At 35.9% G+C, this 57,671-nt stretch carries 57 protein-coding genes (1 of these 57 cut by a window edge); 3 read left to right on the forward strand and 54 right to left on the reverse strand.

The genetic code is table 11. From position 1 onward, the window contains the following. The 11 genes from G611_RS0102305 to G611_RS0102355 form a co-directional block, all read right to left on the reverse strand. On the reverse strand, positions 1–157 hold the start of the coding sequence (locus G611_RS0102305; protein ID WP_028242234.1) for a superoxide dismutase. 461 nt of this gene lie to the left of the window's left edge; the window shows 157 of its 618 coding nt (coding positions 1–157); its start codon is at positions 155–157; its stop codon lies off the left edge, out of view. A gap of 400 nt (positions 158–557) precedes the next feature. Then, a complete protein-coding gene (locus G611_RS15085) occupies positions 558–1,700 on the reverse strand; it encodes an acyltransferase family protein (RefSeq protein WP_051195015.1) in 1,143 nt (380 codons plus the stop codon). After that, on the reverse strand, positions 1,700–2,317 hold the full coding sequence (locus G611_RS0102315) for an acetyltransferase (RefSeq protein ID WP_028242235.1): 618 nt from the start codon (positions 2,315–2,317) through the stop codon (positions 1,700–1,702). Before G611_RS0102315 ends, G611_RS15085 begins: the two co-directional genes overlap by 1 nt. After that, positions 2,317–3,279, reverse strand: coding sequence for a glycosyltransferase family 2 protein (locus G611_RS0102320; RefSeq protein WP_028242236.1), 963 nt, complete (start codon positions 3,277–3,279; stop codon positions 2,317–2,319). Before G611_RS0102320 ends, G611_RS0102315 begins: the two co-directional genes overlap by 1 nt. A gap of 96 nt (positions 3,280–3,375) precedes the next feature. Next, positions 3,376–4,959, reverse strand: coding sequence for a DUF5722 domain-containing protein (locus G611_RS0102325; protein ID WP_028242237.1), 1,584 nt, complete (start codon positions 4,957–4,959; stop codon positions 3,376–3,378). Positions 4,960–5,040: 81 nt separating this feature from the next. Next, positions 5,041–5,487 (reverse strand): GtrA family protein, encoded by a 447-nt coding sequence (locus tag G611_RS0102330; RefSeq protein ID WP_051195016.1) that lies wholly within the window; start codon positions 5,485–5,487, stop codon positions 5,041–5,043. 14 nt (positions 5,488–5,501) lie between these two features. Next, positions 5,502–6,545 (reverse strand): glycosyltransferase, encoded by a 1,044-nt coding sequence (locus G611_RS0102335; protein ID WP_028242239.1) that lies wholly within the window; start codon positions 6,543–6,545, stop codon positions 5,502–5,504. A gap of 56 nt (positions 6,546–6,601) precedes the next feature. Beyond that, positions 6,602–7,759 carry a non-hydrolyzing UDP-N-acetylglucosamine 2-epimerase gene (gene wecB / locus G611_RS0102340; RefSeq protein WP_028242240.1) on the reverse strand — a complete coding sequence of 386 codons (1,158 nt, stop codon included), beginning with the start codon at positions 7,757–7,759 and terminating at the stop codon, positions 6,602–6,604. A 56-nt stretch (positions 7,760–7,815) separates the two neighbouring features. Then, positions 7,816–9,036 carry an NAD-dependent epimerase/dehydratase family protein gene (locus tag G611_RS0102345; RefSeq protein ID WP_028242241.1) on the reverse strand — a complete coding sequence of 407 codons (1,221 nt, stop codon included), beginning with the start codon at positions 9,034–9,036 and terminating at the stop codon, positions 7,816–7,818. Further along, a complete protein-coding gene (locus tag G611_RS0102350; protein WP_028242242.1) occupies positions 9,036–10,079 on the reverse strand; it encodes a polysaccharide biosynthesis protein in 1,044 nt (347 codons plus the stop codon). The genes G611_RS0102345 and G611_RS0102350 overlap by 1 nt, the downstream gene beginning before the upstream one ends. Positions 10,080–10,102: 23 nt before the next feature. Beyond that, entirely contained in the window at positions 10,103–11,278 is a 1,176-nt protein-coding gene (locus G611_RS0102355) for a DegT/DnrJ/EryC1/StrS family aminotransferase (protein WP_036947858.1), read from the reverse strand. Between the two features lie 120 nt (positions 11,279–11,398). Here G611_RS0102355 and murJ point away from each other — a divergent pair, with 120 nt between their 5' ends. After that, entirely contained in the window at positions 11,399–12,925 is a 1,527-nt protein-coding gene (gene murJ / locus G611_RS0102360) for a murein biosynthesis integral membrane protein MurJ (RefSeq protein ID WP_028242244.1), read from the forward strand. Between the two features lie 49 nt (positions 12,926–12,974). On the opposite strand, the gene G611_RS0102365 is transcribed toward murJ, so the two are convergent. The 10 genes from G611_RS0102365 to G611_RS0102410 form a co-directional block, all read right to left on the reverse strand. Next, the gene (locus G611_RS0102365; protein ID WP_028242245.1) at positions 12,975–14,561 is read right to left on the reverse strand and encodes a glucosyltransferase domain-containing protein; all 1,587 of its coding nucleotides are present in this window, start codon (positions 14,559–14,561) and stop codon (positions 12,975–12,977) included. A gap of 3 nt (positions 14,562–14,564) precedes the next feature. Continuing rightward, entirely contained in the window at positions 14,565–16,214 is a 1,650-nt protein-coding gene (locus G611_RS0102370) for a hypothetical protein (protein ID WP_028242246.1), read from the reverse strand. An 18-nt stretch (positions 16,215–16,232) separates the two neighbouring features. After that, the gene (locus tag G611_RS0102375) at positions 16,233–16,928 is read right to left on the reverse strand and encodes a sugar transferase (RefSeq protein ID WP_028242247.1); all 696 of its coding nucleotides are present in this window, start codon (positions 16,926–16,928) and stop codon (positions 16,233–16,235) included. A 13-nt stretch (positions 16,929–16,941) separates the two neighbouring features. Next, positions 16,942–18,180 (reverse strand): DegT/DnrJ/EryC1/StrS family aminotransferase, encoded by a 1,239-nt coding sequence (locus G611_RS0102380; RefSeq protein ID WP_028242248.1) that lies wholly within the window; start codon positions 18,178–18,180, stop codon positions 16,942–16,944. Positions 18,181–18,195: 15 nt separating this feature from the next. Beyond that, entirely contained in the window at positions 18,196–20,148 is a 1,953-nt protein-coding gene (locus G611_RS0102385) for a polysaccharide biosynthesis protein (protein WP_028242249.1), read from the reverse strand. Positions 20,149–20,161: 13 nt separating this feature from the next. After that, a complete protein-coding gene (locus tag G611_RS0102390) occupies positions 20,162–21,109 on the reverse strand; it encodes a glycosyltransferase family 2 protein (RefSeq protein ID WP_028242250.1) in 948 nt (315 codons plus the stop codon). 136 nt (positions 21,110–21,245) lie between these two features. Further along, positions 21,246–23,399 (reverse strand): P-loop NTPase fold protein, encoded by a 2,154-nt coding sequence (locus G611_RS0102395; protein ID WP_028242251.1) that lies wholly within the window; start codon positions 23,397–23,399, stop codon positions 21,246–21,248. Between the two features lie 82 nt (positions 23,400–23,481). Further along, complete coding sequence (locus G611_RS0102400) at positions 23,482–23,976, reverse strand: pyridoxamine 5'-phosphate oxidase family protein (protein ID WP_028242252.1); 495 nt, start codon at positions 23,974–23,976, stop codon at positions 23,482–23,484. Positions 23,977–24,006: 30 nt separating this feature from the next. Beyond that, the gene (bsh, locus tag G611_RS0102405) at positions 24,007–24,981 is read right to left on the reverse strand and encodes a choloylglycine hydrolase (RefSeq protein WP_028242253.1); all 975 of its coding nucleotides are present in this window, start codon (positions 24,979–24,981) and stop codon (positions 24,007–24,009) included. Between the two features lie 15 nt (positions 24,982–24,996). After that, positions 24,997–25,803, reverse strand: coding sequence for a hypothetical protein (locus G611_RS0102410; RefSeq protein ID WP_028242254.1), 807 nt, complete (start codon positions 25,801–25,803; stop codon positions 24,997–24,999). 174 nt (positions 25,804–25,977) lie between these two features. Here G611_RS0102410 and G611_RS0102415 point away from each other — a divergent pair, with 174 nt between their 5' ends. Continuing rightward, entirely contained in the window at positions 25,978–26,478 is a 501-nt protein-coding gene (locus G611_RS0102415) for a TspO/MBR family protein (RefSeq protein WP_051195017.1), read from the forward strand. Positions 26,479–26,542: 64 nt separating this feature from the next. Here the strand turns inward: G611_RS0102415 and G611_RS13625 are convergent, their stop codons facing one another. The 24 genes from G611_RS13625 to G611_RS0102530 all read right to left on the reverse strand — a co-directional run bounded on the left by G611_RS13625 (position 26,543) and on the right by G611_RS0102530 (position 48,340). Then, positions 26,543–26,941, reverse strand: coding sequence for a hypothetical protein (locus G611_RS13625; RefSeq protein ID WP_051195018.1), 399 nt, complete (start codon positions 26,939–26,941; stop codon positions 26,543–26,545). Positions 26,942–27,109: 168 nt separating this feature from the next. Further along, entirely contained in the window at positions 27,110–28,039 is a 930-nt protein-coding gene (locus G611_RS0102425) for a hypothetical protein (protein WP_028242256.1), read from the reverse strand. Between the two features lies 1 nt (position 28,040). Further along, positions 28,041–28,874: an ImmA/IrrE family metallo-endopeptidase gene (locus tag G611_RS0102430; protein WP_028242257.1), complete on the reverse strand. Its 834-nt coding sequence runs from the start codon at positions 28,872–28,874 to the stop codon at positions 28,041–28,043. Beyond that, entirely contained in the window at positions 28,861–29,244 is a 384-nt protein-coding gene (locus G611_RS0102435; protein WP_028242258.1) for a hypothetical protein, read from the reverse strand. Before G611_RS0102435 ends, G611_RS0102430 begins: the two co-directional genes overlap by 14 nt. A gap of 426 nt (positions 29,245–29,670) precedes the next feature. Further along, positions 29,671–30,096 (reverse strand): type II toxin-antitoxin system HicB family antitoxin, encoded by a 426-nt coding sequence (locus tag G611_RS0102440; RefSeq protein ID WP_028242259.1) that lies wholly within the window; start codon positions 30,094–30,096, stop codon positions 29,671–29,673. 50 nt (positions 30,097–30,146) lie between these two features. Further along, positions 30,147–30,317 (reverse strand): type II toxin-antitoxin system HicA family toxin, encoded by a 171-nt coding sequence (locus tag G611_RS13630; protein WP_033151953.1) that lies wholly within the window; start codon positions 30,315–30,317, stop codon positions 30,147–30,149. A 220-nt stretch (positions 30,318–30,537) separates the two neighbouring features. Continuing rightward, positions 30,538–31,617 carry a HigA family addiction module antitoxin gene (locus tag G611_RS0102450; protein WP_028242260.1) on the reverse strand — a complete coding sequence of 360 codons (1,080 nt, stop codon included), beginning with the start codon at positions 31,615–31,617 and terminating at the stop codon, positions 30,538–30,540. After that, positions 31,610–31,981: a hypothetical protein gene (locus G611_RS0102455; protein WP_028242261.1), complete on the reverse strand. Its 372-nt coding sequence runs from the start codon at positions 31,979–31,981 to the stop codon at positions 31,610–31,612. The genes G611_RS0102450 and G611_RS0102455 overlap by 8 nt, the downstream gene beginning before the upstream one ends. Positions 31,982–32,074: 93 nt before the next feature. Continuing rightward, the gene (locus G611_RS0102460; RefSeq protein WP_028242262.1) at positions 32,075–35,008 is read right to left on the reverse strand and encodes a TOTE conflict system archaeo-eukaryotic primase domain-containing protein; all 2,934 of its coding nucleotides are present in this window, start codon (positions 35,006–35,008) and stop codon (positions 32,075–32,077) included. Positions 35,009–35,052: 44 nt separating this feature from the next. Next, positions 35,053–35,673: a winged helix-turn-helix transcriptional regulator gene (locus G611_RS15935; protein ID WP_242824245.1), complete on the reverse strand. Its 621-nt coding sequence runs from the start codon at positions 35,671–35,673 to the stop codon at positions 35,053–35,055. Continuing rightward, complete coding sequence (locus G611_RS15940; RefSeq protein WP_242824246.1) at positions 35,649–36,029, reverse strand: DEAD/DEAH box helicase family protein; 381 nt, start codon at positions 36,027–36,029, stop codon at positions 35,649–35,651. The genes G611_RS15935 and G611_RS15940 overlap by 25 nt, the downstream gene beginning before the upstream one ends. Positions 36,030–36,282: 253 nt before the next feature. Then, on the reverse strand, positions 36,283–36,912 hold the full coding sequence (locus tag G611_RS0102470; RefSeq protein ID WP_028242263.1) for a flavin reductase: 630 nt from the start codon (positions 36,910–36,912) through the stop codon (positions 36,283–36,285). A 93-nt stretch (positions 36,913–37,005) separates the two neighbouring features. Further along, positions 37,006–37,302, reverse strand: coding sequence for a hypothetical protein (locus tag G611_RS0102475; protein ID WP_028242264.1), 297 nt, complete (start codon positions 37,300–37,302; stop codon positions 37,006–37,008). A 34-nt stretch (positions 37,303–37,336) separates the two neighbouring features. Continuing rightward, the gene (locus G611_RS0102480) at positions 37,337–38,002 is read right to left on the reverse strand and encodes a hypothetical protein (protein WP_028242265.1); all 666 of its coding nucleotides are present in this window, start codon (positions 38,000–38,002) and stop codon (positions 37,337–37,339) included. Between the two features lie 7 nt (positions 38,003–38,009). Then, positions 38,010–38,450 carry a hypothetical protein gene (locus G611_RS13640; protein ID WP_051195019.1) on the reverse strand — a complete coding sequence of 147 codons (441 nt, stop codon included), beginning with the start codon at positions 38,448–38,450 and terminating at the stop codon, positions 38,010–38,012. 214 nt (positions 38,451–38,664) lie between these two features. After that, a complete protein-coding gene (locus tag G611_RS0102490) occupies positions 38,665–39,720 on the reverse strand; it encodes an acyltransferase family protein (RefSeq protein ID WP_028242266.1) in 1,056 nt (351 codons plus the stop codon). A gap of 104 nt (positions 39,721–39,824) precedes the next feature. Beyond that, positions 39,825–40,910: a glycosyltransferase gene (locus G611_RS0102495; protein WP_028242267.1), complete on the reverse strand. Its 1,086-nt coding sequence runs from the start codon at positions 40,908–40,910 to the stop codon at positions 39,825–39,827. Between the two features lie 10 nt (positions 40,911–40,920). After that, the gene (locus tag G611_RS0102500) at positions 40,921–41,709 is read right to left on the reverse strand and encodes a glycosyltransferase (protein WP_036947939.1); all 789 of its coding nucleotides are present in this window, start codon (positions 41,707–41,709) and stop codon (positions 40,921–40,923) included. An 18-nt stretch (positions 41,710–41,727) separates the two neighbouring features. Then, positions 41,728–42,822: an NAD-dependent epimerase/dehydratase family protein gene (locus G611_RS0102505; protein ID WP_028242269.1), complete on the reverse strand. Its 1,095-nt coding sequence runs from the start codon at positions 42,820–42,822 to the stop codon at positions 41,728–41,730. 67 nt (positions 42,823–42,889) lie between these two features. Beyond that, positions 42,890–44,146 (reverse strand): nucleotide sugar dehydrogenase, encoded by a 1,257-nt coding sequence (locus G611_RS0102510; RefSeq protein ID WP_028242270.1) that lies wholly within the window; start codon positions 44,144–44,146, stop codon positions 42,890–42,892. Between the two features lie 164 nt (positions 44,147–44,310). Continuing rightward, positions 44,311–45,138 (reverse strand): hypothetical protein, encoded by an 828-nt coding sequence (locus G611_RS0102515; RefSeq protein ID WP_028242271.1) that lies wholly within the window; start codon positions 45,136–45,138, stop codon positions 44,311–44,313. Beyond that, positions 45,095–46,063 (reverse strand): AAA family ATPase, encoded by a 969-nt coding sequence (locus tag G611_RS0102520; RefSeq protein ID WP_028242272.1) that lies wholly within the window; start codon positions 46,061–46,063, stop codon positions 45,095–45,097. The genes G611_RS0102515 and G611_RS0102520 overlap by 44 nt, the downstream gene beginning before the upstream one ends. Next, positions 46,038–47,186 carry a GmrSD restriction endonuclease domain-containing protein gene (locus G611_RS0102525; protein ID WP_028242273.1) on the reverse strand — a complete coding sequence of 383 codons (1,149 nt, stop codon included), beginning with the start codon at positions 47,184–47,186 and terminating at the stop codon, positions 46,038–46,040. The genes G611_RS0102520 and G611_RS0102525 overlap by 26 nt, the downstream gene beginning before the upstream one ends. Before the next feature lie 95 nt (positions 47,187–47,281). Beyond that, positions 47,282–48,340, reverse strand: a complete 1,059-nt coding sequence (locus tag G611_RS0102530) for a hypothetical protein (RefSeq protein ID WP_028242274.1) — start codon at positions 48,338–48,340, stop codon at positions 47,282–47,284. Positions 48,341–48,633: 293 nt separating this feature from the next. Here G611_RS0102530 and G611_RS15815 point away from each other — a divergent pair, with 293 nt between their 5' ends. After that, entirely contained in the window at positions 48,634–48,915 is a 282-nt protein-coding gene (locus tag G611_RS15815) for a hypothetical protein (RefSeq protein ID WP_196801525.1), read from the forward strand. Between the two features lie 251 nt (positions 48,916–49,166). Here the strand turns inward: G611_RS15815 and G611_RS0102540 are convergent, their stop codons facing one another. Genes G611_RS0102540 through G611_RS0102585 form a run of 9 tightly spaced genes read right to left on the reverse strand, consistent with a single transcriptional unit; the run spans position 49,167 to position 57,576 of the window. Further along, positions 49,167–49,898, reverse strand: a complete 732-nt coding sequence (locus G611_RS0102540; RefSeq protein ID WP_036947862.1) for a glycosyltransferase family 2 protein — start codon at positions 49,896–49,898, stop codon at positions 49,167–49,169. Between the two features lie 4 nt (positions 49,899–49,902). Beyond that, the gene (locus tag G611_RS0102545; protein ID WP_028242277.1) at positions 49,903–50,307 is read right to left on the reverse strand and encodes a capsular biosynthesis protein; all 405 of its coding nucleotides are present in this window, start codon (positions 50,305–50,307) and stop codon (positions 49,903–49,905) included. After that, complete coding sequence (locus G611_RS0102550) at positions 50,300–51,754, reverse strand: hypothetical protein (protein ID WP_028242278.1); 1,455 nt, start codon at positions 51,752–51,754, stop codon at positions 50,300–50,302. The genes G611_RS0102545 and G611_RS0102550 overlap by 8 nt, the downstream gene beginning before the upstream one ends. 1 nt (position 51,755) lies before the next feature. Beyond that, positions 51,756–52,610 (reverse strand): lysylphosphatidylglycerol synthase domain-containing protein, encoded by an 855-nt coding sequence (locus G611_RS0102555; protein ID WP_028242279.1) that lies wholly within the window; start codon positions 52,608–52,610, stop codon positions 51,756–51,758. Between the two features lie 10 nt (positions 52,611–52,620). Continuing rightward, positions 52,621–53,421 carry a glycosyltransferase family 2 protein gene (locus tag G611_RS0102560; protein WP_028242280.1) on the reverse strand — a complete coding sequence of 267 codons (801 nt, stop codon included), beginning with the start codon at positions 53,419–53,421 and terminating at the stop codon, positions 52,621–52,623. Beyond that, the gene (locus G611_RS13645; protein ID WP_051195020.1) at positions 53,418–54,014 is read right to left on the reverse strand and encodes a haloacid dehalogenase-like hydrolase; all 597 of its coding nucleotides are present in this window, start codon (positions 54,012–54,014) and stop codon (positions 53,418–53,420) included. Before G611_RS13645 ends, G611_RS0102560 begins: the two co-directional genes overlap by 4 nt. Positions 54,015–54,029: 15 nt before the next feature. Further along, positions 54,030–55,025 carry a glycosyltransferase family 2 protein gene (locus tag G611_RS15090; RefSeq protein ID WP_196801526.1) on the reverse strand — a complete coding sequence of 332 codons (996 nt, stop codon included), beginning with the start codon at positions 55,023–55,025 and terminating at the stop codon, positions 54,030–54,032. Continuing rightward, complete coding sequence (locus G611_RS13655; RefSeq protein WP_036947864.1) at positions 55,018–56,706, reverse strand: hypothetical protein; 1,689 nt, start codon at positions 56,704–56,706, stop codon at positions 55,018–55,020. Before G611_RS13655 ends, G611_RS15090 begins: the two co-directional genes overlap by 8 nt. A gap of 15 nt (positions 56,707–56,721) precedes the next feature. After that, positions 56,722–57,576, reverse strand: coding sequence for a UbiA prenyltransferase family protein (locus tag G611_RS0102585; protein WP_036947866.1), 855 nt, complete (start codon positions 57,574–57,576; stop codon positions 56,722–56,724). Positions 57,577–57,671 lie beyond the last annotated feature (95 nt).

Here is a 57,671-nt window from a genome sequence, read left to right on the forward strand (position 1 = left end):
CTGCTGATAGATTAGCCATTCCCGCTTTTTCAGCCAGATCATTGAAATTCTTAGTATAGGTAGCGTGATGTTTGCCATGGTGTGTCTCCACTGTCTCCTTATCAATGTAAGGCTCCAGGGCATCTGTAGCATAAGGTAATTTAATCTGTTCGTACATGTGCATACTCTCCTTTCAAATAAACCATTGATACTCAAACATTAAATGTTTTCACATTTTAGATACCGAAAGTACAGTCTATGTCTAATCCATGTTAAATCTATATAAAATATATTGGGCAATCAATTTTTTACTATCTGTTGTAGTTTTTTTCATTTTAGATAGTAGTCCTTTTGAACAACATTACTATCTATTTTAATTTTTCTTTCTCAGATAGTAGTCTGTTATTTGCTCACTACTATCTATATACATTTTTTCTTCTTCAGATAGTAACCGCCACAATCCTTCTTACTATCTAGAAGCTATTTTTTCCTACAGATAGTAGCCTTGTCATACAGCCCTACTACCTAGCAAGCTTTTTTATTCCTCAGATAGTAGACCTCTTCAAAATCACTACTATCTATTTAAAAAATCTTCTCTTAGATAGTAAAAAGGCTTCGATAGCCACATCCACCAGCAGTGGCAGGGCCACGCCGACGATGGTGTAAATAAGAAGCACGTATTCTGGTGCGTCGAAGATTACTGGCCAGGAAGCAACCATGTACAACGGCTTGCCAACTGCCAGGCAGTAGCAAACTGAAACCAGCTTGAACGCAAGGATGTGCATAAACAGGATGGACATGGTGTGCTTGCCGATGAAGGTAAGCCAGCCGCCTACAATATTATTTTCTAAATCCGATGCAAGAGATGCAAGCATTGCCATACCAAGGAAGGTAGTGGCTATTAAAAATAGTGGATTTACGATGGCTGATTTGGAAAGCTCTAAGGTTCCGAAAGGAAGTAATGCAAGTAACAATGCAAATGCCACTGGTGCTAAGCAGATCACTACCCACTTCTTACCAGACAATTTAGCCAAAAAGCCACCATCTACAAAAGCACGTGTAACCACGCCCATCAGATAACAGCTGTACACTCCAAAGAACTGCAAGTGTCTGTCGGCAATAGGTGCCTCAGAAGCAAAGCCTATAGAAATAGCATAAGTCACTATCAAATTGCAGGCCATCAAAGCCACAAGCACTAAAACTCTGGCCTTCTGGCCTAATCCTCTAATCACATACTCCACAAAACAATGAATAACGCAAACCAAAAACAGCACGATTAAAAACCAGCTGGCGCTGCCCATCTGTGGGATGTCCTTAAGAGTGAGCACATTATAAACATCCACTATCAGCTCCTTAATACCCTTGCGGTGCATCAGTGTCTGAGCCGCCTTTTGGATGAAGATAACATCCTCCTTGAAGGCTCCATTATCAGTGTAGAAATTCAGGCTGATAAACAGATTGTTAAGTATCGCATAAACGATATTAAATCCCATATAAGGAAGCAACAATCTGCGAACGCGGGAAAAGAAATATCCCTCCGCCTGCTGCAGGCTGGCGCCATGTGCCTTATTAAAGCAATATCCACTTACAAAAATAAAAACGGGCATGTGAAATAAATAGATGAAGTCACGAGCCACACCAAAGGTGTGCCCGTAAACCATCAGTATTATCGCAATGCCCTTAATAATATCTATATTGTTATTTCTAGTCTTAGTATCCATTAGTCAATCTTTTTTGCGGGAACTCCCACATAAGTTCCTTCTTTAATGATGTTTTTCACAACTACAGCGCCTGCACCGATAGTACAGTTAGAACAGATGGATAGATTATTGCTAACCACTGCACCTATGCCAATCCATGTGTTGTCACCGATGGCAACTGTTCCTGCAGTGTGTGCTCCAACTGAAATGTGTGCGTAATCTCCAATCATGTTGTCATGATCCACCGATGCACAGGTGTTGATGATAACTCCATCTCCAACAGTGGTGCCAGGATTAACCACTGCCCCTGCCATTACTACTGTACCAACGCCGATTTTGGCGTCATAGGCGATAACTGCGCTAGGGTGAACCAAAGTAACAACATTTGCCCCTTTGCTTATAAGCTTTTCCTGCACCTTACGGCGGATTTTAGCATCACCAATTCCAACGATAAAATCGTATTTTTCATTGATGAAATTATCTAAATCAGTATCTTCATCCGCAACAGGATATTCGCCAAGCATATCGATAGTAGGATTTAAATCTACAAATACGATATTGTCATATCCCTCTTCAAGTGCAATTTCTGCAATAACCTTGCAGTGGCCACTAGCGCCCATAATAGCTATACTTTTCATTACTCGTTCCTCTCTTCCCCGTTTTTAGTGATAATACTATCAACTATATATATTGGACGATTTTTCACTTCCGCAAAAATAATCGCCAAATATTCTGAAATAAAACCAAGTATGATAAACAGTACTCCAAACATAAAGCTGATAAGAACTACAAGTGTTGAATATCCATCTGGTGCATTTCCAAGGAAGAACTGCACGATAGAATAGATTATCAAAATAAATGAAAATGCAAGTGATACCATACCAGCATAGATTCCCATTTTAAGTGGCGCATCTGAGAAATTGCAGATAGCGTTAAGTGAAAGCTTTACAAGTGCCTTAAGGTTGTAGTTGCTTTCTCCTGCTACTCTGGCACTGGCCTTGAATTCTAATGTAGTTTTTTTGAAGCCAACATTCTGCACATAGCCGCGTAAGAATCTAACACGCTCGCGATAATCCTTCTTAAGCACAAGTGCTACCCTACGGGATATTCCGAAGAAATCAGAAGAATTGTTTTCAAAATTGGCCTTGGACATCTGATTCATAACCTTATAGAAGGCTGCAGATGTTACCTTTTTGAAAAGGCCTGCATCCTCTCTTTCGGTGCGGACCATGGATATTACATCATATCCCTCGTCAAATTTGGCGATGATGGCTGGGATAGATTCTGGTGGATGCTGTAAATCGGCGTCCATGCATACGATTCCATCACCTGTGGCCACATCAATGCCTGCAATCATAGCAGCCTCGTGACCTCTGTTGGCTGCAAAATTAACAACGATTACATGGTCATCTGCTGCAGCAAATTCCTTAAGCAAATCAAGGCTTGCATCACGGCTTCCATCATTAACGAATATAAGCTCATAGTCCCACCCAGCATTACCACAGGCTTCCTTAAGGATGGGACTGGTGTGGTCGTAAAACTGTTTAAGACCAAGCTCCTCATTATATACTGAAACAACTATCGAAATTTTCTTTGCCATAATTTTCCCTTTAATAAAAAATTTAGCGCCGAAGCTGACATCATCAGCCCCGACGCTTGTATTATACCATATCTTATGATGGCAAAGTATTTTTATTTATCTAGGTGCCAAAAGTGTGTTTAAATCCACACCAGCCATACCGCTTGCCTTAGCGATAGTTGCTGGGTTTTCAGCATCCCTGTACATTTCATATGAAACCTTTGCATGATTTGTTGTATCAAGAAGGCCATTTGCAAGTCCCTGTGGCATTTCGATGATTGGGTCGTCCTTCTCTCTTGAAAGTATGATTCCATCGATGTGGCTGTTGTTGTTTGCAACCATGATTGCATAAACAATAGATACTGCCTGTGCTTCCTGTCCGCCAGAAGATGTGTATCCCTGCTCAGAAAGCTTAACTGATCTTACTGCGCCAGATGGTGATAAGAATGCTGGCTGACTTAAGAAGTCTGTAAGAACATCGATATTGTAAACTGAAATATATTTTGTGTTCTGGTTTCTCTGTACCTTCTCTGTTGGTACCCAAGCCATATTATTAGTTAAAGGATAATTGTATGCATGGAAAGCAAGTCTCCAATCAATGTTACCCTGGCTTGCGATATAGTTGTTGAATTGAGTAAGGAATGCTCTTGAGCTGTGAGCGCCCTTGCTTGAAGCGTTCCAAGCATGATCAACACATGTGTAAACATTTGCATTAGCATTTACTGATTTGATTGCGTTGTAGCAAACACGGAATGCGTTAGCATATTCTGCTGTGTACTGTGGAAGATTATTACCACAGTTCATGTAGTTCCACTGTCTCCAAGCGTTAACCTCATTACCGATGATGAAGTTATCAACCTTTGCAGTCATACCGAAGAATGGTAAACCGCTGTATCTTTGTGCTAAGAATGTACATGCAGCTGCAAGTGTCTCTGCACCTTCAGTTGTTGTAGCATTGAGACCATAATAAGAATGCTTGCCTAAACCATCATATGCGTAAGGGCTGATGAAGTTTGTCATTGCATTTTTATCGCAAACAAGAACTAATGAAACCTGTACTCCCTGGGCATATAATCTTGCGATAAAGTTATCATATGCTGAGATATAAGCTGTGTTAAAGCTATAAGATTTTCCGTTGTATACGTAAGGTGTGCCACGTCCGTTTGAAATTCTCTGAAGTTCAAGTGTTACTGTAGCCTGTTTTGCACCAAGCTGAGCGAATGTACGCATACCCATGTTTGAAGAGCTTCCTTCTGCTAATAAGCCCTTCTTGCCGCTTTCAACTCTTGCAATCTTATGACTACCAATTGAATCTGGATTAAGAATAAACATGCTGTTTGAAGCTGGCTTTAATGCGCCACCCTTCATAACGCAAACTGTAAACTTCTTAAATAATAAAGATGCTTCAGTATTATATCCTAATGGTGCTGTAAATGAAGCTGCAGCTGATACTGGTGCCTGAGCCACATCAATACCTGTAGGTGCTGCCTGATTTACATCAGAAGCAATCAAATGATACACCCCATCGTCAGATGAAACTGCACCCTGAGATGTAACTACTACGTTACCATCCTGAATGACTACAGCCGCAATTGTTACCTGGCTAGCAGCCTCTGCTGTAAGTGCTGGTGTTGATAAAAATGTAGTTACTACAAAAGCAAACGCCATCACTAAACTCGCAATACGATTAAAAACTTTCATACAAAAATAACTCCTTTAATTTTGATGCTCAAAAATTACAGGAGTTATAATATCATAAATTTATAAAAAATGTGTGAATTTCTATAACTTTTTCGTTTTTGCAAAAACAAGAAACTTGCTGAGAATATAATTTGTAACTGTTACTACAACTGCAGATACCAATGTTGCCACCCAGTCTCTTGATAATCCACAGATTACTGCTGGCAAAAATCCTGGAAGAAATGCCATAATTAATGCGTCTAAGAAATAAGTAACTACTCTTGAAGACGTGAAGCTAGCAAATTCTTTTATCTTATTAGGATTAGTGCTTTTGAAAACGAACTTACGGTTTGTAAAGTATGCAAATAACACACCTGCAATCCAGCGAATTAAAACAGCTAGTTGCATATGCAGCTGGTTCCCATTAACATCTAATACGAATCGACATAATCCGTAAGCAATCCAACTGACAATTGTAGTAAGTACTCCTACCACTAAATAGTTGATGATTTCTTCATGAGCAAAATATAAATCTTTAATCTTTTTCATTATGACTTCCTTTTCTATTGCTTTATTCCATATAGTTTACAAAGTACTGCTTTATATTTTTCAATATCATTTACTTCGGCAGAACGCTTAAGCTGATTCTCCTTCAGGGTGTTGTATAGCTTTTCATCTGAAAGTACATTAACTATCTTATGTGCAAAATCCTTATCATCATCTGATAAATATCCGTTATATCCATCAGTAATCAAATCTATCATTCCATCTGATGGTGTGCTGATGATTGGTGTACCAAGAGCCATTGATTCAAGGGCAACCATAGGTGTGCCTTCCCATCTGGAAGTAAGAACCATCAGCTTAGAATCATGTAACAGCTTAAGTGGATTGCTTTGATATCCCAGGAAGCTCACATTATTATCAAGTTTAAGCTCAGTGCATAGCTGTTTTAATTCCTCCTCATCTTCGCCTGTTCCTGCTATTCCTACTTTTATATTAGGATATTCGTCCGCTATAAGACGTGTGATTTGCAGTAATCTATGGAGATTCTTTTGGTAAACCATTCTACCTACAAAAACCATATCGTAATCATAGGTGTTAGGATCTAATTCCATTCTGTTATGAAGTTCATTAGTGTCGATGGCATTGTATAGGATAACACTCTTTTTCTTTAAAGGGCCATGGAAGGCATAGCCTTCAAATGAACTCTGGGAAACCCATATAATATTTCTAGCCTTCATGGCTGCATAAAAATATGCAATAGACTTTGGAGAAATACCCCTGCTATTATAGGCATTATTATGTATATGAGAAATAAGTGGGATGGAACCACATGCTTTTGCTGCAAGAAATCCTGCACGCATGTCATGAGCATGGATTACATCAGGCTGATATGCGACAATTACACGTTTTAATTCTGAAGTGTTCATTTTTTCTACTGGATAGAAATTAATTTCACGCTCTTCTAACGCTTTTCTAACTGTGCCATCAGGACTACAATATGCCATCTCTACATCATCGTCAGACTTGAACATGTTAATAATCTGGCATACAACATTCTCAGCTCCTGAATATATATGAGAACTTAGGATGTGTAAAATCTTCATAACTTATCCTTTCATAAAATAATTGTAGCCGTATACGCGACTACAATTATTATTTACTATATATCTTTTCGCCAAACCATCTTGTTAACAACACCTGTGTAAGACTGGATAATCTTTACAACCTTTGTTGAAACATTTTCTTCGATGTAATCAGGTACTGGTATACCATAGTCACCCTCTTCGTTCATATCGATGGCTGTTGTAACGGCCTGAAGAAGTGAATGCTCGTCAATACCTGCAAGCACGAAGCAAGCCTTATCAAGAGCCTCTGGACGCTCTGTAGATGTACGGATACATACTGCTGGGAATGGGTTGCCAATGCTTGTAAAGAAGCTTGATTCTTCAGGAAGTGTACCTGAATCTGAAACTACTGCAAAGGCATTCATCTGCAGATGATTGTAATCGTGGAAGCCAAGTGGCTCGTGCATGCGAACACGTGGGTCAAGCTTGAAGCCTGTTGATTCTAATCTCTTACGGCTACGTGGATGGCAGCTGTAAAGGATTGGCATATCATACTTTTCAGCAAGCTTGTTGATTGCTGTAAAAAGTGATGTGAAGTTCTTTTCTGTATCGATGTTTTCCTCGCGGTGAGCGGAAAGAAGGATGTACTTCTTTGGCTCAAGGCCAAGCTTATCAAGAACATCTGATGACTTAATCGCATCTAAGTTCTCATGTAATACTTCTGCCATAGGAGAGCCTGTAACATAAGTACGCTCCTTTGGAAGACCGCATTCTGCAAGGTAACGTCTGGCGTGCTCTGAGTATGCCATGTTTACATCTGAAATGATATCTACGATACGACGGTTGGTCTCCTCTGGGAGGCACTCGTCCTTACATCTGTTTCCAGCTTCCATATGGAAGATTGGGATGTGTAATCTCTTTGCTGCAATAGCAGAAAGACATGAGTTTGTATCGCCTAAGATAAGAAGAGCGTCTGGCTGAATTTCTACCATGAGCTCGTAAGATCTGGCAATAATGTTGCCTACTGTCTGGCCTAAGTTGTCGCCTACAGCATCCATGTATACGTCTGGGTCGTCTAGCTGAAGGTCCTTGAAGAATACGCCATTAAGATTGTAGTCGTAGTTCTGACCTGTGTGTGCTAAGACGCAGTCGAAGTACTTGCGGCACTTTTTGATTACGGCGGCAAGACGGATAATTTCGGGTCTTGTGCCTACTATGATTAATAATTTTAGTTTTCCGTTGTTTTTGAACATAATTTTACCCTCATCAGTCAGCTTCGCTGACAGCTTCTCCCAAGTTGAGAAGCCTTTTATACTTTTTCGAAATATGTATCTGGTCTGTCCTGCTCCAGGAGTTCGTTGGCCCACATGAATGTTATTAGATCTTCACTATTCGATAGATTAACAATATTATGTGCATAACCGGGCAACATGTGAACTGCCTGGATTTTCTCACCACTTACTTCGTATTCTATCATTGGAAATGGCTGGCCATTTTCATCTACACCTACGCGGCGCTGTTGGATGAGACCGTGGCCTGATACAACGATAAAGAATTCCCATTTAGTATGGTGCCAATGCTGTCCCTTTGTGATACCTGGCTTACTGATATTTACTGAAAACTGGCCGTGGTCTGCTGTCTTAAGAAGCTCTGTAAATGAACCACGGTTGTCTACGTTCATCTTTAAATCAAAGCATGCCTTATCCTTTGGAAGGTAGCTAAGATATGTGCTGTATAGCTTTTTAGCAAAGCTGCCATTTGGGATGGCTGGCATCATAAGTGTGGAAGGCTCGGCTACAAAGCTATCAAGAAGCTCTACTATTTCGCCTAATGTCACACGATGAGAAACAGGAACATAACAATAGCGTCCTGCTGTATCAGGTATCACCTGACCATCCTCATCATAATCACATCTGTGCTCATCGCCACGAAGGGCGTTTATCATTTCGTTAACTAAATCATCTATGTATACAAGCTCAAGCTCTGTAGTTGGATCATTAACTGTAATTTCAAGACCGTTAGCCTTGTTGTTGCAGAATGTAGCAACAGCTGAGTTGTAGTTAGGACGGCACCATTTACCAAAGAGATTTGGGAAACGGTAAACTAATACCTTAGAGCCTGTCTCCTGTCCATATTTAAAAATAAGTTCCTCACCAGCAAGCTTGCTTTTGCCGTAATCGCTACCTGCATATCTGCCTAAAAGTGTAGCCTGGATAGATGATGAAATCATTACAGGACATGTGTTGCCATGCTTTTTAAGTGTGTCTAAAAGTGTGCTGGCAAACCCAAAATTTCCTTCCATGAATTCAGCTGTATCTTTAGGACGATTAACACCTGCAAGATTAAATACGAAATCGCAATCGCTACAGTATTTATCAAGCTCCTCTAAGGTGGAAGCTCTGTCGTATTCGTAGATAACAATCTCTTCGTCAAGGCTATGGAACTTGTCCCTGCCATCGGCGGCACATTTGAGTGTCTCTACTAAATTTTTACCCACAAATCCGGCTGCGCCAGTAACTAGTATCTTCATTATTTATTCCAATTCTCTAACATTTCTCTAACATAGTCAGTAGTCATAATCTTATCAACAGTGCCCTGAACATCAAGACGCTTTGTGTTGTGTGATGTGTAAGCATCTGCTGCCATAGTGTGAACCTGTCCGTCTACGAAGAACTTATCATAGTTAAGGTCACGTCCGTCAGGAAGAACGCGGTAGTAGTTACCCATATCTACGGAACGAACGCACTCTTCGTTAGTCATAAGAGTTTCGAATAATTTCTCGCCGTGGCGTGTACCGATGATTTTTGTACCTGTGTCGCCAAAGAGCTGCTGAACAGCCTTTGCAAGGTCGCCAATTGTGCTGGCATCAGACTTCTGAACGAATAAATCACCTGGCTCGCCGTGCTCAAAAGCAAACATAACAAGAGCAACTGCCTCGTCAAGATTCATAAGGAAACGAGTCATGTTAGGGTCTGTGATTGTGATTGGGTTACCTGCCTTAATCTGGTCGATGAAAAGAGGGATAACTGAACCACGTGAGCACATAACGTTACCGTAACGTGTAGTACAGATAGTAGTCTTACCGGCTGCAACACGAGCGTTTGCGCCGATAACCTTTTCCATCATGGCCTTTGAAATACCCATAGCATTGATAGGGTAAGCTGCCTTATCTGTTGAAAGACAAACAACACGCTGTACGCCAGCTTCTACTGCTGCGTGAAGAACGTTGTCAGTACCTTCTACGTTTGTACGAACAGCTTCCATTGGGAAGAATTCGCATGAAGGAACCTGCTTAAGTGCTGCTGCGTGGAAGATGAAATCTACTCCTGGCATAGCGTCCTGAACTGAACGCATGTTACGAACATCGCCAATGTAGAACTTAACCTTACCTGCAAGGTCTGGGTGCTCAGCCTGAAGCTGATGTCTCATATCATCCTGCTTCTTCTCATCACGTGAGAAAATACGGATCTCCTTTAAATCTGAATCTAAGAAATGCTTAAGTACAGTGCTTCCGAATGAGCCTGTACCACCTGTAATCATAAGTGTTTTATCTTTGAATAATTCGCAATTCATTGCGTTTCTCCTCTATATTTATATTAACCTTTGAATTCATTAACTGCATTAATAACAGCTTCAATTTCTTCTGATGTAAGTTCTGGGAACATTGGAATTGTTACTCCGTGCTCTGCCAAATCTTCTGCAACAGGGAAATCACCATGCTTGTAGCCAAGTCCCTTGAAGCATTCCTGCTCATGCATTGGAACTGGGAAGTAAACTCCTGTAGCAATTCCCTTTTCTTCCATGTATGCTCTGAAAGCGCTGCGATTTTCAACCTTCATTGGATATACATAGAAGATGTGTTCATTATGCTCACCAACTACTGGCTTTGTGAAAAGTGGATTAGTAATCTTTTCATTATATGTAGCTGCAATCTGTCTGCGGCGCTCGTTCCAAGCATCCAAATGTGGAAGCTTAACTGAAAGCATTGCTGCCTGAAGAGCATCCAAACGTGAATTGAAGCCTACAAGGTAATTGTAATATTTAGGTAAGTTACCGTGGAAATCGATTTTAGATTCATCGAAGTCCTGACCGTTTAATCTGGCATATGTGTATGCACCGTTAAGACCTGAACCGTGAACACGGTAAGCCATGCAGCCCTTGTAAAGAGCTTCGTCATCTGTAACGATGATACCAGCATCTCCTGCTGCGCCAAGGTTCTTAGTAGGGAAGAAGCTAACGCATGCCATGTCACCAAGTGAGCATGTGCGGCGTCCCTTATATTTAGCGCCTGCTGCCTGTGCGCAATCCTCAATAACAAGTGCATTATGTGCGTGAGCGATACGAACGATTTCGTCCATATCAGCTGCCTGTCCGTAGATATGAACAGGAATAACTGCCTTTGTCTTTGATGTGAATGCTGCCTCAAGCTTGGCAGGATCCATTGTGTATGTATCTGCATCAATATCAACAAATACTGGTGTAGCGCCAACCTGGGCAATAGCCTCAGCTGTTGATACGAATGTCATAGCTGTAGTAATGACCTCATCACCTGCGCCAATGCCTGCTGCAAGAAGTGAAATAACAAGAGCATCTGTTCCGTTACCTACACCTACTGCATATTTAGCACCGCAGTATGTTGCAAACTGCTGCTCGAAATCTGCAACCTTTGGTCCTAAGATGTAGCCACCTGAGTGTAATACCTCAAGGGCTGCTGTATCTAACTCCTCCTGAAGAGAAGCATATTGTCTTTGTACATTCATTACTGGAATCATATCTGTTTCCTCCATTAAACTCAATCCCTAACAGTATATCACATTATTTTACATTTGTTAAAACATAGCTTATAATCGATATGTTTATTATGAAGTGCCATTTTTGGCTGAAAGGAAATTATGTCTAAACAAACAAAAGGAATCGTGGGGACCACCCTGCTTATAACCATACTTACACTGTGTTTCAAAGCTTTAGGTTTTGTTAAGCAGGCCGTTGTTGCCTACTATTTTGGAACCACATTTGAAACAGATATATATTATGTAGCTTTTAATTTTGTTGGCTCCCTTTCATCAGCATTTATCAGAGCCATCACCATATCACTGGTAAGCATTTACACTCATTGCCTTGTGCAAAAAGGACGTGATGAGGCAAGCAAGCTTTTAAGCGCCTGTTTGGAGCTTTTAGTTCCTATCGTTCTTGTGGTTTTACTTTTAGCTTATATGCTTACACCACAGATTGCTGGAATACTGGCTCCTTCTTATTCACCAGAACGTTCAATGATTTTGCAATCTTACCTTAGAATATGCTATCCATTCTTTTTATTTGCGGTAGTTACACTGGTATGGACTTCCATGATGGATGCCAATAAGGATTTCGTTGTAAGCCGTACAGAATCAGCCATCACAAGTATCACAACAATCCTTTGTTGCGTGCTTTTGTACAACGTACTTGCAGTATCATCATTGGTTGTTGCGCAGTATATCAGCTATATCGTTTTTGGTTCTCTTTTGCTGATTAGAGGCCGTCAGTATTTTAAATTCAGTTTTGTAAAATTTAAGAATGTGCCTGAAATACGAACAGTACTTCTTACAGCCCTTCCACTTTTTATTGGAAATTCCGTATCGCAGGTAAATAAGATTGTAGATAATTCACTATCTACAGGGCTTGGCGCCGGTAACGCATCTGCCCTTAATAACGCAGTTGTATTAGAGGATTTTGTTTGCGTTATCTTAGTTAATAACGTTGTAGATGTTTTATATGTAAACTTCTCCACATACACCACTGAAGGTAATTTTGAAAAGCTTATTGATACAATGAGAAAAGCAATCAACACAATGATTTGTATCATGCTTCCTATCACAATAGTTACCTGCATGTGTTCAAAGGAAATTGTTACTATCGCTTACGCCCGTGGCGAGTTCAATGCTAATTCCGTTGCAATGACAAGCGCTGCCCTTATTGGTTACGCTTTGGGCTTCGCAAGTTCAGGTGTCCGTGACATTATTTTAAGAGGTCTGTATTCGTTCAAGAATACAAAGGGCCCTATGATCACTGGTTTCTTCGCTGTTGGTGCCAACATAATGTTCAGTATCATCCTGTCACATTTTATTGGCATACTTGGCATTTCAATTGCCAGCTCCATCAGCTTGACTGTAAACTTTTTGATTAACTCACAGATGCTTAAGAAGCATATACCTGATTATAAATTCAGAGTGCATCTGCCAGTATTACTTAAACAGCTTCCAAGTGCTGCATTTACCATCGCAACTGTTTTGGTTGTAAAGCACTTTGTAGCAAGCAGTCTTCTTACATTTATTATCTCAGCCGTTATCGGATTAGGCGGATATGGATTGATTCTTATGGCAATGAAGATTGAAGAAGTAGATATTATTAAGGAAAAAGTGTTAAGCAAGATTGGTAGATAAAAGAAGCTAAACAAAAAGGTTGTTCCGATATGATTCGGAACAACCTTTTTTATTCTCCTAATTTTACAATTACTCTTCCATCTGAAACAACGATGCTGCCATCATTTGGATATGTTGGCATTTTCTTTACTACAGATTCTTTGGCAACTGTTCCATCGTCTTCGATAACATGCTCATTTCCAAAACCAATATGCTCACGGATGAAATATATTGAGCCACCGTAACGAACAATATCAGTGTAACGAGGGAACTTTTCAAGCTTAACAGCCTCCAGCTGTTCGTTATTATCAACATCAACAAAGGTTCCATCATCAAGCTTGTCCCAGCCAACCAATATGATATCCATATCCTCTGAAAAACCGTCGCAGGTTTTAATAGCTGTAATAAGCTGATTAAAGTATGATGTTGCCTGTTCTTCGGCTATTTCAGCCTTCATATAAGCTGCATTGTCCATATAGATGTAACCAAATGTCATAACAAACAAGCTTATGATCTGAACCCATGTAACAGCGGATACAACACCACTCATCTTAGTATTAGATTTGCAGTTAGCCTGCATCTTTTCAATCAATAATAAAGGTAAGATATATACAAATATGTCACCGTAAACCATCAATGTATCTACATGATATTCACTGCTGGTAGAAAGCAGATACACAAGGTTCATACCAATTGGTAAAAGTATAACTCCAACAATGCTAATAAGCTTTAAGCCAATATTTGATTTCATACAGCTTATCAGATAAATAATCTGAAGAATTGTAACTACCACGATTATTGCCGTGAAAGCTCTTTGATATAAAACTGCATTAATTCCTGCCTGACCAAATCCAACGAAGGCTTTGATAGAGTCTACAATAAGGGCAGGGAATTTAGCTATTGAATAGCCCTCATTCATTCCCTTATACTCAACAACTTCAATGTGCTTTAACGCCATTGTCAATTTACGAATAACAGCCCATAAAACCATGCCACAACCTAAGTTTACAAGATAAAGGATTCCTGTTTTGACATAAGCAAGAACACTATCAAATTCATCATCAATGGAGCTAAGCAACAACGCCACCAAAAACATTACTATGGTTACAGCGAAAAAAGCCTGATATAAGCCAAGGCCTACTGCCGATACTATTACTGATAATATAAAAGAACCCACGGTTTTATTTTCGATAAAAATCTTTGCAGCAAGCACTGATAAAAGAAGTGCCAAATGGTATTCCCATGATGTAAACATAAAAGAAAATATGCTTGTTACAACAGGATATACCACCATTACTGCACCAATGGCTGCTGCAATGAATTTGCTATTAACCTTGAATAAATCAACCAGCAACATTGCTGCAATTCCAACGAATACTATAGATAATATTCCGTTAAAAACAGGTACTGCAAAAAGCTTAGTAGTCATCATTTGTAAATCGTATATGATTCCAAGCATCCATCGTCCTGATTCGTATGTGCCACCTAAGTTAAACAGACAAGCTGCATTATCATGATATGAAATACGATTAAATATAATGTATCCATGAGCAAGAAGGCCTGCTATTAATACCGCACACAAACTGTAGATTTGCTGAGTAGAAAGCCTATCCTTGCATCGTGCTATAAATCTTTCAATATCATCTGTAAAATTCATGTTTTATTCCTTCCAATTTGAAACCATGTTCTTAAAATCAACTGGGTTATTATTGCAATAATAAATGCCGTAATCCCCAATGGTATCTATAAGTTCATATTGCTCCATAACAGATTCTGGAGCTGCAATATCATCCTGAAGAACTACCATCACTGTGGCACCTTCATACTGAGTGCTATCATCGTAGTATTTATAATCGCCAAAGTTTTCAAGAGTATCACCATTTGATACACACTTATAAACCCTGCTATCATCTATAACCCTGATTACTCGTTCTGGCTGAACCAGTGTCTTGCCATTATCCCAGAAATAAACCAAACCTGCATCGGTCTTTTCTACCGCAGATAAAAGCTCATCCACACGCCATGCACTGTTATCTGAGATTGCTAAAAAATAATCAGAATAAAGATCCATGCACGCTATAGAAACAAATAATGCAACTACTCCAAACTTTCTAAACAAAAGCTTTTCGTCAAGAGACTGAATGAACAATCCAATCATGAAAAAGCCTGCCAGTGTAGCAATGATTAAATAACGAACGCTGAATGAATCGCCAATAATGTATGGTGCTAAAAAAGCAAACATAAAAATAGCAGTGAAGAAAATCACAAGTAAAAATAGGATATTTTCATCCATAGCCTCTGATTCTTTGGCCTTTTTAACTGTCATAACCAGCCAGTAAATAACAGCTAAATATAAAACAAATGATATTACAATGCCGAAGCAATAAACAAAGCCAAATAAAGATGCTGGATTTCTGGTGATTCCGGCATCAGGAATTCCACCCAGCATAAGTGGAAAGCCTAGAAGTAGATTGCCTAAGTTCTTCATGAACTCGCCGGCATTTACCCACATGGAATCTGAATCCAAATATTCAAATCCTAAGATGCCGCCAATCATTCTTCCAACAAACATTGCAGCTACAAACAAAATCAGATAAATTGATTTAGTTTGCGTAAATATTTTAATATCGTTTTTCACAAACATCTGAATCAGCAAGAATAAGATAATAGGCAGTCCAACCCAGATAAAGATTCCCATGCCCTTACACATAGCCACATAAGCGATAACAAAACATGTTAAGATTCCAAGCCATGATATTTTTTTATTACATTCATCTCCTGTAAAATAAAGCAATATCAAAAAGAATGCGATTATCAAGACATTGTAATAAGCTGCAAATCCATTAACTGATTCATGATACCCCAATTCATTAGCCACCTTATATCCGTTGGCAAGATAAGGGCAAAGAAACATGTTAATCAGCAGCAACTTTACTGACATATTAAATTTAAAATTCTCAGAGATTATGAAAATCAATAAAATTGAAATCAGTGTAAATATAAGATTTGATAAACTGTAGGCTACAAAAATGTTTCCGATCAGCTTATAGAAAGGCAGTACCAAAATCATTCTTTCAAATTCAGGATGAGTGGTACCGTGCATGACAGATGCAGGATATAAGCTACCTTCTTTGGCAGCCACTATCCCTTTAAGATATTCCCAGGATGCATCTATACCCATGTGCTCCTGGCCCTGAAATGCTGTGAAATAAAAAGTAAGTATGAGTTGGCAAATAGCACATGCTCCTAGCATGATTAAAAATAGTCCGTAAAGTTTATTCTCCTGGAATTCTTTTTTCAAGTTTGACATGTGCTATTCCTCATTCAATTAATATTCTTTTCCTAGGACTGCCGCCACTGTTCTGAACATGGTGACAATATCGCCTCCAAAACTAAAATACTTAATACTATCTAAATTGTACTTCATTTTTGCTGGTAGGATATCTTCGATGTAGACCTTATCTACATCATCTGCCGCATCCAAAAGCTTGGCTTCGTCCTTATAGCGAATGCTTGCTTCAGATGTGATTCCAGCGGGAAGTAGAAGTGTTGCATTCATTTCTTTTGTGTATGCATCCACATATTTTACTGCCTCTGGACGTGTTCCAACAAAGCTCATATCACCAATCAAAACATCTATCAGCTGTGGCATTTCATCTAATCTAAGATTGCGAAGCTTGCTACCAACCTTTGTAATTCTGGCATCCCCACCAACAGTAACTGCTGTTCCGATTTTATCAGCGTCATTTACCATGGTACGGAACTTGTGAATCCTGAAATGTCTGCCGTATGTTGTAACTCTTTCCTGTCTGTAAAATACTGGTCCTTTGCTATCAAGCTTAATCATAATAGCAATTATAAGCATTGGAATTGCGAGAAGTACTAACAGTATTATCGCAATTACGATATCAAAAAGTCTTTTGCCAAAAAGCTGAATACGTTTATGAGATAAAGCGTCATAGTATGGCTTTACTTCTTCGCAACGCATAAATTCAGGAATGTCTTCCCATTTTCTAAGTCTCATCAAATGCACCTTTCTATTTGATATACTGGCTTACTGTTTCTTTGAATATCTGGATAATGTAATCCAAATCTTCATCAGAAAGAAGTGTATGAAGTGGCAATGTGATAAGATTCTCATAATATGCATATGCATTAGGGAAATCCTTAATATCCCAACCTAATGCCTTATAGGCTGTCATCATTGGAAGTGGCTTGTAATGAACATTAGTGTTAACGCCCTGTTCTGCAAGCTTAATTATGATTTCACGTCTTGTAGCATCATCAATGCCTGGGATTCTAACTAAATACAAATGACCAGATGATGTGCATTCATCTGTGTAATGATGAAGATGCATAACACCTAATTCATCACACATAGCATCATATCTAGCAATCATTTCTTTTCTTCTATCAAGCATTCCCTGATATCTGTCAAGCTGACGCAAACCGATGGCAGCCATAATGTCTGTCATGTTGCACTTGTACCAAGGGCCAATAATATCGTATTCCCAAGCACCTACCTGAGTCTTGGCTAAAGCATCCTTACTCTGTCCATGTAAGCTGTAGAGCTGATACTGATGATAGATTTCATCATTATCTACACCAGGAATATCCTTCCATGTAGAAGCGCCACCTTCTGCTGTAGTAAAGTTCTTAACTGCATGGAATGAAAAATCTGTAAAGTCTGCAATGGCACCTGCCATAACACCCTTTCTAGATGCGCCAAGGGCGTGTGCATCGTCAGCGAAAACTAAAACACGGCCAATGGCCTTCTGGATACGCTGACCTAAATCTGTGTTACCGCCAGGTACAAATAAATCCTTTTTAGATTCTACTGCAGCAAATAGCTTGTCATAATCTACCATGATTCCGCCTAAATCTACGGCTACAATAGCCTTTGTTTTAGGTGTGATAGCAGCAGCAACCTTATCGTAATCCATTTCTGTTGAATCCTTTTGGCTATCAACAAAAATAACCTTGGCACCGCAATGAATAGCTGCTGATGCAGATGCGGTGTATGTGTAAGCTGGCACGATAACTTCGTCACCTTCGCCGATTCCACAAATTCTGAAGTTAAGCTCTTCTGCAGCGGTGGCTGAATTAAGGCAAACTACCTTTGATGTGCCACAGTACTCGGCCAATCTTTTTTCTAATTCTTTTGTTCTAGGACCAGTTGTGATCCATCCTGAGCGAAGTGCATCACACACTTCTGAAATTTCTAGCTCACTAATATCTGGTGGGCTAAATGGTATGTTTCTCTTAGGTAAAGACATTTCCTATACCCCTTTCTAACCTTTAAATGTAGGCACTGTTTCGCGGATTTTCTGAACCACTTCTGGTGCCTCATTTGAATATGCTAACGACATGAGTTCCTTAAGATTGTTAATAAACTCTGCCGAATCAAACTTAATAGGCTCAGCTACATGAATAAGATGATTTTCTGTCTCCTTCAAGCCTTCCTCACTCATGAGCTTTTCTTCGTATAGCTTTTCGCCTGGACGAAGACCTATGTATTCGATTTCGATATCAATGTCTGGTCGAAGACCAGCAAGCTCTATCATGTTACGAGCAAGGTCAAGAATCTTGACAGGCTCACCCATATCTAATACAAATATCTCACCACCGCTGGCATTAGCGCCGGCCTTAAGTACAAGGCTGACTGCCTCAGGGATGGTCATGAAATAACGAATGATATCCTTGTGTGTAAGTGTAACTGGGCCACCTTCTGCAATCTGTTTTTTGAACAGAGGCACTACCGAACCGTTAGAACCAAGTACATTACCAAAACGTACAGCAACGTATTCTGTGTGGCCACTACCTGCAGAAACCTTATCCACATCTTCCATATCAATATCAAGCTGATGTGTGATAAGTACAGGAAGCTTGTCCTCCTGATTGTTGCGAACCATGTTATCAAATGTCTGGATAATCATTTCGCAGATACGCTTTGTCGCACCCATAACATTTGTAGGGTTAACAGCCTTATCTGTGCTGATAAGAACGAATCGGTCGCAACCGTATTTCATGGCAGCATATGCTGTCTTGTAAGTACCTACTGCGTTGTTTTTGATAGCCTCGCAAGGGCTGTCCTCCATAAGAGGTACATGCTTGTGTGCTGCTGCATGATAGCAGATGTTTGGTCTGTATGTTTCGAATACAGAATTAATTCTTCTGGCATCACGCACTGAACCAATAAGAGTTACCAAATCAAGATTTGGATATCTGCGCTTTAATTCTAACTGAATGTCGTATGCGTTGTTTTCATATACATCAAAAATGATAAGCTGCTTTGGACCGTATTTTGCAATCTGTCGGCAAAGCTCCGAACCGATAGATCCACCACCGCCTGTAACAAGAACGACCTTATCCTTAAGCTGAGCAGCAACATCTTCCTGATGAAGGCTGATTGGGTCACGTCCAAGAACATCCTCGATAGTGATGTTCTGAAGATTACCAGCGCTGATAACACCTGCCTTTTCAGCATACATGTTAGGTAACTGCTTAATCTTGCAATCTGTTTCCTTACAGATGTTGATAAGGTTACGCTTATCGCTAGGAGTGATATTCGCAATTGCGATATAGATTTCTTTTATTTCGTATTTTTCTACAGCAGCAAGTATCTTGTCTCTGCCGCCAATTACTTCTACGCCATCAATATATCGGCCCCATTTATTAGGATTGTCATCAATAATACATACCACCTTGGTGCCAGTATTCCCGCGCCCGTTAACGAAATTAACATCACGAAGGATCATACGACCTGCTGCACCAGCGCCAATTAATAGGACATTGTTTTCTATTCCTGAGTTCTCACGATTCTCGCGAAGCAACAAAATGAATCGGTATGAAAAACGAATGCTTACTGCAAAGAAAAACTGAAACGCTATACCAAAAACATAGTACGATATAGGCATACGGTAAACCAATGCAGTAACCACAACTCCGTTAGCTACAAATGTGATAACAGTTGCTATAACAAGCTTTTTAAGCTCGTAGAAGCTGGCGAAGCGCCATATACTTCTGTACAGTCCCAAGAAATAGTACACAAGCAAAACAAAGGCTGTGTATGGGATGATGATTAAATAATATTTATCTAAGTATGGTTCCTCGATATGAGAAAACTGGCAGTCAAATCTTAGCCATAAAGCTAAGAAATATGAAAGGGCTACAGTAATAAAATCGTAGGCTGCAAGAACATAAGCTACCTTCTGCCAATGCTTCATTTTATTTAAAAGTTCCATTTAACTAATTCCTTTATTCGTCTTTAGATAGTTTTCTTTTAAAATCGTCTGTTACTCGGTACAAATCCATTTCAAAGTCCTGTCTGTTCTTCTGATAGATTGTCTTAAGTACAACACCTGCGAAGAAGGACTGGATGGCCGCAATCATAACAAATCCGCATACTATAAGAGTAGGAAACTGTGGCACCAAGCCAGTTTCAGCATAAGTGATTAACACTGGTATAAAGAAAATAACTGAAAGCAATGCAAGAACTACCGCTGTAGTTCCAAAGAATATGTTAGGGCGGTAGAATCTGAACAAGCGTAAGATTGTGCATAATACCTTCATACCATCGCCGTAGGTGTTAAGCTTTGATTCGCTGCCTTCTGGTCTGTCCCTGTATTCAATAATAACATTTTCCACAAACATGTTTTTATCAACAGCGTGGATGCTCATTTCTGTTTCAATTTCAAATCCCTTTGAAAGGATTGGGAATGTCTTAACAAAACGATATGAAAAGGCTCTGTAGCCTGTCATAATATCTTTGATATCGTTTTTGAAGAGCTTATTGATGCTCCAACGCACAATTGAATTACCAAAATTGTGGAAAGGTCTTTTGTTTTCTTCAAAGTATGTGGAAGAAAGTCTGTCACCTACAATCATATCTGCATGGTCATCAAAAATCTTATCAACCATTTCCCGTGCCGCTTCGGCTGGATATGTATCATCTCCATCTACCATCAAATAACACTGGGCATCTATTTCTGAGAACATGCGTCTGATAACATTTCCTTTGCCTTGCTGGCGTTCGTAACGAACAATGGCCCCAGCCCTCTTGGCGATTTCATCTGTGCCATCTGTGGAATTGTTATCATAAACATAAATGGTGGCTTCTGGCAAAACTGCCTTGAAGTCTTTTACCACCTTTTCTATTGTTACCGCTTCGTTGAAGCATGGTATTAATACCGCTATTTTATCCATATATGTTCATCCTAAAAATTTATTTTTTAGATTTGGCGTAAACCAAAAACAGTATTGAGTAAAAAAGCAAATTACTCAATACTGTATTATAACATAGTATTTGTTTATAGTGGTTATTTTTTATATTTCTTTATCTTTATTCCTTTAAGTAATTCTCTAATTCCTGCATCATTGAGTGAAACATTTTGTAATTTCTTGTGCATACTAGGAATGTTTTTATCATACAGTTTCCAATCTCATCTTCCTCAAGATTATGGTCTTTTATACGATTATCTATCTTTTCTGGCGATAACACAATGATTGCAATCTTTCTTTTAGAATTTGTAGGTTGCTTTGTCTGTATACCGCCTAATATTCTTTCTTTTGTTCTTACAAGACTATTGCTAATATATCCAATTGACTTGTAATACTTGATTTCGATTATTATCTGATTGTCCGCATCAAAAATATCTGCACGCCAATTACCGACACCACCTATTGGGAAATTACAATAAACTTTGTTATTTAATTTTTGCTCGTACCACAAGAGTACTAATTGCTCAACTAATGCATAAATTTTTTTATCGTTGAGATAAGTATTGTAAAAATATAAAAATCCCTCATCTTTATCAAATGTGTTTAACTCTTCTGTTTTATAGAATCTCTGCATTAATTGTGTTTTCAATTCATCCACACTTAGACCAAGTTCCATTGCAAAAGATGCCACAAGCCAGTATGTATCCTCAAAATCTTTAAAATCATCCGCTGTTTTATCCAATGACAATGAAGAAGATTTACCTAACTGATTAAACTCTTCAGTAATTTTTTCATCTTCTTCGCTATCATAATTTGATAATTTTCTGTTTTGGTATTCTATCTTTTTCTGCACTATACGTTTTATTATTTTAAGCCTTTTATCAGTATCTAATAATTTTTCTACAAGGTCCTTATCTGATTCAGGTATTAAAGTAACTATGGCGTTTTCATCATATTCTACATTGCTTGCTCCATTTTGCTCATAGTATCTAAATACCCAAAAACAATATTGGAAAAGAACATCCATAATAATATCATTAATATTACGAAATTCTTTATAAAAGTAATCTGACATCTGAGAATCGTATATTTCAAATTGTTCGATATTCTCCTTACTAATATCATCTACTTGAATGGTTAACTCACCATCAATAAAAGATGCATCCGCAAGTATATTATTTATTAGTGCTCTCTTAACTCCTCTAGCCTCTATAACCTGAGACTTCATATATTCTAATGCCGTCTTATTCTCTTTGTTACAGACCATAGCCTTTGTTATTTCAAGCATTTCATGGGGCTGTGCAAAACGTATATATACTCTGTAATTAAAAAGCGAAGAACCATATTCATCCATATGAGAGTCTTCAAGTAAGATTTGCTTTTCAAAATTCACCCCAGCCACAAGGATACTATTACTATTTTCATTAAGGATTAATGGTTTTATATCCTTAACAATCTTTGCTGATGTTTCTTCATCCAATTTATCCAACTCATCAATTACAAAAACTACTTTTACCTCTTGTTTTTTTAATTTTTCAAGCTCATCAAACAAAAGGTACTCTGCTATTTCATCATCATATAAAGTTTCTTTTTTTAGTGATAAACTATTTTGTTTTTTCGATTCAAGTGATTGCCTAAGATTTCTACCTGCCTGAACCTTTAACGTAAATTTAGAAATGATTATAAGGAATAATGCCACAAGTCTAAGGTGAAAATCTCTAACAAATCCTATTATAAAAGCAATATCAACAAAATCCTCAAGTTTGAACTGTCCTTCATTAGATTTTTCTAAATATTTCTCCAAGGCATCTGTTCGTGTGTTTGATAGAATTTCTTCTGATACTTCTTTTACATCATAAAATGTTGATAAATATAATCTTTCAAGTGATGCATTGTTATTTTCTAAATACCCCGCATCTTTTGTAGCTAGATAAAGTTCTCGAATAATCTTTCTTAAAAAGTATTTATATTCCGTATATTTTGCAGTATTAAATCTAACCACTACTAATTTTCCAATAGAGTCTTCTTCGGCTTTACGCTTTTCCCGGTTTTTACTTAATTCTTTGTCAAAAACATAATTTACAAAACACGATTTGCCAGTCCCCCTAAAACCAGATACTAATACTCTAAGAGGTATCTCATTTGCAATCATATTTCGAATAAATACCTTAGCTGACTGTTGCTGTAATCCAAACATTTTATTTTGTGCCATAACTTCAACATCATTATTGCAAAGCGCTTTCACTATGTCTTTATCAAGTATTATTTTCTCCATAACATTAATACTTTTCCTTCCCTAAATTCATTTAATCGAAAATAATAACCACATTACCTATTTGTATTCTCCCCCTTGTATATTAACCTTCGCTTCCTGGCAAAGGTCTTCTCTTAGCAGTAAGCTCGTTAACATCTATTCTCATGACCGTAACAATAGACACCATTCGCTCATCAAACTCAAAATCATCACGACCTGTTTGAGTCTTCATAAGAATCTTCAGTGAATTAATTTTTTCATCCACATCATCTACTATAGTGACTGTTCCAAAGCCCATTACACATTCGTAAACCATTCCGTATTGGCAGGCCATGCGGCCTTCGAATAATTCCACATTACGTTCCATTGTGAAGCAGCAATTAGGATTCTTTCTGATGATGTCCAGCTTACGGCCTTCGTGAGCTCCGTGAAGGTATAATACATAATGTCCATCGGATTCATCCTTAGTAACCCCATAGTTAAGTGGAACCACATAAGGCATGCCATCATCCACCAAGCCTAAATGCAGATAACTACAGGTGTCTAAAATTTCTTGTATTTGATTTGGATCTGTGATTTCTCGTTCTCTGCGTCTCATAAAAAATCCTCCCTTGTTAAAACTTCTATACTAATTCTCATAATATATATTCTCACCATGTCTCAGCGGATATGTTGATAACTCTGTTCCGTCCAGATTGGTCTTGTGCATATCTACAGCTGTAATCTGATGATTCTCGTATGTGTTGTAATAATAGATTCCCTTATCCAAATTACAGCATGAAGTATAGATAGTTATTTCATATGCTTCACCGCCTAAATGAACGCAACCGCGCTGTTGGTCCACAGAACCTAGGACATGGAAGAATTGGCTTACGCTTTCTAGTTCTGATTCTCCTGAGATTGAATTCATCCTGGTGAAAGCAGCTTTTACGAAACGGGATGTGGATGATAAATCTCCCGGCAAACCTATTGCTCCCATTCCACGGCTGTACTGGTTCAATAATATTCCTTCTGCAAATGTGTTCTGGGCAGGTTCAGCCGTAACTGCCATATATTTATTCAATTCGAAAAGCTGTATGTCAAAGGTAGGGTTGTTGGTCATTACACCTACAGGATTATCGTAAATGCGAAGTCCAGTTTTTGTCTGCTCCACAACTATGGATTCTGTTTTATCTGAAATCATCCAGTGAAGTGGTGACAAAGGCAATTGGTCGCTGAAGTTTTCGTTAATCAGATTGATTTTATCCAATAACAATCTGGCCTCTGTCACAGAAGCACACTGTCCTAATATCCAAGGAATAAATTCAAAAGGAGTGATATTGTCCTTCCCCTCTGCAATATCTTTGTAATCGGCATTATCAGGAAAGTTCAGGCCAGCCATGCCAAGGCCCTTTTCATTTATAGCATCATAAAACAGTGGATAATTATCAACCACATACGCCATTCCGAGCAATGCGTAATGGCTATCTAAATCGGCCGCATGTCGTATATGTAGCTGATAATTTCTGGGCATGATTGTCACTGTTTCGTTATATGAAAACTCTAAATCTAAGTTTCGTCCAAAGTAATGGTCCTTACTGTAGTATGTTGCTGCTGTACACATAAACTCTCCCCCTTTTTATTCCTCGTCAGTTTCCTTTGGCTTAATCATAAGGTTATCTGCAATCACGGATTTCTTTGAAAATCTCAAGGTGGTGTAACCGATGATGCTGAATGCAACTGCTCCCACCAAATTCACTAGCAAATCCTTCATGGTATCAATGATGCCAATATCAAGGTAGCCACCTGGCACTACGTATGATTTTCCATCTACTGTTTTTATAATTGTCTCTGAAATGTTGTTGATAACGAATGGCATTCCGCTATTTGCTGGGTCCAGTGTAACTGAACCGATTTCTTTTACTATGAAATCCTTTTGCATGTCCAGATAGAATAGCTGGTCCATGGTAAATTCAAAGAACTCCCAAATAACCCCAACTGTCATAGAAAAGCAAAAAGCCACTAGGGTCAAATAGAATGGAGATAAATTAATGTGTTTGCTACTTCTGTTTAACAGATAGATGAGCGAAAACCCGATGGCTGCGCACAGGAAGCCGTTCATGGTATGCAGCATCGTGTCCCATCCAGGAATCATTACATAATAATGATTTACCTCACCTAATATTTCTGCAGCGTATATAAATCCGAATATTATGGCCTGGAATACAGCTGGAAATTCTATCTTCATTTTATCCTGCAAGAATGCCGGCATTAAGAATAGCAATAATGATAGGATGCAGATTGCTGCACTCTCATAATTTCTGGTAATTATGCATCTGATAAGAGTGAGTATTACCAAGCCTCTAAGTATAAGATAAAAGGTAAAGGTTCTCTTATTTTTCTTATAGCTGTCCACTAGTGAGTTTTTGTAGTCTATTAATTTCATTTGTTTGTCCTTTCGATAATATCGGTCCCTCCATCAATAGTTACTATGTTATATAGTATATTCTATTTCAAATCATTAATAAAACTACTTAATGCATTTTTTCTTTACATAATCTATACCTGACTGGTTCATAGTTAATTTGTATCTATTAATGTTTTTATTAAGGAGGTTTTTATGAACGAGGAATTAACATGCCCACAAAAACTATTACGATTTATACCTATGGTTGCTTTGCCGCTGATAGTTGGGGCAATCAGCGCGTTACTTACAGGAAATGCTATGAATTCATACCAAGTGATGAATCAACCGCCGCTGGCACCCCCAGCTTGGCTGTTTCCTGTAGCCTGGACAATTCTATATATTCTGATGGGTTTAGGTAGTTATTTTTTACTACTGGCACCTGCTGAATCAATAGAAAAGAAAAGAGCCAAATGCATTGCAATGATAGTATATTTCATTCAGCTTTGTTTTAACTTTGTATGGTCGCTAATATTCTTCGATGCAAAACAATATACTTTTGCATTCGTTTGGCTGATGATTCTTTGGGTAATGATAATCGTGATGATATGGAAAACTTCTAAGGTGTGCTGGAAAGCCATGTTAATGTTTATTCCTTATCTGTTGTGGTGTACCTTTGCTGCTTATTTGAATTTGATGATTGCAATATTGAACTAGGCTAGTTACAAATGACAAAGTTCCGGAACTTTATCAATATTTCTTGATATTGTTCCGGAACTTTTTATAATTCTTCTTCAAAGTCTTTTTCGTAAAAGAGGTATTTGCGACATGCCAACAATATTGCAATACAAGCAATTCTAACTAATGTCTCAATAGGGGCTTCATGCCCTACAACCAATCCCCTTGCAATAGCAAATATCAGAACCTCGACAATTGTATTCATGGAATGTTTGATAAGCATCCTAATAAACTCTATTACAAGCACTGCATTAAAAGCTGTCAATAATATGTCTTCGATATACGCTTCAAAGGTAAGCTCCGTCAACGAACCAACATGCAAGCCTAACTGAATGCAGCTGTACACTACCCCGATAAGCAGAATGGCTGCTACTACTTTTTCTAAGAGGCTAGGCATTCTCAGTATTAATTGATGTGCTCGTTCTAATATGTTTTTGTTCATGGCGTTTCCTTTCTTTGGTATTTGCTGTTGTATTATGGGGATGGGATGTAAAAAGTGGGTAAAACGGGAGTCGAAACGATTGAGTAAACCCTAAACGATTTTCCCATCATATCAACTCACTTACTGCTGCACCAGCAAAATATCCACGATAGAACAGCATATTGGCAATCAACATGCTACCACACCTTCATCCCTCACAACAAACTCTGCAAATTCAGACACAGTAAAATTTCTTTCTCTTGGCGCAACATCGAATTTATCCATAACAAAAGCTTTTATTCTAGCAGCTTCTCCCAACGGCATGTAGAAGGTTTCGATGTCTTCCTTAGAGGTTAATATCTTTTGCTTATACATCTCTTCAACTAGTTTTGGTGATGTGGCAACTCCGATTAATTCTTTATTTGATGAAGTGCCTTTGTCTCTTTGATTCTTTATGACCCTCGCCAAAATACTAATTGCCGGCCTGTCCTCTGTGGTAAATATATATTTATATTTATTTATATCATCCATGTTAGCCAGCATGTGGATACAAATAGCGCAGGCTACTTCTCCCAAATTATCTTTATGCTGCTTATATTGTCTTAGTTCACTCCAAAAATTAACTATAAACGCTTCATCAATTGTTGCACTGCTAGATACGATTGGACGAAGTAGCTGCGCATTTTCGGTCAGAAAATTGTTTAATAAACCCGCTGGTCCCTTTACGCATTTAATAGCATTTTTAAAAAATCCCCCAATCTGCTGCTTGTTTGTATAAGCTGCAAGTATACGATATACATCTTCCTCATATAGAATATATACTTTTATATTAGCATCAGATAATCTCTTGAAAAACTCTATTTGTAACTCATCAAATAGACCTCTATCACCGCACATTTCCATAAGAATCGTGCGAAATACGATCAGGCTACCTGTTGTATTTTTTATTAATTCAACAAAAGCATTTATTCTATTTTCTTTTTTATAAAATTCAATTGAGCATGTATCTATAATATAACAACGCTTTGCTACAAGGATATTTCTAAGTGATTCCTCGCTATATTCATAAATATAACCAGCTATCTCATTATAGTTGGAAGGGCTAGTAGTATATGACATTTTACTGTCCCTCCCTTATTTGCTGGTATATTTTAGAAATGTTATCTAATGTTTCATCTACTTCGGACTTATACATAATATCCGCTGCGAGATTATCTTTGGCTATTCTTGTCAGAAGGGTCTCCAATCTTGGATAATCATCTCTATAGGTAGGCCTTAATGCAGTTAAATCAAGCCAATATTTATTATATATTCGCTCTATATCCTCACTTGTATATTCAAGGCATTTAATCAAATTTTCATCATGCTTTATTAAGCCCGTTTCCCTTAATCTAATCAAAACAGCCATGTATGGTGCTTCAAAATAGCTCATCAATTTACAGACTACTACTGGCAATTGGGGCTCTTGTTTTTCAATATCTCGAATAGTTTCAGCCATAAATTTTTCATACATTCTTCTCAAGTGTTTTTCTGGCATCAAAACCATTCCTGCGAACTGGTTTGCAATACGTTCCTCTTCATGTTCTAGATAAGTGTCCTCTAAAAACATTTCTACATTGTTTGAAGCGATATCATTATTTATACATATATGACATGTCTCATGCATAAGTGCAAAAAGCACATTATATGATGGCAATGAGGAGTTCAATATTACATATCCATTATCATTGCTCCCCCTGTAACAAAATGCACCTATTTCTTTATCCTTCAATGGTAATCGTATTATTATAAAATTCTTTTCAAAAAAAAGAGGCTCCACTACTTGTGCTATATTCTTTATTTCACTACCATTTTCCATTCCTAGTAGCTCATAGAATTTTTCCACACAAGCTGATGCCTCTTTAATATTTTCAGTATTATGTTTTACAATGTCCTCAAATTTAGTTGCTCTCATAATGGGTGACTCCTATAGCCTCATAGAAGTTAGCCTTAGCACTAACGATATTCTCCATATTTTCAGCCAACTCTACCAGCTTATTAAATGTAGCCTTTTGCGATTCTGTTGGATTACCAATGTAACACAATGCAACTTTACCACTTTTAAGTTGGTCAGTAGGCGCACTAAAATCATCTTGCAAAAAATATGCACAGTCATGCCCTAAAGCATTTGATATTAATGTCATTTCATCTTCTGTAGCTGGCTGTTTATCATTTAAAACACGGGATAATTTGCTAGTGTCAAAACCTGTCTTCAATGATATGTAATTTTTCTTGATTTTTTTTGCGGACATGTAAGCACTAACATTTTCTGTAAATTTGCTCATTACATCCACCCTTTTCTTTTAATAATGTACACGATTTTTCTATTCTCTTTTAGTCGTAGCTTTTCTTGATAGCTCTTGTTTTTCTTATAATATTCTGTTCTAATATATTATAGTATAATATTATCATTCAGTGATATTTTCGTCAATATTCACATCCAATTATTAAGTATATTTGCATATATGAAGTATTTTTTTGCAGATTTTAAAATCGCAAATTATTCTTGTATAGCTCATACCTATATTATATAAGCCTAACAAACTCCTTTGGGACTACAATTGTATATTCCAAAACATTAGGCGTAAGCGGTAAACTATGGGTACCGCTTACTTTACCGTTTACAAATTAATTAGTACATTATAGTATTCCCTTCTATACAAAAGGGCCAGCTGCATAAATAACAGCTAGCCCCTTTAAAAAGACAAATTTTAATTTCCTAAATTATAGTTTAAATTCAATATGTTTGCAATAGCGTCCTGAAGAACTCTGGAGTAATTTAGCCCCGCTTCATCAGCCTTTACTGTCATCCAATATGGAACAGTGCAATTCTTTCTAACTGCACGATTATCATATTGTCTACGGTATTCAGCCAAATCGACATCTACCATTGTTTGCAAACCATCGGAATAGTCAAAAATATCATTATTTTTTTTAGCCTTTTTTACAGCCTCTTTATATGTAGAAGCTTCAGGTAAATCATTTTCCTGCCCCATGCAAGCTAAGCCAATATAATCTCTAGCCATTTCTATAGCATCTGCTAAATCTGTCCCCTCAGTGTAGCCATCTAAATCAGGAATATAAACCAAAAAATCATCGCCAGATTGTTTAATTAATACCGGATATGCAACCTTCATAATAGCACCTTTCCACTCTTCCCCTACAGAAAAATCAAGCCAGGTAGGGATTAAATCCCCGCCTTCTTGATAATCTGCTTGGCTGTTATCTCGTTAAGTTCTCTGTGTCGCGGTATCACGACCTGTGTTGTACCGTTGGTATAAATATCATGACTTCCGCCATTTCTCAACAGATAATAGCCAGCATTTTCAAGGTTTTTAATTAAAATTTGTCTTTTCATTTCAGTTACCTCGAAAATGTATTTTCATCTATTATTATACGCATTCAATACGCATTGTCAATCCTGATTCTTTTTATTATTCCGTATCTTTTTTATATTGATGTAATAGGCTCCCGTCCATCAGCCTGTATCTTCTCAAAAAAATTTCATCTATCTCATTTACCTTATCTTCCATGAAATGGATATTATTGAAATGCTTAATTTACCCCTCATCATTTTCTTATTTCTTACTAATGACCTTATATTTATGTCTTAATGATTTCATACTCCAGTCATCATATCCAACGAACCCATCATTTTGCAATCTTCCTAGAACAATACCAGGATCCCTATTAATTTCTTTTGCAAACGACTTTATGGCATATGAACTGAAGTCTCGCTTATTTTTAAAACTTTCGTACTTTTCAGGCGAAATCAAGCTATCTGCTGCAAATCTATCCGCAATCTCCTCCGATTTACCTGTTTCTTTTTCAAACGAAATACCAAAATCCCCATTCATAATATGTCCAATTTCATGAAACAGTGTAAACCAAAACGTATCTGAATTAAGGTTTCTATCGCTTACCATTAACATGACATTGTCACCTATTTTCTTTGTTGCACCATTAATCTTTGAACCTGTCATATTTGGCATTATTACGAATGAAACACCTGCTTCCTGAAATTTTTCTTTCACATTAAGATAGAAGCCTCTATGATTTTCGGTTTGAGTCAGCGCATAATCTACTGCAGACTTAAACTTCTTCTTGTCGTATCTTATATTTTCATTTTCTCTTGCCTTCTTAATAGCAATTTGAACCATTGCGTTCGCCTTAACAATATTAGACTCACTAAGATTTGCTTCTGCACTTCTAAAGCTCACAGCCATATCTTTTCTTGCCAATACATTAAGAGACGACACCCCCAAATACTCTCTTGTCACTTTTATTTGCTCATCAATTTTTCTAGGCAAATCTGGTAATCCGCAGTATTCTCTAAAATATTTATAATCTAGTAATGCAAATATTTTTTTCTCTTCTTCATAATCTGCTTCTAAATCGAGCTGAACAGCAACAGCATCATATGAATCCTGTAGATTCTGCCAATAACTGATACTTGTGCCCAACATTCTAGATAGTTTTATAGCCATATCAGTAGATAAACTCTGTTCACCACGAATGAGAAGACTTAAATTCTTAGGTGTAGTGTCTAGTCTTTTTGCAAAATCTTCTTGTGTTAATCCGCTTTCATCTATTAATTCTTTTATATAATATCCAGGGTGAAATGCGATTGAATCTTTATATTCTATATAATTACTCATAATGTTTACTTACCTCCAATATCTCAACAATCTTAACGCTCGAAGCAATTTCATCAATATTACATGGCGCAAATGGTTCTCCATTATCATCTAAAGGCTGTAATATTATTCTCCAGGGTTCTCTACGAGATTTCACATCAATCGCAAAATATCCATCCAAATTTTTACCGTCCTTATTCTTCAAAGCATGAAAATGTAAAGGAGGTAGTAGCACTATATCTTTTATTGTCTCAGCAGAATTAATTGAATTGATTCTAGACATTAAACTAACCGCCAATCCATTATCTCCACCAAAAAGCTTTCTTGCCTCTTTCAATGAAGTACACTGTGCTTCGACTTTTGTTGAAGCATATTCAATTTTCAAAGCTTATCCTCCGCTATTATTAATTACCTGATAGGTAATTTTATTATATTGCCGTACACTATAAAAGTCAACTTACAAACAACTTGTTCTGCCTCACATCAACTCCAGCACCTCTGCCGCTATCTCAGCATCACACACTCTCATGATATTATCCTCAGCATCTTCCTTTGATAACAGATTAATGCTTCCGTACCAGACAATATCATTATCAATCACAGCAAAACGTTCGCAATCCTCTGTCCTAAGTCTCACTTCGAATCCTGCACGTCTCAACCTCTCCAACAGTTCCATTCTTACATAGTCCTTGCCATATACATAAGCGTCTGGATGCCAGGTTACTATCGTTACATTCACCCCAAGCTCATACTTAGGTGACAGCATCTCTACAAGCTTTTCAACCTTCTTCGTGTTAATACGTGGGCTTGAGATTACAACTGATTCCTTTGCCTCAATCAAGTCTCGATTGTAAACTTCTGCATAACTTTCAATATCATAGATTGCATTTGCCTCCTGCTTCTCACCCTCTATTCCAGCACATATATCATATCCAATCTTCTTATAAGCTTTTAATCGAGACATATACATCTTATCAAACTTCGGAACATGAATATCTACATAATCATATACAATGACATTCTCCTTGCTTGGATAGTCCCGGTTCAGTCTTCCCACATACTGTTCCACTACATTTTCACCCCTAATTGGCGTAGCCATAAATAATGTATCCAATCTAGGATAATCGAATCCTTCACCAAGCAAAGAGCCCGTACCAACTAGTATTAAACTCTCGCATTCACTAACTGAATTTAGCTCGGCCACCTGGGCACGTCTTGCCTTAGTGCCATCTTTACCAGTCAGAAGAATTACTCTATCTGCCTTATCCCGCAACAATTCAAATAATCGCTCTGCATGATCCACAAATTTTGTGAGTATAACAGGAGTTCTCCCTGCTTCTACACATAACACTACATCATTAACAATCTGCGCATCCCTAACATCATTATTTCTAATCAGCTCATATGCCGCATTGCCATAAGGAGTTTTGCTCAAATGATGTGTGGCAACAGTTCGTGTAAATCTTGGATACACTAAGTGGGGAATCCCTTGCTCCTTTGCTCTGTCCTTCGCAGTAAATCTATACCTTATTGGACCGATTAAGAATTCATTAGTCTTCTCTTTTCCATCTCCTCTTTTTGGCGTTGCAGTCACACCATATAAATATTTTGCAGGTACTTTTTTCAGAACCTCTATAGCAGAATCCGAAGCACCATGATGACATTCATCCAATATTACTTGACCATACTTTTTCAAAAGTGGATGCAGTCCATCTTTCTTATTCAAAGATCTAATCATAGCTACATCAACAATTCCAGTCATGGAGTCATGTGCACCTTGTAGGTTTCCTATTAATTCTTTTCGCTTCTTTATGCGTCCAGATTTAGTCTTATATTCTGGTAGCTCCTCATCGATTACTAAAAATTCTTTTAATCGTTCTATCCACTGATTCATCAACTCTGCTTTATCTACCAGTATCAACGTGTTAACCTGATGTTTCGCAATCAAATCACAACATACTACTGTCTTTCCAAATGCTGTGGCCGCATGAAGAATTCCATCATCATACTTCATAATTTCTTCCAGCGCTTCTTGCTGAGATTCTTTTAATTTACCTTTAAAAGACACATTAATTCTTCTACCATTTTCACGTTCGTCTCTAATCTCATATTTAATATCTGCAGCCTTCAGTAGTTCCTCTACCTTTTCTTGTAGCCCCCTTGGCAGTGCTATATAATTCCCGACATCCTCGCCAAGATATATAAACCTTGGCGTATCATAATTAGGCATACTCATAGCTTGATTTCTAAAATAATCTCTATTTGTATATGCAGCGAGTTGTCGTAGTTTTCGCTTTAACCCATTAGAAAGATTATTCTTTTTAATATAAAGATTGTCAGATAATGTGATATCAATAGAACCATCCACATCTGCCCCGGAAATGTTGTCCGAATCTTTCCATGGAATGTAGTTCTCATTATCTTCTTCATTTATAGTTACCTTGCTCCACTGTAACAGACAATCTTCAACCTCTGACTTAGTTAATCTTCTAACTGTACCTAACGCCTGCAACTGCTTAGGATATGCATTCCAATTCTCATCAACAAAGGCACTATTCCCTTCTAGCAATGCGCGTCCCTGTAACGGGAGCGCAATTACGTTGCCTAACCCACCTGCTGGTAATGTATCTTGTGTAGGTATCATTCTGTCGTAATATCTAAATGATTTTAAATCTACAGACTGTGCGCCTTTTTCAAGCAATGCAAATCCAAATCTTCTTGCCAGTTTTGCAGGAATCTGTTCTTTGAAGAAAATCCACACATGAGCACCATTTCCTGAACGTGAACGCTCCACTATAGCAGGAACCCCCAATTCCTTACAAATAGCCATTAGCACATCAACTTCTTCCATCCACTCCTGGTTTTCATTTGCAAAATCTCCCTGCTGCGCTCCCTGAGCATGATTGTCAAAATCAAACACCAGCAACTGACACATATTATCCTCAAGCATGGGATAGATTGCCACTACATCATTACCATTTGGGTCTGCTCCTCTTAAATGTGCTTTTATCAAATCCAGAGTGACCGGCTTATATGCCTTAATCTCGCAATCTTTGCATCTAACTCCGTCGTGCTTATTTATATGGCAATCTCTCTCCCATCTATTGAAGCATTGAGTGTAGTAGCCAGTTTTTCCAGTTTTAGGATTACAATAACGAAGATCATAAACATACTGTCTACCTCTGCAGAAGAGCATGAAGAAATTGTTAGCATTCTTATCATTTATCTCAATTGGCTCAATTCTATCTCCTTGGTTTGGGGCATATTTTTCTTGTTTTGACTCATCCTGGCTATCCGCATTTATCTTCACATTATAAGAAATCCCTGCCTCATACAATAATTGTCTGAGGCAGAGATTCTCTTGCTCTAGCTGTTCTATTTTCTGTTTTAGTTCTTTTATAGATTCCCCCATACTTATGTCCTTCTCAATTTTACACTTTCCACAATAACTTTATACTACCTCTGCTTCTCCACAAAGTTCGAAAACCTTGGCAGTAGCAATCCAATGAATCCATACTTGGATGTATCAATTAATCCCTTTTTATCTAGACGATCCCTATATGTTGAAAATAAGCTGGAAGACATATTTATTTTATCTCTCAAACGCTTTATTTTCATTTTCTCTTTACCTTCGAGAGCAAATAATACATTGTAATCAGTATCTAAGAGTTCCGACCATATCTTTTGGTATATGTACTCTTCCAAGTATTGTTCATATTCCAGCAGAATCTGTTTTAAAGATTTTTCTGGATTTCTCCACTTAACATATCCCAAAACCTGATAAGCAAACGCATACCCCTTGGTTTCATCAGCCATTTCCTTAGCTGATTTTTGATCAATATCAAAAATTGATTTGTAACTATCTATAATAGCTCCACTGTTTAATGGAAGCATATGAATTTTAGGAGCGCGATACAAAAAAGTTAATGATTTTTCATTTTGTAACTGGTATATATTTTCATAAAGACCTGTCATAAGAATGAATATATCTAATTCTTTCCTAATATATATCTGGAAAGAATGTGCAAGGATTCTCATAGATTTATTATTTGTCACCCCGTCAAGCAAAACCAACACTTTTTTCCCTCCTTTTTTAGAAGAGATAGCATAGTCTCAATTGCAGTATCAATACTTGTAAACTGCTGTCCACCTTCTACACTCAAACCAATTCCAAAGAACGATAAATCTATTTTAGCTTTTGCAAATAAAACGTGTGTTTCTGGTAAATTATATAATTTTGCTGCAAGCTGCTCTAATAAATCCAGTTCAGGATTCAATTCCACAACAACCCATTTTTTATCTTCTGTCAATTCCTTTGCAATACTAGTCATCAAAACTGTTTTTCCTGCTCCTCTGACGCCTGTAATCATGTACATCATGCAGTTTGCTGGCTCTGATGAAAAATTATCAACAACCTCATTGGTCTGCTCCAATCTTGAAATATATGTTAATGGTTACTTTCCAAATGATAATGTAAATGGGTTAGTCATTTTGAACTCCTTCTCATATTTCTTCTATAACTTTCTATAACTTTCTATAACTTTTGACAACTATAAGAATAAAAGTAAGCGCTTAGTGTTCACCCGTAAGGGGAAACAAATGGCATCCTTTCGGATGCCAGACTTATTAAATATATGGAGCATTTTAAAAAAGACAACACTGATAAATGTTGTCTTTTATTATTTCTCATCTCTCCACTTTCTCAAAATCCGCCTTCGGATGCTTACAAATCGGACATACAAAATCATCGGACAACTCCTCACCCACATACTCATATCCGCATATGCGGCACCTCCATGCTGTCTCACCCTTAGGTGTTGTTCCAACAGCCTCAGGCTTTGGCTTGATATTATTCTGATAATACTCGTATGTCATTGATGGCACTTCTGAAAGAACAGTCATAGCTGTAGGCTCACAAATAAATAGTGTATGGGAACCCAAATCAACCGTTTCAACAACCTTCAGCGAGAAGTATGCATTTGTCCCAGCCACAATATAAGTAATTCCATTATCCGCCTGCTTATAATTCTCCTTTGAATAATCAGCAAACTTGTCTACATCTCGACCTGACTGAAATCCGAAATGCTTAAACAAATCAAATGACGCATCCTGGCTGATGACAGAAATATTGCACTCACCAGTCTCCTTTACCATATCATGAGTGAAGTTAGCCTTGTTAATCGCTACGGAAATACGGTTTGGTTCAGATGCCACCTGTATGGCTGTGTTAATGATACAACCATTAGCTCTACCATCACGCACTGCAGTGCATACAAATAAACCATAAGATAATTTGTACATAGCTTTTGTGTTCATTTCTGACATAATAATCCCCCAATTTTACATGTCTAAAAATCTAACACCGTAAACATCAAATCATACACTGTAATTAGTCACTCCCCATAATAATTATACTTTATTATATCTTTCATAGTTCGTTTTTCCTGAATCCTTAATAGCTTTTCTCCAATACGTTGTATATTCTTTATTATCCACAAATTGACTTACTTCTTTTATCCCCCTTTTGTATATCCATGCACACAACATATAGTCATCATTTAGAACATCGTCTAAAATCAAATACAAATATGCAATATTTATATTGTTTAATGATAAATACCTGTCAAATAATCCATGAGATGCTTTTATATCACCTCTATTAATACTATTTTTTAATTTTACAAATACTCGTTTTTCTTTATTCAAAAAGAAATATCGCCTCCACGGCACTCTAGAAGTCCTATAACGTCTTAATAATTCCCAAAAAATATCTTTCTTTATTATCTTTATAAGTAAAAATATTATTAGTAATTTTTGACAATTTTACATAATATCCATTTAATTGCTTAAATGTATCCGCCATATATCCTATGCTTGGATTGACCGGTATAGCAATCTTTCCAGGTAATATTTCATCAACTGAAAGCTTATAATCATATTTTTTCAAAGACTCTTCTATTTCACTTAGAAACTTATATTCCTTATAAAACATACCATCAGAATATCTATAGGCATCAGATATCCGACTAATTATTTCATCCTTGTGCTTAATTAAGTTATCTCCTATAGGCATCAAAACATTTTTTGTATCAGGTATCTCATTAACTTCATTCATACATTTTGTGGATAAAGCCATTCTGTAATCATAACTCGAAAGACTATTATCATATATTAATTCCTGATATGAAGAACTACAAAACTTATTGTGCAGAAATGGGCACTCTAAATAAAATAACAATTCCTGTGATATCTTATTCATATTCTCTAATGCATTTTTTCTTGTTAATAAAAATTTTATTAGCCACGTCGTATAAGTAAAAATAATTGACGCAACAACAGATGTAATAATTGATTCAGCTATCATTTTTTTCTTATCCCTTTTTAACAATCCATTTTTGAACGCCATTTACCATTTAAAGCATTGATATTTTCTTGTTCTTCGTAATTACCTTACAATAGGTACCGTTTACGCTTATTGCTCCTATCAGTTTTAATAAAAAGGTTTCTGAAATATCTTCGGATATTTCAATTCTGGCATTACCACAGACGATTGAGGCTACGCCATGAGTTGCCGGCTTAAGCGCCTCTGCAGGTGATGGTAATTCAACAAATGTTTGAACTGGTAACTGAGGTTGCTGCTGTTTTATTAATTCTTGACTATTTGTTTGTTGAAGTTCATCCATGTAATACTCTTGTACCTTATGGAGATGATCATAAAATGTAGGTGCCTTTATACCTTTCAGGGAGCACCATTCCCTAACGGTCATTCCCTCTGGTCTTGAATTGTATTCTTGAACCTCAGCAAACCATTGTTGATAACGAAGCTCTTTCTTCAGTTGAGCTGACTTATTCATAAAGATACCTCCTATATGTCGGGCACTATACATAGTCTACATACTATGTAAATAACCCATAGTTTATATATAGGATTATCTCAACTATATAAACTGGTACGAGGTACCCACTATTTAACGTTTACGTTCTAGTGTATACATTGTGCGAACTCCTTCTTTTAAGTCCTGGAAACGTCCGCACCCTCTTTGGAGCATTTAAATATTGAAATTTACATTATTCACTTTTTTGAGCATCTAAACATCGAATTTTACTACATATATATAATCTAGATTGATCTATCAATAATGCTCCGCAAAAAACTAATATCACCTTACATAACAAGTGAACAGTAAACATAGTTTTAGAATAATAGTTAATATTTGGCGAAAATCTCTTCCATATTATTTCTCGGACTATTGGATTATCATGGATAATATATATTGCCAAGACGGATTGTGAAATCTTATTAACTGTTCTACTATAAAATTCGAATTTATTGGCATATAAAAATATTAATAAAGGATAAAAAAAGCCAACCAAAGGAAATAAAAAATTCATTATAGTACTATTTGTATCTGATGAATGTATCATGCTTATCTGATTTCCCAAAACCAAGAACCCCATAACTAGAATAGAAAGTATAACTACAATGGTAAAAATATTTTTCTTACTCCACCAGTTGTTAGTTCCATATTTTTTTAAGTACCCTCCCCACAGATACATTATAAATAAGCCTTCCACTGAACATTGTATATTCATACCTGTATAAAATCTAAATCCCGGTAATATAAATCCAAAGGTAGAAAGGATTATTAATAGATTTCGATACTCTTTTTCGCTTATAATACTTATCCCTTTATTAACATTAGGTATAATAAGTAAAAGTATAATATAGCAGGTTATAAACCAATTACCACTAGTCCATATATCAGTAATTCTCTTTCCAATTTCTATATCCCAGCCATTTCTTGCCATGAAAAGCAATGCCAAAATTATAAAAACCAAAATATACCCTATATACTCTATGAGTATTCTTTTTATCTTTTTTACATTACTAGCTGTCTTATTTATCAAAAAGTATCCCGAAATAACTGCAAATGTTCCATTTCCAATTATACCTACAAAATGCAATATCTGTATTAAATATACATTTATCCACATATCTACCGCTAGCATCTGTTGTTTTTCTGAAAAGCACGCTTCTACCCCATGGTAACAATAATGATGCGCTATAATCAAAAACATCATCACTATTCTTAATAATTCTATTGAAGAATTTCTCTTCTCCATAACCCCCCCCCATTTTTTTACGTATAATTATTGTCTTCTCCGTAACATTATAGTATTTTTTGCATTCAAAAAGCTATTTAATAAAACAGCTTTTTTATCTAAATCTAATTTGTCCCATACACAATCCCTTCATACTCTTCCACAGTCCTCTTAGCCACAACACCCCAATCATATTTCTTGCTGAGCTGATAGGCATTATCTGATAACAAGCCCAAGTTATTCCTATTGCAGTATGCTTCCTTCAAGCAATTTAGAATAGATTCTGCATTTAGCTCTGGGACATAGCCACAATCAGCTGCCAGCACATCCTCGGCTAGGCCGGTTTCTTTAGATACAATGACAGGGAGGCCTAGTGAGAAGGCTTCGAGAATACCGGATGGCATGCCTTCCCAACGAGAGACCTGAATAAACATATCGGAAGCTAGCAGTGCTTCAGTCTTGTCATGTCCATAGATTCCTTCAGCATTAAGAGAAATAATGTCTTCCACCCCACTAGTAGAAATAAGCTCACTCACAGCAGCGGCGCCGCCTTTGTAATCTGCGCCGTACAAATCAATCCTGATATTATTCGACGCAAAGAATTCCTTATCAAGAGCAACTGCCTCAATCAACAAATCCAATCCCTTTTGCATTGGTGTGATTCGTCCGATGTAAATGATTGAAAAATCCTCACCACTATTTACCGTGTAAGGCTTTGTGTCAGGCACTGAAATACCATTTGGTATAATTAAATGCTTTTTATTGTAATGAATCGAACCATTGTATTCAGCTGCAGACAGATACTGAACAGCTTCTGCACCAGCAAAATACCCACGATAAAACAGCATGTTGGCAATAGTTTTTTTGATATGCGACTTCTTTTGACTAACCCTCATGAGGCCACCGTGAGGAATTGTCACATATTTATACTTTCCCTTTACATGCTTCAAATAATATCTTAGTAATCGTACTGAATAAACATCATGAATGACAATGATATCTGGCTTATCAAATCCACCCTCTAAATCGCTGATAGCTTCATCCAATCCTATATTCCTGTAGCTTCCTGCCGTTGGCACTACCACTTCACTATTCACATTCAGCAAAAGAACATCCGCCCATTTGGACTGATGTTCCACATACTTAGGTACTATTACAGATACCCCACTATTCTTTCTGTTTGTGATATCGCATAAATGTATTATCTTCATAACATACCCTTTATCGCAAAATCTTTTTATAAACAAACTTCTGCACTGATTCTGGCATGATATACATACCCATCTGTGCAATAAAAACCATCAAAAAATCGCCAAACGAATTAAAGCCTGACTTCCAAGCCTTATATCTGATTTCGATTAAAATCTTTGTGTTAATCCAAGATTTTCTCTTGCGATATGTACCTTCGTCAAATCTGAATCTAAACACATGCTCCTTTAGGTTAGCACATACTGCACCTGCGCTAAGCAGCTTAATCCACAGATCCGTATCCTGATTCTTTCGATAATCGGAATAGCAACCAACAGATTCTACTTTAGATTTGCGATACATAACTGTCGGATGATTAAATGGATCACGCCTTCTTGCAAAAGTGTAGATGTCTTCATTAGTGTATGGCACATCCCTAACACCTACAATATTATCAATATCACCCACGAATTCATCAACTGGGCAGCCAATGATATCCAATGATGGATTAGCCTCAAATTCCTTCAGTTCAAGTTCACAACGATTTGGCATAGAGAAATCATCAGAATCCATTCTAGCAATCAGCTCGTTGCTGCAGTATTTAATGCCCTCATTAAGAGCCTTGCCCAACCCCTGATTCACTTCAAGCTGAACTTGAACGATGTTTGCCTTGGCAGCATACTTGTTGATAACCTGCTCCAAAGCATCTGGCACTGGTCCATCTTTAACGATAACTATCTCATTTGGCTTAACAGTTTGATTGACCATACTGCCTAAGCTCAAATCAAAATAATCTGGATTATCATTTTTATAAACTGTCATTAAAACTGAATATTGCAATTATTTTTCCTCGATATTATAAAAATCTTTGTACCACTGAGCGAACTTACGTAATCCATCGCGAAGTGGTGTATCAGGCTTGAAACCAAAATCTCTTTCAAGTGCTGATGTATCAGCATAAGTGATAGGAACATCACCAGGTTGCATCGGAACTAATTCCTTGTGACTTTCAAAATCATAGTCTTCTGGAAGTACATGCGCTCTTACCAGCTCTTCTTGAAGAATTGTAACAAAATCCAAAAGATTTTCTGGATTGTTATTTCCAATATTGTAGATTGCATAAGGTGGTACTGGAAGGCCATCTTCACCAGTAACACGCTCTGGCGCCTTTTTCATCACGCGTTCAATACCATCTACAATATCATCAATATAGGTAAAATCACGCTTGCAATTACCATAATTGAAAATCTTGATAGTCTCACCATTCAGAAGCTTGTTGGTAAAACCAAAATATGCCATATCTGGTCTGCCTGCTGGACCATAAACCGTGAAAAATCTTAATCCTGTACATGGGATATTATAAAGCTTAGCATAGGCATGAGCCATAAGCTCATCGCTCTTTTTGGTAGCAGCATACAATGAAACAGGATTGTCTACCTTGTCATCAGTGCTATATGGGACCTTTTTATTGGTGCCATATACAGATGAAGATGATGCATATACCAAATGTTCTACGCCCTTTGCGCCATCATCGTATGAATGTCTACAAGCCTCTATGATGTTATAAAAACCAATAAGATTGCTCTTAATATAAGCATCTGGATTGATGATAGAATACCTAACACCTGCCTGGGCTGCAAGATTCACAACAATATCAGGCTTGTATTCAGCGAAAAGACCGGTGATTGTATCCTTATCTGATATATCACCCTTAACAAACGTCCACGAAGAATCGTTATGCTTTGCAATAGTCTTTTCTATTTCCTGCAAACGCCATTCCTTGATGGATACGTCATAGTAGTCATTAAGATTATCAATACCTATTATTTTTATTTGTTCATTGTTACCTAATAACTGCATAACAAGATTGCTGCCGATAAAACCAGCAGCACCTGTTACTAGGATTGTTTTATTGTTAAGATTTGTTAATTCCATAATCATTACCTTATATTTCTACTGTATTTAACGAATACGATTATATCAAACTAAGCATAAAAAAGCACTAATCCCTACAATAAATATCCCTCGTATATACCTTATCCTTTACATCCTCAAGACAATCATCGTATCTATTAGCAACGATACACTTACTCAACTTCTTGAACTCATCTAAATCATTAACTATCTTGCTACCAAAGAAAGTATCTCCATCATTAAGAGTTGGCTCATAAACTATTACAGTTGCTCCTTTGGCTTTGATGCGTTTCATTATTCCCTGAATAGAACTTTGGCGGAAGTTGTCAGAATTACTCTTCATTGTAAGACGATATACTCCAATGACTACTTCTTTTTCTTTGGTTTCGTCCCAAGATGAATTTGGACCGTAGGCCCCAGCCATTTCCAACACTCTATCTGCGATGAAATCCTTACGTGTCCTATTGGATTGCACTATAGCAGACATCATTTCCTGTGGTACATCGTTATAATTAGCCAACAGCTGCTTAGTATCCTTTGGCAAACAATATCCTCCGTAGCCAAACGATGGGTTATTATAATGACTTCCTATTCTAGGATCTAGACAAACGCCACTGATTATATCCTGAGTACTCAATCCCTTCATTTCAGCATACGTATCTAATTCATTAAAGTAAGAAACTCTAAGTGCAAGATATGTATTAGCAAAAAGCTTTACAGCTTCGGCTTCAGTAAATCCCATAAACAATACGTCAATATCTTCTTTAATAGCGCCTTCCTCTAGTAGACTTGCAAATGTATGAGCTGCAGCAACCAGTTTTTTATTGCGCTTATCCGTACCTACAATAATACGTGAAGGATAAAGATTGTCATATAGGGCCTTAGATTCTCTTAAGAATTCCGGACTAAAGATGATATTCTCAGTATTATATTTCTCACGAACATATTTGGTATAACCAACAGGAATAGTGCTCTTAATAATCATGATAGCATCGGCATTGTTTCTTAAGACCTGTTCTATTACACTTTCTACTGCAGATGTATCGAAATGATTCAACTTGCTGTCGTAATTTGTTGGAGCAGCAATGATAACAAAATCTGCATTTTTATATGCACTGTCGCCATCACATGTAGCCACCAAATCCAATTCTTTCTCCGCTAAATATTTTTCAATATAATCGTCCTGAATAGGTGATTTCTTTTTATTTATAAGATCTACTTTCTCTGGTATGATATCCACAGCTGTGACGCAGTTGTTTTGTGCAAGCAGAACAGCAAGGCTCAATCCAACATAGCCCGTTCCTGCAACTGCAATATTATATTTATTTTCATTACCTTTTAACATTTCTTAATCTCCCTCAAATTGATTTATTTCACGTTTTTCCACTTCAATCCAACCTAAATTTATTTATTTTCTTTTTTTGACAATCCTGTGTGTTTTCTCCAATGACATTTCCAATTATACCTGAAGAAAAATATCGAAAAGATTGTCATGATTACTTCATATATTTATATTCTACCTGTAATCAATCCACATTTATAAATAAATTCACATAACATTACTAATTTGTCATCTGTCAGTTCCTTAGTTTTTTCTATAAATAATGGCACTATATAATTATCATACTTATCTTTCATATTTCGACTCGAATAATCATTTATCATATCCTTACAAAAGCGGTAAATTTCATTAGTGCGCTCTCCAACGTCATTAAGATGAAAATAATTAATATGATCAACAATAAATTTTCTTTCTTCATTTGTATATTGTATAGAGGAATCAGGATAAAACAAACCATCAATCAGATCATATTCAATATTTAATGGGTTACCTCCTATAGAGTCAACCTTACATTCTTTGACAACAGAATCGTAAGGTTGAAGTATAATGTGCCCATATTCACCTCTGTAATATCTGTCCCTCAATCTCATATATGCAGGACACATACTTGTGCAACTATCATAATTGCAGTTTGCAGCCAAATAATCTTTATACTCGATAGTATTAACAATACTTTTTATTCTTAAAGACTCATATTTCTTTTTATATTTTGTATTACATACTGGACAGGTTATTGATATGTTCATACGACACATTGCAAGTTTAGTGCCATTTTTAGATTTTTCAATGCTATGCTCCAAATTAGAAAAAGTTTTTGTATCTACTTTTATTCTAATAAAGCAATACATGCAATACCCTCTACTTGCTTCTAATAATTTTTGTCTCATTAACATCTTTGATTTAGGTGTCGTATATCCAGCTCCATCCATTGATTTGTAATTTACAAGATAGTTATCTATTTTTAGATGGAGATAATCCTTTTTCAATTTCCCCATATATAAACACCTCCAACCTTGTCATTTTTGCTATATCAAGATTACAAAATGCTTCAATGTCATCATCGCTAAAGCAATTCGACATCATGTGGTTATATAATAATTTTAGTAAATTTAAATCTCCTTCAGTATCATCTTCATTACCTTGCATCGCAACTTTTTTCCAAATATTTTCTGCTTTACCTAAATTGTCAATATCATCAGCATCATATGTATAATAATTGTCTTCTGAAATAGCAACAATCATCGCATTATTTGTGCCAACAACAATATCTTTGGAATGAGTAGTTATGATAAATTTAAAACTATCAAATTTCTCCACAAGATAATTCAAAAAGTTAATACATATTTCAGCAGAAAGATGCAAGTCTATTTCATCAATTAAAACAATTATCTCTTCGTTAGTATTATTCTTCAATATTAATAATTCCAACAATATTCGCATTATAGCTTGTAGTCCATTAGATAATCGAACAATGTCATTTATTTCTAGCCCATCTATTACTAAGACTATCTCTTCATTGATATTATCAATATTACGTTGTTGAATTGATAGCGTTTTTCCAGTCACATCTTTAAATAACAATTCTAAATCTTGTCTATAATTCAAAAATTGCCGTCCTATATTTCCAGTATAACTACCAAACGTGTCTATTGCATTTATATTTTTTGTATGTTTTCTATTCTGAAGTATATCTATAATGTCCACCTGAATATTATCTGGCTCTAAAGATATTTCTTTCACCTCTATATACCTATTAGGTGTATCGATGAAATACACATTTGAAGAAAAGTTATTTATTAAATGAATAAATAAATCTGTTTTACCACTAAAATTTTCACCAATAATTATTATATTTTTATTCTTTGGTAAAGTATCTGTAATAAATTCAATTATCTTATCTATTTTCTTTTCGTATTGCATCTGTTATTATTTCTATCCTTTGTTCAATTGCTTTAGTCTTTGAAACTGCTCTATCAAGACTTTTTATATAATTATCCTTAGATATAGCCTCATTAATATTATTAACATTGACATTACAATCAAAGTTTAAAAGCACCTCTGCCAGATACAACGCTTCCCATAGAACAAAACTTTTTTCGATTCTATCTGGCATATAATCTATAAACTTTATCAGCTGACTTTTATATCTTTCAACTGTTTGCTCATTAAAATTTATTGATTCCTTTGAAAACTCGTTTAATAGGCGCGTATAGTTTTTAAAAGGTCTTATTTCAACTTTACCATCAGCATGATTCATTTGATGTTCCATAGCACATAGACGCAACAAAAATTCAATATCTTTAGCCTCTTTATTTTCTGCTCCAAACATCCGTCTCCACTTTGAATTTTTATTCATTTGATCAAGCATCTCATAAAATGGTGAAACAAATATTCCATTTCTTAATTCCTGTGGTGATAGAGGTGCACCTCCCGAATTTAAATTAGCAAAAATCTTATATATATTCTGTAGCTTATTATCCAAATCTCCAAATACAATTTCAACTACTGTGATAGTTGTAAAATCAACTTTTGTCTTTAATGACTCTTCCAATGTTGAATAAGTAATATCTTTTACTTCCTCCCTTAGTTTTCCTTCTACATTTCTCATGTATTTCATCTTATACTTATGCTCAACTGTTATTTTAGGGTCATTCAATACATCCATAATGCTTTGATTTTTTAGATTAAGATGCGCATTATATGTATTTCTTAGCTTTTTATCATGATAATATAATAGCAAACTTATTATTCTTTGCTGTCCATCAAGTATCTGAAATTTTCCATCTTCATTTTTATAAGTATAAATTGGTGGGATGGGCATACCACGAACCAATGAAGCTGCTAATTCTTCCACCTGATTGGTTTTCCACCTATAAGCTCTCTGAAATTTAGGTACCAAAAAAATACCTTGCTCCACTCCTTGCATAAGCGTCTTAAATCCCATATCTGTTTTATAGCTTTGTATGGTTATATTTGAAAAGACTTCTTCATTTTCTTCACTTAAATATTCTTCATCTATAAACTCCATATTATTTTCGACCATATTTACAAATCCACCTTCCTAATGTTTTATACCTCATATAATAATTGAATTTTCCAATTTAAACTTTCATGCTTATTTTGATTAATTCTCTGTCCTCATTCGCGTCTTTTTTCTCCAATGACCTTTCCAATTATACCTGAAAAAAATATCGAAAAGATTGTCATGATTACTCCATCTATATTTGTAAATAGAAATGACGCCAACCCATTAGAAACATTAATATTGTCTATTTTAACCGTTGGGTATTTGCCTGCTACATTTAGTGGTATAGATGCTTCAGAATCATATTTAAAAATCAAATCATTATTGTGGTCATCTATTACAACAGTTTGAGCACCAACAACATAATCCATTTGCTTTGAAGACCTAGTAAGAACTAGTCGATCTTTGCCTGGTATCATTTCAACACTTAACTCTGATATATTGCCATCCAATGTAAGGCTTGCCGAATTTTGCAATGGTATCATTGCGTAATTCATCGAGTTTATATAAAATGATGCAGACATGCTCGGATTAACAATCTCGATTTCAGAATTATTTGACTGTATCACATCATCTCCAATAATAATTAAAAAATTCCCTGTTAATTTAAACTTTTCATTTTTTTGCACTTGAAATATACTATTAAAAATTGGATTATATAGCTTAATCCAAACAATATCCTCATTTTTTCCAGACGTCATTTTATGAAGGAATGACTCGCTATCACCATGATTGGTAATCTCAATAGTGTCTGCAGCAAAAGAATACTCTGATGAAATATTCATGTCATAATATAGCCCTTTTCCTTTACATAAAATACTATTATTTAATAAACCGCTTCCATTACCGCTATTAAATACAATACGCATTTTTCCTGGATTAGCACAATATTCTTTCGAATCAATCAAGACTTTTATTTTTTCTCTATTTACTATTGTTCCCTGATTGATAAATAAGCCATTACAGCTGAATGCTGCATCACCCCGGTAATTTGTAATCGTTAATATATTTGGTTCTCCTTGCAAAACAACCGATGAATGTTTTACATCATAAACGTATGTAGCTATTATAAATATAACAACTACTATCACCATAATACTTAACGTTTTCTGCATTGTTAAATTTTTTAATAATTTTATGCCAGAAGTAAAGCTACTATTTATTTTTTTCATTTAACTCCCCATTTTATATTTATCAACTATCGTCTTCTGCACAAACAACTATAATCTTACAATTTCCTTGTTGTAATTGTATCTAATACAAATCAGTTCACTTTGTCCTCTATCACAACAGCAACAAATACCCCAAAAACTATAAGAATAAATGAAAATACAACAAAACTTTGTAAACTAGATTTTATTGCTGCATCAACTGGTACCAAAGTAAGCCCTCAATCACTCGTAACTTACAATTCTACCACACTCATGAGATGATTACCCCAAATACATTTTAGGGAGGACTTCTCATGAACACATCTAAAGTTATTCATCAAGCAAAACTCAACGACTGGGCTAACACCATTCGTGAGCAACAAGCTAGTTCACTCAATGTTACTGAGTGGTGTCAGTCAATCTTCTCTATTACTCCCTTCATTACAAAGAAATTCAACACCATAGTAAATGGTGTAATAAATATTTTTGCAATTATACCTGAAAACTTTACAACAAGCGGCCATGTGATATTAGCAACTATAATGCCATCAACAAAGCCTAAAACCTTAGATGCTAATGATATTAGTAAAAACTGATAAACTATGTATATTACATATTTGGCCCATAGTGGTATATTGCTATTACTTTTAAATACCTTCCTGGTAGCAAAGATGAAAACAAATGTTACGCCAACCCATGAGCTGATAAAATTATTAATGCTGTGATTCGCAGAGACAAATCCCAGTAAAATGAATATACAAAAATCTAATACCCAGCCTATGCCACTCAGACCCACAAATTTAATGGCCTGAATTAATAATTTCCTCATTTATAAACAAATTCTCCTTTATTCATTAAGAAAAGCCTGAAGCTCCTCAGGTGTTCCTAACACATGCACTCTCTCAGGTGCTATATCCGAAATGTATATCTCGCCTCCCTTTGATAACAAATAATCATAGAGAGGAGCAACATATTTCTCACCATTAACAAGCTCTATATCCTTGCTGTAATATTCGTTATACAAATCCTCGTATAAACCACAGGTTTTAAAATAATAAGCGCCAAGTGTGCAATAATTAGATATACGCTTCTTTTCCTTTATTTCTACAACCTTGCCTGTTTCATCCAAACGAACGAAGCTCCAGTGGTCTCCTTCAGCTTGGAAGCAAGGAATGAAACCATCTCCCTTAAGCTCTGCAGAATTCATCTCTCCTGCTTCAACGTATGTATCAATATTGTAGATAAGCAATGCGTTGTTTCTATCCCAGAACTGAGCAGCCTTCATGGCTGTAGTGGCCTGTCCATCTGTAAGATAATCCAAAACGATTACATGATAATTATTAATGCCAAGCTCTTCGCACTTTTTACTAATGAAAGCTTCCACATCAGCATTATCATCCTTCATAGCTATGAACACATACTGATTTACATCAGCCTTATAGCCCTCAAGGCTGATTAAAGACCATTCAAATAAGGTCTTTCCTTTGGCCTCTATCATGTATTTAGGCAAGTTGTAACCCATTTTTCTAAAACGAGAGCCAAGTCCCCCCATTGTGATAACTACATCTATCTTCCCCATAGCTTTATTCCTCCCCATTGTGTAAGCGTGACTTTTCACATATCTCAGCTAATTCTTCTGGTGTGTGATTTAAGAATTCATCTGGTCTAACTGACCTATCATCTACATAAAATCCCTTTGGTCCTGGCCAAACCTTTCCAAATACTATTTCATCGTAAGGAATGTCCCATTTAGCAAGCCATTCATTCAATACAGCCGCTGTGTATTTGTTTATAAGGCCAAGATTTCCATTGTAGGTTTTCATGTTACGTGATGTATAAAGAACGATTTTAGCGCCATTATCCTTATAATACTTAAGCTTTTCTACCATATCTGGATATGGAACCAAATCCTCATAACGCTCATCCTTTTTCTTTATAGGACACAGTGTTCCATCAATATCAAAAACAAAAGAGTAATCCTTAAACATCTAACTCTATCTCCTTTAAAATCCTATCTGCATTCAATATAAATCCTAGCACTTTGTGAGGATTATCTATGTGTAATGGCAACATTGATATAAACAATGAAGCCTCGTAGATTCTAACTGTCAGATAATCAAATCCATTTTCCTCTACCTTAGATTTGAATATCTGCATATATTCGGAATTATCAAATGGTATTTCCAAATCATAAGTGAAATCTTCAGCGATTCTTATATCAAACAATCCGTTGTTGAAGAAATCGTATTTGCCACAAACCGAATGGCTAAGCTTTGCTACATCATAATATGGGTTAGTCCATAAGTCTGATTCTACACTAGCTCCCTTAGGATCGATGAACTTTAACATCTGTGTAGATTTATTATATAAAGCATTGGCAAAGCATGGGTCACCGTGACCTATTACCATTTCTGGCCTGTAATTGTTTTTAGCTTCTATCTTATCTTTTAATGATAAATATCTTGAAACTATGCTATCAATATTTACATCTCCAATAGATGATAACAATGCTTCGATATTTTTGTACTGTGGAAGCTGCTTTAAATCATTGATACGGCTTTGAACCTTATCCACATACAATGTATCTGCAGTTTTTTGATATTCTTCCTTAGTGCATTCCTTTGTATGTCTGCATTTAAAGAAGAAGAAATATTTGTCCATCAATGCTTCAAATTCTGATTTGTCCATGGAACCATGAACCCATTTGATAGCCAAATCGGTCATGTGCAATCTTTCCATGGTGTAGCTAGCTTTGTCATCGTCCTCTTTGTAATCAAATGGCATTACAAACCAGTATTTCATATCATCTGGAAGAAGATGATAGAAATCGTATTCAGCCTTTATCTTCTTTTTGTTAGTAGAAGATTTAACCAAGGTGTATTCATTTCCTTTTAGGCTGTTAAAATATCTGGAATCAAAATTGCCTGTTACACACTGGATGAAATTGGAAATAAGACCAATATCTACCATGCCAACGATTTGGAAGTTGGCATCTATTTCTTTAACTAAATCCCAAGCCTTGCGACCAGAGATAATATTCTTGCAGAATGATACATAGCTGTCTAAATTTGGGAACATAGCAGCAACAGCTCTGTTTCCATCAAAGGCAGCATAAGGTTCATCTATATATGATAATTTTTCAAATGATAATCTGGCTGCTTCTGCATCAGAAACGATATAGTTTGAAAAGCAATGAAGTACCCATACATCTTGAGAATTGTATACGTCCAGCTGCTTTAACAAATCAGCGTATTCGAAAACAGAATGAACCTTTTTCCAAACTACATCTGAAAAAATATTGTTCATTTCATCATGATAGTATTCTTCTAAGCAACGCTTTTTAACCACTACATCTGCGAAGCCTTTGTCACCGATAATATCTGCAATTACTTCACTTTTGCGTCCTGTATCATCATATACTATTAATGTCTTCATATTATTTCCTCTCAATTATGGAATCACGAATCTTTACAACCAAATACAATATAATCATAAGTACTACGCTTATAAATATAAAATGCTTTAGCTCTACTGACTGAGCTTTGCTTAGTGCTGATAGTAAGTATTCTGAGATTGTTGCGTTAATATATCTGTCTTTAGTAAGACTGGCAATAGCTGCAACACTGCCTATTTCGATAGCCCATGCTAGTAATGATAGTACGTACAAAATAATGCCACGGCCTCTAGATACATTTACTATTTCTACATATACTTTGTTAAGGTTATCTAGGAATTTAAGAGCCTTCAGCTTTCTAGGTGATGCATCTGCCTGTAGTAAATATTTTTTCCAATATTTATATATACCTGGCAACGCCATAAATAATACACCTGCGGCTACTATAAAGATTAGTAGGAAGTAAACTATAGGCATTATGACCCCACCGTTAACTACCCATACCAGGAAAATCATAGTGACAAGTGCTACCGTATCCATAAATCTATCAAGGATAACTGTGACTACGCCCTTCAGCATATTGTTAATGGTGGCACCGTAACAGTACATTCTGAATAGTTCGCCTAATTTGAAAGGGAACAGAATGCTGATTGGTGTAACCTTACAATAGGTTTTAATATAATCAGGGCCTGTAATATCAGCGCCATACAAGGCTATATATAAACGAATGGCCTTTAGAGAATGGACTAGCACAACTGCCAAAATAGTAATAATTATTGGCAGCATTCCCATTCCATCAAAGACCTGATTATTAATATAATTAAAAACAAAAATTAGTGCTGCCGCTAGCAACACTAATATGTTTATCAAATTATATATAAATGATTTTTGTTTCATGACTGCTCCACTACTGCTGATTTGTATATACTACCTGTGCAGTATAGTTATCAATTATTCTATCTCTATGTTCGCCTTCGATAAACTTCTTTTTATTTACAATAAACGAACCTAATAATTTTAACACAACCATGGCCTGATTTACCATCTTTACGTTGGAAACCTGATCATCCTCACGCCAGATAATAGGGAAAAACTTTACCTTGTGTTTGTAATAAGCCTGTCCCATAACCATGCAGTAATTGAATACAAGATTATCTTTGTATTTATAATAGAATTGATTCTTAAGAATGTTAGTATTGTACATGTTCAGACCTGAGCCAAGGTCGTATACTTTGTAACCACATCCAATAGAAAACAGTGTGTTGTATACAACGTTTCCAAATGTTCTAAACTTAGAGTAGCCCTGAAGTTTAGACCCTTTGATGAATCTGGCACCTAGGAAGCAATCATAGTTTTCGTATTCGCCAGTCTTAAGGTAAGGCAGAATATTAGATATATCACCCTGGTCATCACCGTGAAGAAGGATTACGTAATCAAATCCATTATCCATGGCGTATTTGAATGCCACCTTATGCGAACCACCAAGGCCATAGTTATCATCATTTCTAAAGAGTGTAGCCTTGATAGGAAGGTTTCTTTCTTTTAAATAATCCTGTACTGCCTGCTCGCCGTTATCTGTGCTTCTGTTATTAATTATGATAACCTCAGATAGATATTCACATACCTCATCTGTAAGCTGTCCCAATACTCTAACAATCTGCTTTTCACAGTTGTACATTGGTATAAATAGTAAGATTTTGTTTTTCATATCAGTAATCCTTTAAATTTTTTATTAAATGTGTTTTTATCCCACCTTACAATTGTATTTTTCTCGACAAAAAAAGCTTGTTTTGCAAGGACAGCAAGTGGATAATCACTATCCGAATCACTATAAAATGACTCAATCGAATCACCTTTATGTAATTCCATAAATCTATTCACTTTTTCTTTGCCATAACAATTCTTTCCAACATATTTACCTGTACTTGGATTTACTTTAGAAGCAATCACCTCTATCCCTAAATATGAATTACAAACAGGTTTTAGTAAAAATTCTGGAGAAGCAGAAATAATGATATCGTCATTTCGTTTTTCATCATAATACCATAATTTAATCTTTTTCTTATTTTCTTCCCAAAACAAATCTACTTCATGTCCAACATCTTCAACATTTCTAAGAAAGCTGTAGAATTCCTGCTTAAAAGTTGTTTTATCTATTTTTCCCCATTTATACTTAAGAAAAGCAATTGCTTGCCTTGGCAGACACAGTAGTACGTTAGGATATTTTCTACACATAGTAAAATAAAAATCTAAAGTACTGTCACCATCATATATAGTTCCATCAAAATCATAAACGTTCATAACACACCCCACTTTTTATCGCTTATCATTAAAATAATACTTTATCATTGACAGTACCCATAATATTGCAACTAACTTATGTTTCAATGCCCATATATATATTCTGTATATAACTCCTACATCTGGCAAATCACTAATAGCAATATTTAGATTTTCATTTTCGCACACTTGTTTTATAAATTTAATTTCATTAACAAAGCTATCACAACCAATATTCTGAGACATAAATGAAACGCAAAACGAAAACAGCTTATAATTTATATTCTTAAAGTCTACGCTATCTAAATCAGATATCGATATTAGATAGTTTATTGTATCAACATAAATAACACATATTGCTTCATAATTACCTTTTATATATCTATGAGTTAAAGAATTACCGTAATCATAATACAAGTAAAGAGGGGATTCTATTACCGTTACAGTATTACACTTCTGAAAATATCTAATATTAAAGTGTAAATCCTCACCTAATTTCATTGATTCATCATATCTTAATTTATCAATCAAAGATCTTTTATATAGCCTTCCACAAGGAGATGAAATCAACCATTTGAGATAATTATTCTGTATAAACATGCCAATTTCTTTACTACCATGTAATATACTTTCTGGATAAATTTGATTTTCGATTCGTTCATCATAAATGCGCTTAAATCCACACATTACAAAATCACATGAATCATGAACGATTGCGTTTTTTAATTTCTCAAACATTTCAGTTTCAATAGAGTCATCTGAATCAATAAAACAAATATACTCCCCTCTCGCTAAATCTATTCCGCGATTTCTAGCAACAGATACGCCTTGATTCTTTTGGTGATATACCTTTATTCGATAATCTATCTGCTCATATTGGTCGCATAACTCACCAGAACCATCAGTTGCTCCGTCATCTATTAACAACAACTCCCAATTTTGGTATGTTTGACTTATTACGCTCTCAATACATCTTCCAAGGCAATCTTTGACATTATATACAGGTACTATAACACTAATTTTATCATTCATTAACATTTGTTCTCCATAATGTTTCACAATAGTTCATTTGTTTATTTTCTTCTTCAGCTAATTTCTCATTAATTACATACTTTATATTTGAATCTTTAAAATTATAGTAAACACCTGGAAAATCATCATTATAAACTTCAATTGGCATTTCAGCTTTTATTTCAACTAACTCACTTCTAATTGTCATACTTTTTTTTATATCTATAGGAAGTGATATTAGGGGCAACAAATTATTTAAAAGCAATATTAACATTATTATAAAACCTATTTTATTAATAAACTTATAATTACTTCCAACTAGAACTAGTACCCCTACTACAGATATTATATAAATATATGGAGCATACCTAGCCCACCAACTTTCTTTTATTCCAAATGTCAACAAAATACAGCAACTAAATACCGTTAATATTAACCAAAAGTCTTTATCTTTTTTTAATTTTAGTATATATATAAACAATCCTATTATTGCAAAGCAAAAAATACCACTAAAAAAAATACCAAATCCTCCAATTCTCGTATCAGGCAAAATGATTGAATACAACTCACGCTTAATACTAAAAGTAAACGGAATCTTTAAATCAATAGTTCCATCTGCCTCTCTTTGCATGTTGTCTGTGTACGAAAACAATGATACCAATAAATTTTTAATATGATTTTCTTCTAGAAATGGTGAGTTTCCAGACATGATGTCCTTACTATCACTACCAAGTAATGGATAAAGTAATGTCTTATGACGAATCACATTTGTCAAGTATGTTAGATTCCCGGCCCATAAAACTGTAGTTACTGCCAAAATCAAATAAAATATAGTTCTCTCAATGATTGCACTATCTATCTTTCCAATTAATCTAAAATTATTTACACAAGCATAAATATAAAAAGCTATACAAAATATTCCACCGTATAGCAATCCTGTAAATTTTATATTTCCACAAACTATCATTGTCGAAAACACTAAGCTTTTTGATATTTTTTTATCAAACAAATCATTGTCTTGCATCATCATGAGAGAAATAACCAAACATATTATCATGCAATGTAAAAACCCATCCAAATAAAACGAATCCATTTGTTGCATTGCTATAGGATTTATGGCTAACAATAGCGTACCTCCTATAATCACTTTATTTGCATATTTCTTTTTGTTTAGATAATAGTAAGCCAATGAACCTACAGTAATCATACCAATCAATGTATAGGACTTTCCTGCTTCAATATTATGCACTAAAGCATATATAGAAGCTGCATATATCCAAGTTCCTTTGCAGTATCCTTCACACCAAATAACATTACCATCAGTATGTCCTATTCCTTCAGATATTTCCAAACTAGGTTTTTCCCAAAGAGGATTCCAACCATTTTTAAGCAGTCCCACAGCCAACTTATGATATGCATTTCCATCCCATGATCTATCATAATAAGTATTTGATATCGCTGAAGCTAAAATTATTATTATTATACTAAAAGTAATAACGTATACCGTTCTTTTAAAACTATTTTCTCTTAACGCAAAAAACACTATGCCTGCGCCAATACACGCCAAAGGCATAGTTCCCCAGAATATATTAATCTTAAAACAAAACAAAACCGACGTTTCCAATAACAACATCATAAATATATATATTAATACACTTGCAACATCAAACATTAGCAAACTAGCAGTATCTTTTTTTTTCATTTTAAATTCTCCATCTTATAACAAATAAACACATATAAAAACAAATACTATATACCCTATTAATAAAACAACTAATAATTTATCATTTAAAATAACTTCAACTGGATCTCCATCAGATTCCCCTTCTATATTTCGACTATATGTCATAAGTATAATTATAAAATATGGTATACTCCAAAGAAGTCCCCTATAATCCATTTCAATTGCCCACATAGCATAAAAAACATCGGCAAGTGACATGCAAACATACATATTCTTATCTAGAAATGATTCGCTATAATATTTCAAAACATCTCTTGTATCTGTTTGTTTACGATATTCGTTTCTACGTTTACCAAGCCCCATAAATAAACTACCTACAACAATTACTAAAAACAAAAAAGAAGATATTTTTATATCATTTATCAAACCACCGAATACTACTCTTATGACAAAGCCTGATGCTAGTATTACAACATCTACTATTGGCTTCTTTTTTAAACCAAAACTATATAAAATATTTAAAAGGAAATATACGATAATCGCTATTAAACTCTTTTCATTAATACATCCTCCAACGATAGTTATTGACATTATTCCACATAAAGACATAACTATTAATGCCTGCGTCTTATCTATAGAACCACTTGCTAAAGGTCTATTCTTCTTTACTGGATGTAGCCTATCTTTTTCAATATCCCTATAATCATTAATTATATATATAGCAGACGACATTAATGAAAATGCAACAAATCCAAGTAAAGCAATGTATAACTTTTCCTTGTTAAATATATCTCTTGAAAAGAACAAGGGAATGAAGACCAAGAGATTTTTTATATAATGTTTTACTCTTAATAGCTTTAGATAATTATTTATTTTTTTACCAATCATTTTTTCCTTGTATGAACAGTTCAGAAGCAAATTAATCTACTTTCCTTTCTTTTTAATAACTATGTCATAAAACATTCAGATACAGTGGACTTTTA

Origin of the sequence: Pseudobutyrivibrio ruminis AD2017 (assembly GCF_000424305.1) — a bacterium.
Taxonomy (GTDB): domain Bacteria; phylum Bacillota; class Clostridia; order Lachnospirales; family Lachnospiraceae; genus Pseudobutyrivibrio; species Pseudobutyrivibrio ruminis_B.

Excerpts from the sequence above, each read along its gene's own strand:
- G611_RS15085 (WP_051195015.1), bottom strand. The coding sequence starts at position 1,700 with ATGGATACTAAGACTAGAAATAACAATATAGATATTATTAAGGGCATT.
- G611_RS0102315 (WP_028242235.1), bottom strand. The coding sequence starts at position 2,317 with ATGAAAAGTATAGCTATTATGGGCGCTAGTGGCCACTGCAAGGTTATT.
- G611_RS0102320 (WP_028242236.1), bottom strand. The coding sequence starts at position 3,279 with ATGGCAAAGAAAATTTCGATAGTTGTTTCAGTATATAATGAGGAGCTT.
- G611_RS0102325 (WP_028242237.1), bottom strand. The coding sequence starts at position 4,959 with ATGAAAGTTTTTAATCGTATTGCGAGTTTAGTGATGGCGTTTGCTTTT.
- G611_RS0102330 (WP_051195016.1), bottom strand. The coding sequence starts at position 5,487 with ATGAAAAAGATTAAAGATTTATATTTTGCTCATGAAGAAATCATCAAC.
- G611_RS0102335 (WP_028242239.1), bottom strand. The coding sequence starts at position 6,545 with ATGAAGATTTTACACATCCTAAGTTCTCATATATATTCAGGAGCTGAG.
- wecB (WP_028242240.1), bottom strand. The coding sequence starts at position 7,759 with ATGTTCAAAAACAACGGAAAACTAAAATTATTAATCATAGTAGGCACA.
- G611_RS0102345 (WP_028242241.1), bottom strand. The coding sequence starts at position 9,036 with ATGAAGATACTAGTTACTGGCGCAGCCGGATTTGTGGGTAAAAATTTA.
- G611_RS0102350 (WP_028242242.1), bottom strand. The coding sequence starts at position 10,079 with ATGAATTGCGAATTATTCAAAGATAAAACACTTATGATTACAGGTGGT.
- G611_RS0102355 (WP_036947858.1), bottom strand. The coding sequence starts at position 11,278 with ATGATTCCAGTAATGAATGTACAAAGACAATATGCTTCTCTTCAGGAG.
- murJ (WP_028242244.1), top strand. The coding sequence starts at position 11,399 with ATGTCTAAACAAACAAAAGGAATCGTGGGGACCACCCTGCTTATAACC.
- G611_RS0102365 (WP_028242245.1), bottom strand. The coding sequence starts at position 14,561 with ATGAATTTTACAGATGATATTGAAAGATTTATAGCACGATGCAAGGAT.
- G611_RS0102370 (WP_028242246.1), bottom strand. The coding sequence starts at position 16,214 with ATGTCAAACTTGAAAAAAGAATTCCAGGAGAATAAACTTTACGGACTA.
- G611_RS0102375 (WP_028242247.1), bottom strand. The coding sequence starts at position 16,928 with ATGAGACTTAGAAAATGGGAAGACATTCCTGAATTTATGCGTTGCGAA.
- G611_RS0102380 (WP_028242248.1), bottom strand. The coding sequence starts at position 18,180 with ATGTCTTTACCTAAGAGAAACATACCATTTAGCCCACCAGATATTAGT.
- G611_RS0102385 (WP_028242249.1), bottom strand. The coding sequence starts at position 20,148 with ATGGAACTTTTAAATAAAATGAAGCATTGGCAGAAGGTAGCTTATGTT.
- G611_RS0102390 (WP_028242250.1), bottom strand. The coding sequence starts at position 21,109 with ATGGATAAAATAGCGGTATTAATACCATGCTTCAACGAAGCGGTAACA.
- G611_RS0102395 (WP_028242251.1), bottom strand. The coding sequence starts at position 23,399 with ATGGAGAAAATAATACTTGATAAAGACATAGTGAAAGCGCTTTGCAAT.
- G611_RS0102400 (WP_028242252.1), bottom strand. The coding sequence starts at position 23,976 with ATGAGACGCAGAGAACGAGAAATCACAGATCCAAATCAAATACAAGAA.
- bsh (WP_028242253.1), bottom strand. The coding sequence starts at position 24,981 with ATGTGTACAGCAGCAACATACTACAGTAAGGACCATTACTTTGGACGA.
- G611_RS0102410 (WP_028242254.1), bottom strand. The coding sequence starts at position 25,803 with ATGAAATTAATAGACTACAAAAACTCACTAGTGGACAGCTATAAGAAA.
- G611_RS0102415 (WP_051195017.1), top strand. The coding sequence starts at position 25,978 with ATGAACGAGGAATTAACATGCCCACAAAAACTATTACGATTTATACCT.
- G611_RS13625 (WP_051195018.1), bottom strand. The coding sequence starts at position 26,941 with ATGAACAAAAACATATTAGAACGAGCACATCAATTAATACTGAGAATG.
- G611_RS0102425 (WP_028242256.1), bottom strand. The coding sequence starts at position 28,039 with ATGTCATATACTACTAGCCCTTCCAACTATAATGAGATAGCTGGTTAT.
- G611_RS0102430 (WP_028242257.1), bottom strand. The coding sequence starts at position 28,874 with ATGAGAGCAACTAAATTTGAGGACATTGTAAAACATAATACTGAAAAT.
- G611_RS0102435 (WP_028242258.1), bottom strand. The coding sequence starts at position 29,244 with ATGAGCAAATTTACAGAAAATGTTAGTGCTTACATGTCCGCAAAAAAA.
- G611_RS0102440 (WP_028242259.1), bottom strand. The coding sequence starts at position 30,096 with ATGAAGGTTGCATATCCGGTATTAATTAAACAATCTGGCGATGATTTT.
- G611_RS13630 (WP_033151953.1), bottom strand. The coding sequence starts at position 30,317 with ATGAAAAGACAAATTTTAATTAAAAACCTTGAAAATGCTGGCTATTAT.
- G611_RS0102450 (WP_028242260.1), bottom strand. The coding sequence starts at position 31,617 with ATGAGTAATTATATAGAATATAAAGATTCAATCGCATTTCACCCTGGA.
- G611_RS0102460 (WP_028242262.1), bottom strand. The coding sequence starts at position 35,008 with ATGGGGGAATCTATAAAAGAACTAAAACAGAAAATAGAACAGCTAGAG.
- G611_RS0102470 (WP_028242263.1), bottom strand. The coding sequence starts at position 36,912 with ATGAACACAAAAGCTATGTACAAATTATCTTATGGTTTATTTGTATGC.
- G611_RS0102480 (WP_028242265.1), bottom strand. The coding sequence starts at position 38,002 with ATGGCGTTCAAAAATGGATTGTTAAAAAGGGATAAGAAAAAAATGATA.
- G611_RS13640 (WP_051195019.1), bottom strand. The coding sequence starts at position 38,450 with ATGAATAAGTCAGCTCAACTGAAGAAAGAGCTTCGTTATCAACAATGG.
- G611_RS0102490 (WP_028242266.1), bottom strand. The coding sequence starts at position 39,720 with ATGGAGAAGAGAAATTCTTCAATAGAATTATTAAGAATAGTGATGATG.
- G611_RS0102495 (WP_028242267.1), bottom strand. The coding sequence starts at position 40,910 with ATGAAGATAATACATTTATGCGATATCACAAACAGAAAGAATAGTGGG.
- G611_RS0102500 (WP_036947939.1), bottom strand. The coding sequence starts at position 41,709 with ATGACAGTTTATAAAAATGATAATCCAGATTATTTTGATTTGAGCTTA.
- G611_RS0102505 (WP_028242269.1), bottom strand. The coding sequence starts at position 42,822 with ATGGAATTAACAAATCTTAACAATAAAACAATCCTAGTAACAGGTGCT.
- G611_RS0102510 (WP_028242270.1), bottom strand. The coding sequence starts at position 44,146 with ATGTTAAAAGGTAATGAAAATAAATATAATATTGCAGTTGCAGGAACG.
- G611_RS0102515 (WP_028242271.1), bottom strand. The coding sequence starts at position 45,138 with ATGGGGAAATTGAAAAAGGATTATCTCCATCTAAAAATAGATAACTAT.
- G611_RS0102520 (WP_028242272.1), bottom strand. The coding sequence starts at position 46,063 with ATGCAATACGAAAAGAAAATAGATAAGATAATTGAATTTATTACAGAT.
- G611_RS0102525 (WP_028242273.1), bottom strand. The coding sequence starts at position 47,186 with ATGGTCGAAAATAATATGGAGTTTATAGATGAAGAATATTTAAGTGAA.
- G611_RS0102530 (WP_028242274.1), bottom strand. The coding sequence starts at position 48,340 with ATGAAAAAAATAAATAGTAGCTTTACTTCTGGCATAAAATTATTAAAA.
- G611_RS15815 (WP_196801525.1), top strand. The coding sequence starts at position 48,634 with ATGAACACATCTAAAGTTATTCATCAAGCAAAACTCAACGACTGGGCT.
- G611_RS0102540 (WP_036947862.1), bottom strand. The coding sequence starts at position 49,898 with ATGGGGAAGATAGATGTAGTTATCACAATGGGGGGACTTGGCTCTCGT.
- G611_RS0102545 (WP_028242277.1), bottom strand. The coding sequence starts at position 50,307 with ATGTTTAAGGATTACTCTTTTGTTTTTGATATTGATGGAACACTGTGT.
- G611_RS0102550 (WP_028242278.1), bottom strand. The coding sequence starts at position 51,754 with ATGAAGACATTAATAGTATATGATGATACAGGACGCAAAAGTGAAGTA.
- G611_RS0102555 (WP_028242279.1), bottom strand. The coding sequence starts at position 52,610 with ATGAAACAAAAATCATTTATATATAATTTGATAAACATATTAGTGTTG.
- G611_RS0102560 (WP_028242280.1), bottom strand. The coding sequence starts at position 53,421 with ATGAAAAACAAAATCTTACTATTTATACCAATGTACAACTGTGAAAAG.
- G611_RS13645 (WP_051195020.1), bottom strand. The coding sequence starts at position 54,014 with ATGAACGTTTATGATTTTGATGGAACTATATATGATGGTGACAGTACT.
- G611_RS15090 (WP_196801526.1), bottom strand. The coding sequence starts at position 55,025 with ATGAATGATAAAATTAGTGTTATAGTACCTGTATATAATGTCAAAGAT.
- G611_RS13655 (WP_036947864.1), bottom strand. The coding sequence starts at position 56,706 with ATGAAAAAAAAAGATACTGCTAGTTTGCTAATGTTTGATGTTGCAAGT.
- G611_RS0102585 (WP_036947866.1), bottom strand. The coding sequence starts at position 57,576 with ATGATTGGTAAAAAAATAAATAATTATCTAAAGCTATTAAGAGTAAAA.